This is a genomic window from Aeromonas sp. S8(2024) (assembly GCF_041403085.1).
GTDB lineage: Bacteria > Pseudomonadota > Gammaproteobacteria > Enterobacterales > Aeromonadaceae > Aeromonas > Aeromonas dhakensis.
Genome location: NZ_JBGLRF010000008.1, coordinates 56,629 through 114,299, shown reverse-complemented (window position 1 = coordinate 114,299; position 57,671 = coordinate 56,629). Strand labels below are relative to the sequence as shown.

The window sequence follows — 57,671 nt, the reverse complement described above, 5'->3', positions numbered from 1 at the left end:
GAGCAATCCGGATCAGCAGTACATAGTCCCGACCATGAGCCCGCCCGATGCGCTGGCCGGCTGGTGGCCGGCCGCGCCGGTCCTCTGTTTCAACCCGTACGGCAGTGGCAGCTCCCGCCGTCTGCGGCCCGAGCTTATCAGCCAGATGATTGAGCAGATGCTGGCGGCCGGCTCTTGCGCCATCTGCCTGCTCTATCCGCCGGGCATGGAAGAAGAAGTGGCCGGGATCCGGGCCGGCCTGAGTCAACCGGAGCGCCTGCTGTTGTCACCGGATGCACCCTCGCTGGCCGGGCTGTTTGCCCAGCTGCGCCAGTGTCAGGGGTTGATCTCGGTGGACACGGCGACGGTGCACATCGCCGCCGGGTTGCACAAGCCCATTCTTGGCCTCTACAACCCGGACATAGGTGGCGGCAACGAGAACTTCCTCGAGTGGCACCCCAACTCCCCGTCAGCCACAGTGCTGTTCTCGACCAATACCAGGGAGCAGGATATCAACTCCCTCGATCTGGCCGAATTCGAGCGTACTTTCAGGGCGTGGCTGCTTGCCAATCAGGCAGCGCTGTCAGCCGTGCAATCACCAGCTCGGGAGTGATGGTGCGCAGCAGGGCTTCGTCGATGAAGTCCTTCTCCGCGTTCTGCGGCAGCTGGAAGCCGGGCCCCTTGGCATCGAACACATCGATGGCCTGATAGCGGGGGTGGTTGACCGGGTTGGCGATGATCTTGTCGCCACCGGGGGCCACTATGGTCAGCAGGGGCAGGTCGATGGCCTGCGCCATGTGGCGGGGGCCGGTGTCATTGCCGACAAACAGCCGGCAGTGGGCGAACAGCCCCACCAATTCTCGTACCGAGCGGGTCTTGATGTGGTCGAAGACGCTGGCTTGCAGGGTGGCGGGCAGCAGCGGTTTCAGGCCGCGGTTGTACTCCTCTTCTCCCGGCCCGCAGTAAATCAGGATCTGGGCATTGCGCTGCTCGATCAGCCACTGGGCGACCTTGGCGAAACAGTCGATGGGCCAGCGCTTGTAGTGTCCTAGCGAGTTGACGCCCATGGCGATCAGCGGGCGGTTCAGGTCGACGCCAGCGGTCAGCAGGGCATCCCTTCCTTGTTGTTTCTCTTCTTCACTCAGCCAGAGGTAGTAGTTGCGATCCTCGCGGGCCAGCTTGAGCGGCTTGAGCAGCGAGAAGCGGTCGTCGACCAGGGTGCTGTTGCCCTGAAACTCGGTGTCCTTGCGAAAACGGACGATGCGGTTGTGGCCGAGCCGCCAGGGGAAGGAGTCAAACCCGATGCGCAGGCGGGCACCGGAGAAGAGGCAGCTGAGCAGGCCGATCATCTGGCCCTGGCTGTTGACCACCACATCGTAGCGTTCGCGGCGAATGGCCAGCAGCAGATCCTTCATGTAGCGCCACTCGTTGCGCCTGGCCTTCTCGATGATGATGAGCCGATCGATATTGGGATTGCCCTGCGCCATACCCGCGCAATAATCCATGACCAGATAGTGAACCTCGCCGCTTGGGTCATTCTGCTTGAGGTTGTTGCACAGCGCGGTGGAGATCAGTACATCCCCTATCTGTTTGGTTTGAACTACTAGGTATTTCATAAGGCAGGCCTCAACAGAGGTCATGGTTGATCGTGAGCGTGACAGCATACCGCACAAGTGAGTCAGATGCTGTCGGTGCGGCGTGAAAATCCGATCTGGCGCAAGCCGGCCGGGCCGGCATCCGAGGCACATAAAAGAAAAGCCATTTTGACAATGGCTTTTCTGCTGCTTAGAAGGTGAGCGAGGTGGAGAGCTGGAAGGTGCGTGGCGCCCCCAGGCCGCCGGAGAGGCCGCTGCCGTCGCCGCCGGACCAGGAGCCGATCCAGTAGTCGCGACCGGTGAGGTTTTGCACCGCGGCCCGCACTGTCAGGGCGTGATCGGCGATCCGCATGGTGTAGCGGGCACCCAGATCGAAGGTGGTGTAGGAGGGCAGCGAGAGGCGGTTGTCATCGGTGACGAAGCGCTCGCCGATGAACTGGGTGTTGCCGGTCAGGGTCAGCCCCGGCACGGCGGCCAGATCGTACTCGGCGCCGAGCTTGGCCATCCACTTGGGCACCCCGGTGGCCTGGTGGCCGACGTTGCTCTCGTTGAGCGCCTTGGTCAGCTCAGCCTGGGTGTAAGAGGCCCCGCCCAGCAGGCGCAGCTCGGGGGTGAGTTCACCGAACAGATCCCACTCGATGCCGCGGTTGCGCTGCTCCCCGTAGACCCCGTAGACGTTGGAGCTGGGGTCTGTGTAGGCGCTCGGCTTGGCGATCTGGAACAGGCTCAGGGTATGGGCGAAGTGGCCCAGATCCAGCTTGGCACCGACCTCATACTGCTTGGTTTGATAGGGCTTCATGATCTCGCCGGCATTGCTGGCGGTGTTCGGCGCCGCCCCCCCCTGGCTCAACCCCTCGATGTAGTTGGTGTAGACGGCGAAATCGTCGCGCAGCTTGATCAGCAGGGTGGTGGCGGGCGAGACCCGGCTCTCCTCGTAGCGGGCGGTCTGGTCGCCGCTGCCGTTGAAGTTGCTGCTCTCGACCGTCTGGCGGCGGGCCCCCAGGGTCCACTGCAGGTCGCCATCGAGGAAGGAGAGGGTATCGACCAGCGCCACGCTCGCCAGGGTCGCCTCGCTGCGCGAGGTGACGGCACCGTACCCGGCGAGATCCGGCGCGGGCCCGAAGTCCAGCTGGTCGTAGTTGGTCATGGCGTGGTTGAAGAACATCTTGTCCCGGAAGGTCTGCTCCGAGGTGTAGCGGGTGGCGGCCAGCGACCAGGCGTGATCGACCGGGCCGGTGCCGAAGGTGCCGCGCAGACCCGCCTCGCCGGAGCGCTGGGTGCCGTCCCGCTCGGAGCGGGCCGCCATGGCATTGATGTCGCCGGCGTCGTTGAGCAGGGTGTTGCGGGTGATGAGGGCGCTGTAGCCGCCGTCACGCTGGCCCCAGGCGATGAAGGCGGTGAGGTTGTCGGTCAGATCATACTCGGCGCGCAGCACGGCGGCCTTGGTGTCGTTGATGGTGTAGGCCCAGGCCGGCGCCAGGGAGTAGTCACCACGCTTGGGCTCGGGCAGCTGGGTCACCTGGCTGGCGACCGAGAAGATGCCGAAGTAGTTCACCCCGTCCACCCGCTCGTGCTGCCGGTAGAGATCGGCCGAGGCGCGGGCCCGTTCGCCACGCCAGTCCAGCCCGACCGAGGTGAGCTCCATTTTGTGCTGCTGGTCGTTGACCGCGGTGTCCCCGTCCCGATAGACGCCGTTGAAGCGTACCCCCCACTGCTGCTCGTCGCCGAAACGGCGACCCAGGTCCAGGTGCACGCCGCCGAGGCCGTCCGATTCATAGCTGGCGGTGACCTTGGCCAGGGGGGTCTTGCCGGCGCGCTTGGGCACTATGTTGATGTTGCCGCCCACGCTGCCATCCGGCGGCATGCCGTTGAGCAGTACCGATGGCCCCTTGAGCACGTCGACCCGCGAGGCCATCTCGGTGGAGCTGCGCATGTTCGGCGCCATGCCGATGAGGCCGTTGAAGGTGATGTCGTTGGCGTTGGTGTTGAAGCCGCGGATGTAGAAGGTCTCGAACAGGCTGCGCTTGCTCGGCACATAGACCGAGGGGTTGGTGGCACCGGCCACGGCGCCTATGTCCTGGGCCTGGCGATCCTCGATGTACTCCTCGGTGTAGCTCACCGTGTTGAACGGCGTCTCCAGGAAGGGTTTGTTGCCGAGCAGGCCGACCCGGTTGTCGGCGGCGACCTGGCCGCCGGCGTAGGCCTTGCGACCCTCCACCACCACGACTTCGTCGGGACGGGGGGCGGCTTCTTCACGGGGAGCCGGGGCGGCCCAGGCGCTACCCAGTTGCAGGCCGGCCAGGATGGCCAGCGTCAGGCGGGAGAGTCCGTGGCGCGGCACGGCAAGGGAGGATGAGTGCAATGTCTGCATGCAGGATTCCTTTCAGGGTGAGGAGTGCGTTTTTGTCTCCTTATGCTTTCCGGATGACACTCTCAAACCCTCAAATAAAAATAACTCTCATTTGCGTATTGGTGCCCGGCGTGGGCCGGGCACGGGGGATCAGCTGCGATAGGCGGTCATCACCTCGTCGGCGATGCGGTTCAGGCAGGTGAAGCTGGCGGTGCAGAGGTACCAGGTTTCGGGGTCGACGAAGCGTACCTTGCCGTTGCGCCACGCCTTGGTCTGGCGCAGCAGCGGGTTGTCCAGGGTGCTGGCGTCGATGGCCGTGCGTCGCTCCATCACGGCGGTGCGGTCGATGACGAACAGGATGTCCGGGTCAGCCTGCTGGATGAACTCGTTGGAGATGGGTTGGCCGTGCATGCCGGTGTCCCGCTCCAATCCGGCCGGCTTGACCCCCAGGGTGTCGAACAGGAAGCCGTAGCGGGATTGGGTGCCAAAGGCGGTGAAGGCGCCGTTGTTGTGCAGCACGATCAGCGCTTTTTCCGGACGATCCCGCGTCAGCGCCTGCACCTCGGCGATCTTGGCGTCCATCTGCTGCACCTTCTCTTTGGCCAGCGCCTCCTGGCCAAGCAGGGTGCCGAGGGTGAGCAGGTGGGCCTTGGCGGCCTCCAGGATGTGGCCGTCGCGGTTGGTCATGTCGATGTCGTAGTGCAGGGTCGGGGCTATCTGGCTCAGCGCCTCGTAGCTTTGGGCCTGCAGGGGGGAGATGAGGATGAGATCCGGCTTGAGCTTGTGCAGCCGCTCCAGGTTGGGCTGGATGGTGGTGCCAACGTCCATCACGGCCGGGTCGTCCCGGTAACGCTGCAGGAAGTGCGCCACGTAATCCTTGGCGATGCCGGCCACCGGGGCCTGCAGCTGATCCAGGGTATCGAGTTCGCTCATGTCGAAGGCCACTACCCGCTTGGGCGGGGTGACGACCCGGGTGGTGCCGAGCTGGTGGGTCACGGTGACCACGGTGCCGTCGGCCCCGGTGGCGGCCTGCTCCCTGGGGGCGTCGCAGCCGGTGAGCCCTGCGATGGCGGCCAGCAGCACGGCGGTGAGCGTATTGATCCTCATAACAATTCTCCAGACGGGGTTGGGTTGAAGTAGTTGCACAGCAGGCCGCGCTGGCTCGGCAGTATGTCGAAGCGCAGGTCGTAGAGCGCCTCCAGGTTGGCCGGGGTGACCATCTCGGCGACCGGGCCGCTGCCCGCAAGCACGCCTCCCTTCATGGCGACGATGTGGTCGGAATAGTTGGCGGCGAAGTTGATGTCGTGCACCACCAGGATCAGGGTGCGCCCCTGCTCGTCGCTGAGGCGGCGGATCGCCTGCATCAGCTGCACCGCGTGCTTCATGTCGAGGTTGTTGAGGGGCTCGTCGAGCAGCAGGCAGTCGGTCTGCTGGGCGACGGTCATGGCGAGGTAGGCCAGCTGCCGCTGTCCGCCGCTCAGCTCGTCGAGGTAGGCCCGGCGCAAGGGGGCGAGGGAGAGAAAGTCGATGGCCTCGTCGACCGCGATGCGGTCTTCCCGGGTCAGGTTGCCCTGGCTGTAGGGGAAGCGGCCGAAGGCGACCAGCTCGTCGACCGTCAGTCGCAGCCCCACGTCCGGCGACTGGCGCAGGGTGGCGACCCGCTTGGCGTAGTCACGGGCGGTGAAGCGGTGGAGGTCGGTGCCCCCCAGGCGTATCCGCCCCTGGCTGATGGGCAGCAGGCGGGCCATGGCCATCAGCAGGGTGCTCTTGCCGGCGCCGTTGGGGCCGATCAGCGAGGTGACCCGACCGGCCGGGAAGTCGACTGTGATGTCGCGCAGGACGGCGCGATCGCCGTAGCGCTGGTGAACCTGTTCGAGGGAGATCATGGCGATCCTCTGGTTTTGACCATCAGGGCGAGGAAGTAGGTGCCGCACACCAGGTTGATGAGGATGCTGACCGTGGTGCGGTAGTTGAAGATCTGCTCCACCAGGAACTGGGCCAGGATGAAGAGCGCGATGGCGATGGCGCAGCCGAGCGGCAGGGTGACCCGGTGGCGGAAGGTGCGCGCCAGGGCATAGCTGATGTTGGCCACGAACACCCCCATGAAGGCGGTGGGGCCGACCAGGCTGGTGGAGACGGCCACCAGCACGGCGATGAGCGCCAGGTGCAGGCGTACCGCCCGCCGGTAATCCACCCCGAGCGAGCTGGCCTGCTCGCGCCCGAGCGCCAGCACGTCGAGCTCGGCCTGGCGGCGGGCGATGACGAGACAGACCAGGGCGACTAGGCCGCCCCCCATCAGCAGCTCCAGCGGCTGGGCCCGGTTGAACGAGGCATAGCCGAACCCCTGCAGGATGGCGAACTCCCCCGGACTGGTCTTGAGCTGGACAAACTGGGTCAGGGTGCCAAACACCATGGTCAGCACCAGCCCCGTCAGCAGCAGCTGGAACAGATCGGTCTGCCCGGGCCGGAACAGCCAGCGGTGGATGATGGCCGAGTACCCCAGCATCAGCAGCAGCGACAGTACGCCGTTCTCCTCGCGCTCGAGCAGCAGCAGGCTCTGGTTGCCGAGCAGCAGCACCAGCAGGGCTTGCAGCAGCAGATAGACCGCCTCGTACCCCATGATGGCGGGGGTCAGGATTCGGTTGCCCGCCAGGGTCTGGAAGCTGATGGCCGAGACCGCGATGCAGACGCCGGCGACTGTGATGGCGGCCAGGCGCAGCAGCCGCTGGGGGATGATGTAGCCGGTGTCGAGATCCGACCCGAACAGCACAAAGGTCGCGGCGAGCAGGGCCAGCAGCCCCCAGATCCCGTAACGCATAAGAGTCTCTCTCATCGGCGCTGCCAGAGGATTAGCAGCAGGAACAGCACGCCGCCGAGGCTGCCGGCGGTGAGTCCGATGGGCACCTCGAAGGGGTGGATCAGCAGCCGGCTCAGCAGGTCGCACGCCAGCAGCAGCAGGGCACCGTAGAGAGCCACCAGCGGCAGGGTCTTTCTCAGGTGCTGGCCGTGGCGTAGCACCACCAGATTGGGGATCACCAGCCCGACGAAGGGGATGGCGCCGACCGTGATGACGGTGGCGGCCACGGTGACTGCCACCAGCAGCAGGCCGAGGGTGGCGGTGGCCGAGTACCCGAGCCCCAGGCTGGCGGCGGCCTCCTCCCCCATGCCGAGCACGGTGAAGCGGTGGGCGTAGAGATAGGTCAGCAGGGTGATGGGCAGGATGAGGTAGATGATCTCGTAGTTGCCCTCGACCACCTTGGAAAAATCCCCCAGCATCCAGCCCTGGATGCTCTGCAGTATGTTGTGCTGGTAGGCGTAGAACTCGGCGAGGGCGCTCAGCACGCTGCCATACATGAGGCCGATCACCGGGATCAGCACGGTATTCTTGAAGCGGATACGGCGCACGATGACGATGAACAGCAGGCTGGCGGCAAAGCAGAAGGCGAGCGCCACCAGCATGCGGCCGGTGGTGCCGGTGGCGGGCAGCTGGGTCAGGGCGATCAGGATGCCGAGCTTGGCGGCGTCGAGCCCGCCGGAGGTGGCGGGCTCGACAAAGCGGTTCTGCACTATCTGCTGCAGGATGACGCCGGCCACCGCCAGCCCGGCGCCGGTCAACAGCACCGCCGCCAGCCGCGGCAGGCGACTGGCGGTGAGGGTGAGCAGGCCATCCCCGGCGAAGAGCTCCGCCAGCGGGAGGGGGCGCGCCCCGATCAGCAGGGAGCACGCGGCCAGCACCAGCAGGGTCGCCGGCAGCAGGAGCGCCCTCACGCGTCCTCTCCGGTCAGGCGCCACCCCTTGGCGCTGGCGCGCTGCGCCAGGAAGTGGGCGTAGCGCCCCGGCTGGCGACTGAGCACGGCGTGGGGGCCCTGCTCGCACACCATGCCATCGTCGAGCACCACTATCTGATCGGCCATGGCCACGGTCGAGAGCTGGTGGGCGATGACGATCAGGGTGCGTTTGCCCCGCAGCCGGGCCAGCGTCTCTGTGATGGCGGCCTGGTTCTCCGCATCCAGCGCGGCGGTGGCCTCGTCCACCAGCAGGATGGGGGCGTCCTTGAGCAGGGCGCGGGCGATGGCGATCCGCTGGCGCTCGCCCCCCGAGAGGCGCGCACCACCCTCGCCAACCTGGGTGTCGAGCCCGAGCGGCAGGCGCTCGACTATCTCGCTCACCCCGGCCTGATGGGCGGCGTGCAGCAGCTCGGCATCGCTGGCCTCGGGCTTGCCGATGCGGATGTTGTCGGCAATGGTGCCCTGGAACAGATAGGCATCCTGGAAGATCTGGCTGATGTGACTGGCCAAGGTCTCACCGCTCATGGCGCGCACGTCCACCCCTCCCACCAGCATGGCCCCCTCGTCGACGTCGAAGAAGCGGGCGATGAGCCGCAGTACTGTGCTCTTGCCCGAGCCCGAGGCACCGACCAGCGCGGTCATGCTGCCGGGCGCCACCGCCAGATCCACCCCCTTGAGCACCCGCGGGTGGGCCGGGTCATAGCCAAAGTGCACCCCGCGCAGTTCCACTGAGCCATCCAGCGGGGTGGCAGGAGTGGCCGGCTGCGGCTGGGCCGGGTAGTCGAACATGGTTTGCAGGGCCGCCAGCTGGGCACGGGCGCCGCGCAGCACGTCGCTGTAGCCGGCCACGTCGAGCAGGGGATCGATGAAGCGGTTGATGAGCACCAGGGTCACCAGGGCGGCGATCAGGTTCTCCCTGTCGGCACCGCCCAGGTGTTGGGCGGCCACCAGCAACAGGGTGGCAAAGCAGGCCTGCACTGCCCAGACGTTGAGCCCGGAGGCCAGCGCGGTGAGCCGGATCAACTGCCTGCCGGAGGCTTGCTGCTGGGCGATGGCCTGCTCGAGGAAGCGGGTGCCCCCCTGCTCGCCGTTGAAGGCGCGCAGTACCGACTGGGCCTGGGCAAACTCCACCATGCGCTGGCTGGTATCGGCGGCATGCTGGTGGAAGGTCTGGTCGGCGTGCTGGTTGAGGCGGGTGGTGAGCAGGAAGACCGCCACCAGCAGCGGCAGGGCGACCAGGGCGATGAGGCCGAGCTGCACATCGAGGGCAAACAGGGCCACCAGCACCACCAGCGGGGTGATCACCCCGCCGAGCAGGGGGGTGAAGACGTGGGCCGGCAGCTGGGCCAGCTCCATCATGCCTTGCGAGGCCAGGTGGTTGAGGCGGGCTGTGTTGGCCGGGGTGAACCAGCCGATCGGCAGGCTGCCCACGTGCTCGCCCAGGGCGTGGCGGCCGGTGCGCAGCACCGCTATCCCCACGGCGATGCCGGCCTTTTCCACCCGGCGGCGCAGGTTCCAGCAGAGCAGCACGCCGATCAGCTGCACCAGCAGCCAGCCGGTGGCGGCGTCGGTCTCGGCGCGCAGCAGGTGTGTGAGCACCGGGATGAGGCAGACCAGGGTCAGGCCGCAGAGCAGGCCGTAGAGCAGGGCCAGCAGGCCGTAGCGGCGCAGCAGGACGGCGTCGTCGCCGAGCAGGCGCAGGAAGGTGTTCAGCATGTGGGGACGGCCTCCTGATGAGGGATATGGGTCTGGGTGGGAGTGTCGTATCCCCCCTGTTCCCATAGGCGGGCATAGCGGCCGCGGCGGGCCAGCAGTTCGTGGTGGCGCCCCTGTTCGCACAGGACGCCGTTGTCGAGCACCAGGATCCGGTCGGCGTGCATCACGGTGTCGAGCCGATGGGCGATGACGACCAGGGTGCGGCCGTGGGCGAAGGTGGAGAGCGCCTGTTGCAGCTTCACCTCGTTGTCGGCGTCGGCGGCGGCGGTGGCCTCGTCGAGCACCAGCACCGGCGGGTCGAGCAGCAGGGCGCGGGCGATGCTGACCCGTTGCAGCTCGCCGCCGGAGAGGTTGGCGTCCTCACCGACCACGGCGTCGTAGCCCCGCGGCAGGGCCAGGATGCGGTCGTGGATGTTGGCGCGGCGCGCGGCGGCCTCGACCTTCTGGCGGCTGGCGCCGGGGCGGCCGAGGGCGATGTTGTCGTGCAGGCTGGCGTGCACCAAGCGTACCTCTTGCAGCACGAAGCCGATGTGGCGATAGAGCTCGCGGCTCTCGAGATCGCGCAGGTCCACCCCGCCCAGGGTAATGCGCCCCTCGCTCGGGTCGAAGAAACGCAGCAGCAGCCTGGCCAGAGTCGATTTGCCGGCCCCGGAGGCGCCGACGATGGCGGTGACCGTGCCCGGCGTCAGGGTGACGGTCAGCTCGCTGAGCACCGGGGTCTGGTCGTCGTAGCGGTAGCTCACCTGCTCGAGGCGCAGGGTGTTGTCGGCCGGCTGCAAACCGGTGCCGGCGGCGGGCTCCGTCAATACCGGGGTGGCGAGCAGGGCGTGGAGCCGTTCGGCGGCCGCGGTGGCGCTGCCGAGATCGTGCTTGAGGTAGCTCAGCAGCATCAGGGGGGCGCACAGCCCCGGCGCCACCAGCACAAAGGGCAGCACCTCGGCCGGTGTCATGGCACCCGCTCGCACCATCACCACGGCGCCGGCCAGCACCACCCCCAAGACCGAGGCGGGGGCCATGATGGCGTTGGCGTTGGCCATGGCCGCGACCAGCGGACGGGTGAAATCGGTGAAGGCGCGGGCAAAGTCATCGATGGCGTTGCGGTAGCTGGTGTGCAGCCGGCCCTGCACGCCGAAGGCCTTGACCACGGGGATGCCGCTCACGAACTCCACCACGGCGTTGTTGATGCGGGCCATGCCGGCGCCGAACTGCTGCATGTTGGCGGCGCTGGCGCGGTGGGCGCGGGCGGAGAACAGGAAGAAGAGCGGGAAGGGGGAGAGGGCGATGAGGGCCATCCGCCAGTCCATGGCGAAGAGGTAGATCAGGGAGATGAGCACGGCGCCGCTGCAGCGGCCCAGGGTGGTGTAGAAGTGGGCCGTCAGGCTGTGCAGGGTGCCGATGTCGTCCTGCATCGCCTGTTTGACCTCCCCCGAGGCGCGGGCGGTGAACCAGCCGAGGGGCACCCGGGCCAGCCGCCGGGTCAGGGCCAGGCGCAGCTGGCCGGTGATGCGGTTGTCGGCCAGGTGGGCCACCAGATCGCCGGCGCTGAGCAGGATCATGCCGCCGAACAGGCAGGCCAGGCTGATCCCGAGCACTGTGGTGATCGCGTCGCCTGGCACGGCGGCCTCGTCCAGCATCAGGCCCGCCAGGTGGGCGATCCCGGCCAGCGGGACCAGGGTCAGCATGGCGCCGATGGCCGCCAGCAGGGCGGCGGCGATCAGGTGGCCGCGAATGGGGGCCAGCACGCGGCTGATGGGCCCGCCAGTATTGGCCTCGGGGCACTGCACATCGTCTGCCTTCATGGCTATTTCTCCACGGTGAAGTGATGGTGGCCGCGACGAGCGACCGGATCTCTGTGGTTTTCCGTACGGGGGACAACAAACCTCAAATGAATCTTTTCATTTCCCCCATCCGGGTCAGATGCCGCCGCCAGGCCGGCTGCGATGGCAGCTTTGCACGCCCTGGGCGATATATTTCTCGACCGATGAAACGGACACCTGCAGCTGGCTGGCGATGTCCTGATAACCGAGGCCGCCGAGGCGGGAGAGCAGCAGGGCCTGGCGGATCTTGGGGGACTGGCGTTGCAGGGCCGATGCGACGGCTCCCAGCGCTTCGCGCTGCATGGCGCGCAGCTCTTCCGAGGGGGCCTGAGCGTCGGGCTGGTAGCTCTGCTGCTCGAGGTAGCGGGCCTCCAGCGCACGCCGGCGGTAGAGATCGATCACCTTGCCCTTGGCGATCTGCATCAGATGGCGACGGCACTCGGCCGCTGTGGGGATGTGTCCCTTGCGCAGCAGCTGAAGGTAAATGTCGTGCGCCAGATCCGCGGCGTCGCAGCTGTTGCCCAACCTGCGTCTTAGCAGCGAGCAGAGCCATCCGTGATGTTCCTGATACAGACGATGCAACTGCGCCTGGAAGGAGCCTGTGCCCATTTCCACGATTTCTCTCCTGAACCTCGTGTTATTTTTATTTGAGAATGAAAATCATTATGGTAATCATTTGCACGGTATCGTGTTCATCGATATATCGCAATGCCTTTCCCGCCAATTAGGGGGGAGGGGCATGCGTCCGTGGTTATTTCAAATAAAACAGACGTAATTCACAGGGTTATATTTCCACAGAGAAGGAGATGGCTTTTGCTGCAATTCCATAATGAGGGGCTGCTTGAGCTGCCTGTCAGTGCCCATGAAGAGAGCTGCTGGTTGTTACAACAACAGCAGCCCGAGCAGATAATTAAACAGGCGATGTGTTGGCCGCTCCCTGACGATATTGATATTTCGCTGTTGATACTGAGTGTTGAGTTATTAATAAAAGAGCAGCCGGAACTCAATGCCCGTTATTTTTTCAGTGCCGATGGCGATCTATTTAAATATCAGATAAATGGCTGGTATCCCTGTCTGGAATTTCATCGTCTGGCGGCTGACGAGGTGGATGAGCTGGTACGGAGAGTGCAGCAGCTCCCCTGGGACAGTGCCCGCCAACCACCTTTCAAGGCATTGATTATCAACGCAGAAAATAGTGTGACACTGGCGCTGGTGCTGCATCCTGTGCTTGCGGAACAGGGTTCGCCACAGACCCTGATGGCTGCGCTGAAGGAGCACTACGATCGGTTGGCTACCGGCCAGGCCGGGCAAACGCCGCTGCTGCTATCATCCCCGGCATGCATTGCCACACCAGCCTCTTGTGCCCCTGCTCATGATGTCGGCAAGAATATTTCACGGATTATTCTTGAGGAATTTCGTCGTGCCTTGTCATCGCCCGATATGGGGCCGGATGATGACTTTTTTGATAATGGTGGTCACTCCCTGCTGGCGACCAGAATTATTGGGAAATTACTGAGCGAGCACGGTATCGAGTGCCGCTTCAACGACTTTTTCGAATCGCCGACGGCGGCTGCCCTGGCACGCAAGGCCGTGATATCAGAGCAGGCTTCATTGCAGGAAGCCGTCCCGGCAAATAACAGGGAACCGGCTCCGCTCGCCCTGGCGCAGGCCTCTCTGTGGCGGGCTTATGAAGCCCACGACTTTGGCACCATTTTTAATCTTCCGTTTGCCCTCGACTTTATTGACGAGGTGGACGAGTCCCTGTTTGCTCGCGCCTTTACCGATATTATCGAGCGCCACGCCAGTTTGCGGACCCTGTTCATGACGCAGGATGGCGAGGTGCGGCAACGCATTCTCCCGGCCGATCAGCTGGCCGGCTATCGCTGGTTCTGGGGCAGTGCCGAGTCGCAGGGGATGACCCTGGCCGACGCAGCGGCCCATCGCTTCGACCTGACCCGGGAGCTGCCGCTGCGGATCCGTTTCCTGCGCAATCCGGCCACGGGGCGTCAGCAGCTCTCCTTGCTGGTGCATCACATGGTGGTGGACGAGTGGTCCATCAACCTGATGATGGGGGAGCTGGCCCAGGCTTATCTGGCTCGCGCCGCCGGGACTGCCCCCCACTGGGATGCACCGGCGCCGGCGTTTCACGATTTTGCCCGCCGGCAGGCGGCGGATGGCATCAACGAGACGCACCTGGCCTACTGGACCCGTCTGCTGCACGGCGCCGTGCCGGCTTCCCGCCGTCCTCCCTTGCCGGTGATGCCCCTGCAGGGGGAAACCTGGGCCGCCCGCTGGCACGAGTGGCAGCCGGCCGGGGGCACGCTGGCCCGGCTCTATGAGCTGGCCCGTGGCCACGATGCCTCCCTCTTTACCCTGATGTACACGGCCATCGCCCTCTCCTTGCACCAGCTGGGTCAGGCCGAGGAGATCCTGATCGGCACCTCGACCTCGGGGCGCACCGATCCCACCTTCTTCGACTCGGTGGGCTATTTCACCACCATGGTGGCGCATCGGGTGTCGTTTGCCGCGACCACCCGGTTTGGCGATCTGCTGCGTCAGGTGACCCGCACCATCAACGACTCACTCTGCTACGCGGATGTGCCGCTCGAACAGATCCAGCAGGGATTGGGCATGACGCCGGCCGACGGCTTGCTGTTCGACGTCTACATCCAGATCCACGCCAGCAACGCCCTCAACGGCCGTCTGCCGACCCCGGCGGGCGAGGGGCTGCGCTACCGCCAGATCGATGCGGACAAGACCGAAACCATGTTCGGCCTGCAGTTCGAAATCATGGAAGACGTGCTGGACGATGAGCGGCGGCTGCGGCTGGTCATCACCTACCGGGACGGTCGCTACAGCCCGGCCCAGATACAGACTCTCTGTGCCCTGCTTGACCGGTTGCTCGAACAGCTGGTGCGGGAGGGTACCGCCAGCCCGCTCGCGGCCCTGGCCCCACAGGTGTGATGGCGTGAGCCCCCGCAAGGGGGCTCACTGTTTGACTCAGTCGGTCGGCAGACCGTAGTGCTGGAAGGTGGTGCGGGCGGGCAGGTGGTAGTGGGCGCGCCCCAGCAGCTGATTGAGGATGCGGGCATTGCGGTTGGGCCCGAGCCCCAGATCCGGCGAGCCTACCCCCTGCTGGAAGATGTCGGCGTTGTGGATGAAGACCCGGCCAGTGCCCCGATCGGCGCGGCGGGCGGTGAAGTCCTCCTGCACTATGCAGTCCCCCTGTTCATCAACGGCCAGCACCTCACCCTTCAATTGTTCGAACCAGGCGGGCCAGGCGTGGGCATAGCCGGTGGCGGCCACCACGGCATCGGCCTCGAGGGTACAACGCTGATCGAGCTGGGTGTGGTGGCAGGTCAGATGCAGGGTGCCGTCGCTCAGGACTTCGGCCGCCTCCAGATTGCAGCTGGAGAAGAGGGTCAGCCCGGGTGTCTGGCCGCCGATGGATCGCTCGTAGAGCAGGTCGAACAGGGCGCCTATGGTCGCGAAGCTGATCCCCTTGTAGAGCATCCCCTGCCCGGCCACGATGGCGCGCCGTTTCTCCCGCGGGATGCGCTGGAAATAGTCCATGTAGCCGGGGGTGAAGCACTCCTGCCCCAGCTTGGAGTACTCCATGGGGTGGAAGCCGGGGGCCCGGGTGATCCACTGGATGGCCGCCCCGGCGGCCACCCGCTCCGGCGTGAGCGTCTGGAACAGGGCCAGCACGCACTCGGCCGCACTCTGCCCCGAGCCGACCACTGTCACCCGGCGGCAGGCGGCCAGGCGCTCCCTGGCGTGCAGGAAGTCGGCGGAGTGCAGCAGATTGGGATGATCGATCCCCTGCGCCCAGGCTGGCAGGGCCGGGCGGGTGCCGATGCCGATGGCCAGATCACTGCTCTGATAGTGGCGGGCCCGGCCGTCGGCGTCGCGGCTCTCGAGGCAGAAGCGCTCCTTGCTCGCATCGTAATACACCGCCACCACCTCTTCGCCAAAGCGGCAGCTGGGGAGCTGCTCGGCGGCCCAGCGGCAGTAGTGGTTATACTCGCGGCGCGGGATCTGGAAGTGGTCGTAGTAGTAGAAGGGGTAGAGCCGGTCGTGCCGGTGCAGATAGTTGAGGTAGCTCAGCGGATGGGTCGGGTCGGCCAGGGTGACCAGGTCGGCCAGGAAGGGCACCTGCAGCGTGGTGCCCGGCAGCAGGAGCCCCTGGTGCCAGCTGAAGGCCGGTTTGCGGTCCAGAAACACCCCGCTCAGCTCGGGATGCCGGTCCAGCAGGGCGGCCAGCCCCAGGTTGAAGGGGCCGATGCCGACCCCGGCGATATCCACGTGTGTGGTCTCCATAAACACTCCCAAAGAAAAGGTGATGCGCCCCGGCCATGCCGGGGCGCAGGGTCAGGCGTGCACGCTGGCCAGCAGTCCCTCGACGTCGGCCGCCGTGCGGCAGGCCAGCAGCTGGCCCGGTGACAGCTCCACGGCGAAGCGTTCGCGCAGCCGGGCCGAAATGGTCTTCAGGTGCTGGGGCCGCAACCCCAGCGCGGTAAAGGGCTGCCGGCTGTCGGCGCTGCCCGGTGCCGCGCCCAGCACCTCCAGATAGATGTCGAGTACCCCGTGACGGGGGGCGGGTTGCGCCAGCAGGGTGCGAGCGGCGGGCTTGTCCGGCTTGCCGTTGGCGGTGAGGGGCAACTGCTCGACAGCCAGGGCGCGGGTCGGCACATGGGAGGCCGGCAACTGCGCCCGGGCAAACTCGCGCAGGGCGGCAGGGTCCAGCCGGTGGCCGGTGGCGCAGACGTAGAGCAGCCCGATCCCCAGCTCTCCCTGTTGCTCGTCGCCGTACTCCACCACCAGCACCTGGGCGAGGGCCGGATGGGTGATGAGGGCACTCTCGACGTCGGGCAGCGAGACACGCACCCCGCGCACCTTGATGTAACCGTTGACCCGGCTGTCGAACAGCAGGGTGCCGTCGCGGCGGTAGCGGCCCCGGTCGCCGGTGCGAAACGCACGCACCGGTTGGCCTTTGTCATCGGTGAGGGTGACGAAGTCGGTCTGGACGAGCTGCCCCTGTTCGAGGTAGCCGAGGGCCAGGTTGACGCCGCTGGTATGGATACGGCCCGCCACTCCGAGCGGGCAGTGCTCACCGCGCTCGTCCAGCAGCCAGTAGGCATTGCCCGGCAGTGGTGTGCCGTAGGGAATGCGCTGCCGATCGTCGGCGCTTATCTCGTGCCAGATGCTCCAGATGGTGGTTTCGGTCGGCCCGCCGAGGGAGAAGAGACGGGCGGCAGGCAGGCCGGTGCGCAGGCGCTCTATGATGCCCGGCTTGATGTAATCCCCCCCCTGGGCGATGAGCCGCAGACTCTGCAGCGTGTCGACCGGGTGGCAGGCGAGCAGCATCTCCAGCATGGCCGGCACCGAACACCAGAGGGTGACGCCGTGGTGCGCGATGAGTCGGCCCCAGTGCACCGCATCCTTGTCGGCGCCTGGCTCCGGCAGCACCAGGGTGGCGCCGGCGGTCAGGCAGCCAAACACGTCGAAGACCGACATGTCGTGGTGCAGCGGGGTGACGGAGAGAAACTTGTCCTGCTCTGTAATGCCCCAACGCTGCAGAGTGCTGCCGATCACGTTGGCGGTGGCCTGGTTGCTCAGCACCACGCACTTGGGGCGCCCCGTGGTGCCTGAGGTATAGAGGTAGTAGGCCGGCGTGGTGTGGGCACTGCGCCCCGCCCAAGGCGTGCCGAGGGGGGCGTCGGAGCCGGCCAGCAGGGTGGCCGGGGTCAGCGTGGGGTGGCCGGTCTCTGCGCCTGGCTCTGCCACCACCAGGTCGGGGCAGCAGTTGTCCAGCAGATAGCGGCGGCGCTCGGCTGGCGAGGCGGCATCGACGGGCACCCAGATGATGCCGCTGAGGGCGCAGGCCAGGGTCACCATGGTGTGTTCTGGGCTGCGCGGCAGGCAGATGGCGACGACCTGCCCGTCCTCGATGCCGGCCTCGCTCAGGGCATGCATCACGCGCCCCACGCCGTGACCAAGCTCCCGGTAGCTGAGCCGCCGTTCCCCCTGGATCAGGGCCACCGCCTCGTGCTGCGAATGGAACAGGCGATCGGCGATGCGCTGCAGGAAGTCGGTGTGGCAGGCGGCGTCCGGCAGGCTGTTGTGACGGGCATGGGTGGGGGTGACCAGATCCGGGAGGTGAAATGCCTTTCCCTCTGCCAGCCGGGCCACGGCACGCGCCATGGCCGCGAGCAGATCGCTCACCAGCGCGGCCTCCAGGGCCTCGCGGGCGTAGTCGATGTCGAGCACCAGGGTACCGTCGGCCTGCTGGCTGATGCGAATGTCCATGGCGACCTGGGGTGTCTGGGTCAGGCCCCCTTGCCACTGCATGGGGCTCTCTGGCGCGGCCACCGGCCAGGCCAGTCCGTTGGTGATGACCACGGGCAGGGCAGGCCCGCCGCCATGGGTCTCCACCAGCTGGCGGGCGATATCGACCCCGGAGAACGCGAGCCGATCCAGCCCCTCCATGACGTCCTGCTGCAGAATGTGGGCCCGCTCCAGCAGGGTGCCCTCCGCGGGCTGCCAGGTGAGGGCGATAAAGCTGGAACGGTTGGTCAGCGGCCCGCCGGGTGGCGGGGCCACCGGCACGGCCACGCAGAGGTCCCCCTCGTCGCGCCAGCGGGATAGCACCTCCAGGATGACGGCCATCAGGGTGGTGTTCTTGAACAGGTGCTGGCGGGCACCCAGCTTGTAGAGCGCGGCCGCCTGCCCGGCAGGTATGCGTTGCCGCTGGCGTGCGTAACGGGCACGGCGCAGAGATTCGAGTGGCTGGGTCCAGGGCAGGCGCGGTGGCCCCTCCAGCCTGGCCAGCTTGCGCCGCCAGTAGTCCCCGGCTTGCTCCCGCTGCGCCGCCGTGGGCTCGTGAGCGGGCGGGGAGGGCAGCGCGGGGGCCACAATCCCTTCGAACAGCTCGCGCATCAGGGTGGCGATGGCGTGTCCATCCAGGATCAGGGCATCGATGCGCACGAAGGCGACCAGCTCGTCTCCCGGCAGGTGCAGCAGGGTCAGATCCCAGGGGGACTGCGTCAGGTCGAACAGGGCATGGCTGTATGCCTCCCGGTGGCGAGCGAGCCTGGGCTCCACCTCCTCTTCGGTCAGCTGACGCAGGTCCTGTTCGTGCAGATTGAGGCGCGCCTCGTCATCGACGATCTGTACCAGGCGGTCGGCATCGATGCGGGTACGCAGCGCATCGTGGCGCTGCACCATCTCCCGCAGGCGGGAACGCAGCAGCGCCGGCTCCATCTTGCCGCGGTACTCCCGGTACTCCTGCATGGCGACCCCTCCGAGTGGAAACTGGGTAGTGCGCCCGAGCAGGTAGGCCTGCTGGAGTGGCGTCAGGGGCGTTTCGCGGCGGCGATGCAGTGGCGTGTCGAGCAGGGCGGGATCCCGCGCCAGCTGGCGCAACTGTGCCACCAGATCGTCGAAGAGGGCGGTGATCCAGGGGCGCGGCAGGGCATCGAGGCGGACGTCCCAGTTGATGAGCAGTTCACCGCGCAGGCGTACCAGCTGGGCATCCAACGCCACCTGGGGGCCCTGGGAGATGACCCAGTTCATGGCGCCGAAGACCCTGTGCACCCGTTCGTCAAACAGCGAGCCCCCTTCCAGATCCAGGGCGGCGGTGAAGACGATGGGGGCCAGCTGGGCCGAGCCGTGGTGGCGGGAGAGGTCGCGCATCACCGCCACGCCGGAATAGGCGCCGTGGCCGAGGCGCTGGTGCCATTGGGCCGCCAGTTGCCGGCACAGCGCATCCAGCGTGCCGGCCTGGTCAAGGTCCACGTCCACCAGGGTGAGGTTGGCGAACTCGCCGACGATCCGCTGCTCGTTGCCGAGCACGGGCTCGCGCCAGAAGAAGGGGACATTGAGGCGAAAACGCCTGTCGCCGGTGGCCTTGCCCAGGGCGTGGGCAAAGAGGCCCAGCATCAGGCTGGAGAGGGTCAGGCGCCGCTGCCGTGCCAGGGTGGTAAGGGCTTGGCAGGTAGCGGCATCCAGGGTGGTGCTGAGGCGCTCGCTGGCGGGGGGCGCCTGCTGCGGAACGGTCGGCAGGGTAGGCGCCGGCGCCAACGTTGGCAGCTGTTGTCGCCACCACTGCCGATCCTGTTCCCGGCGCGCGCGCAGGCGCGTCTGCACAGCCTCGTGCCAGGCAAAAAACGAAGGGGCTGGCGGTGGCGTCCACTCCGGTTCTTCGTACCACCGGGCCAGGTCGGCGAGCAGGATCCGCACGCTGGAGGGATCGACGGCCATCATGTCGGTGTCGATGTGCAGCCGCTGGCGCTGCTCTGCCAGCCGGGTGACGGAGAAGCGGGCCGCCTGACCCCGGCTCAGATCGAGTTGCTGGTGGGTCCACTCCTGCCGCTTGCGGGCCAGGGCATCGGCCAGTGGCTGGCCGCTCAGGGAGCGGAAATCATCTATCTCCAGCATGGCCGGGGCAGGCTCTCCCAACGTTTGGGCGCCGTCCCGGGTGACGGTCAGGCACAGCATGGGGTGCGCCTGATAGAGACGTTCCAGCGCACCGTGCAGGCGCGCCAGATCGAGGGCCGGGCCGTCAAACTCGGCGTAGAGGTGGGCACTGACGCCCCCCAGATGGGCATGTGCGCTGCGTCCCATCCAGCAAGCCGCCTGCATCGCGGTCAGTTCTTTCATCTCATTCATGGCGTTGACAACTTGTCGTGTTTCGTTGTTTATATATTTAAAGATGATAATGATTTTCATTTCAATGTTAATTTAATCCGTCAACCCATATGGTTATATCGATGATTCGCTTAATTAAATTGGCATCGGTCGTGGCCAGAGATGACTCTGGACGGTATTTCAGGCCGGTATGACGGACCCTCTTTTTTGGCAGCCGTCGATTCAGTTTTCAGCAATTGGGTGGGGGCGTTGATTAAACAATCACGACTAGAAATAACCATGACAGACAGTGAGGAAATAACATGAGCAGACCAACATTCATGACCCGTGAGTGGTTGAATGAACGAGTACAGAGCTTGGTGGAGGAGGGGGAGCTGGATCCGGAGGAGAGTCTGGTGCTGTATGGGCTGGACTCCCTCAGCATCATGCGCTTTACCGCAGAGCTGAAGGCACAGGGGGTCGATGTCGGCTTTGACGAGCTGGCGCGCAGGCCCACCCTGTCAGCCTGGTGGGCGCTCCTGAGCGGCTCCCAGGCGGCCTGACTGGCTGTATATAGTTAATTAATTTCACGCATTGCTCTTATCATTCAGCAAGGGCGGCGCCAAGTCATGGCGCTCGCCACGGACACCATCATGACGCTGTCAGCAGAAGATCAGCACAGGCTAGAGCAGTTTTGGCAGTTCTGCCTTACCCATCAATATTTCAATGTCGGTTATCCGGAGGCTGCCGACTTTGATTATTCCAAGCTGCACAAGTTTTTACAGTTTTCTATCAATAACTGTGGCGACTGGGGCGTACCTGGAAATTATTTGCTCAATACCTTCGAATTTGAGCGAGAGGTCATGCACTATTTCTCATCGCTATTTTCAATCCCGCCAGAGCAGAGCTGGGGTTATGTGACCAATGGCGGCACCGAAGGCAATATGTTTGGCTGTTATCTTGCCAGAGAGTTGTTTCCTGAAGGCACCCTCTATTATTCACAAGAGACACACTATTCGGTTGCCAAAATAATCAGGTTGCTACGGATCAAGGCCAAGGAAATTCCCACACTGCCCAGCGGGGAAATTGACTGCGATAAATTGGCAGAGCAGATAGTGAATGATGGCGAGCGTCATCCCATCATATTTGCCAATATCGGTACCACTATGAAGGGGGCGGTCGACGACATCGGCGCCATTCAACGGCGGCTGTCGGCCATCGGCATCCCCCGTCAGGACTACTACCTGCACGCGGATGCGGCCCTGAGCGGCATGATTCTGCCGTTTGTGGACGATGCGCCGGCCTTTTCATTTGCCGACGGCATCGATTCCATCAGTGTCTCGGGCCACAAGATGATGGGGTCGCCGATCCCGTGCGGCATCGTGCTGGCCAGGCGGCGTTTTGTGGATCGCATCGCCGTGGAGGTGGACTACATCTCGGCCAGCGATCAGACCATCAGCGGATCGCGCAACGGCTTCACGCCCCTGTTGATGTGGGCCGCCATCAAGGGACGGACGCTGGCCCAGTGGCGTGAGCGGACCGGGCGCTGCCTGGCCATGGCCCAGCAGCTGGTGGAGCGGCTGAATCAGCAGGGGGTGCCCGCCTGGCGGCATCCGCACTCCATTACCGTGGTCTTCCCGCGCCCCTCGGAACGCACCTGGAAGCGCCATTGCCTGGCGACCTCGGGCGAGCACTCCCACCTGATCACCCTGCCTCATCATCACAGCCTTCATCAGCTGGATGCGGTGATCCGCGACATAGTGCGGGATCTCGGCCCGGCGGCCGCATGCAGTGACAGCCTACCCGTTGCGCTCGCCTGTACCGCTTAAAAAAGAAAAAGCCATTGTTTCCAATGGCTTTTTCACGCTATCGAACCGATGTCATTCGATGTTCTGAATTTGTTCGCGCATTTGCTCGATGAGCACTTTCAACTCGACGGCGGACTGGGTCACCTCGGCGTTGATCGACTTGGAACCGAGGGTGTTCGACTCGCGGTTGAACTCCTGCATCATGAAGTCGAGGCGACGGCCACAGGCGCCACCCTTCTTCATGATCTTGTTGGTTTCGCTGATGTGCATCTCCAGCCGATCCAGCTCTTCCGCCACGTCGATCTTCTGGGCCAGCAGCACGATCTCCTGCTCGATGCGGGCCGGATCCAGCTCCACCTTGGCTTCGGCCAGCCGGTCGGTGAGCTTCTGGCGCTGCCACTCGATGATCTGCGGCAGGTGCACGCGCACCTTCTTCACTTCTACCTGAATGCCGGCCAGACGCTGCTCGATCAGGGCCTTGAGGTTGGCCCCTTCGCTGGCGCGGGAGGCGAGGAAATCTTCCATGGTCAGGTCAAATCCACCGAGCAGCTCGGTGGCGACCGCATCCATGTCCTGCTCGGCGGCAGCCATGACGCCCGGCCAGCGCAGCACGTCGACCGGGTTAAGCTGGCCCTGGCCCGCCTCTTTCATCACCCAGTTGGCGCTGTCGATGATGAGCTTGGCCAGCTCTTCATTGATGTGCAGCTGGCTGGCAGCGGCTTGCGCGGCCTCGAAACGCAGGTTGCACTCCACCTTGCCGCGCTGCAGCTTGGCGCGGAAGCGCTCACGCAGAACCGGCTCCAGGCTGCGCAGTTGTTCCGGCAGGCGAATGTAGGTCTCCAGATAGCGCTGGTTGACCGAACGAATTTCCCAAACGGCTGTGCCCCAGTCGCCCTTGAGTTCCTTGCGGGCGTAGGCGGTCATGCTGTGAATCATTGATTGTTCCGGGCTTGATGAAGTGTGCGGCCAGTATACTCAGCCAGACCTGCTCCGTCAGCCGACAGCGTGGTTTTAGCGGCTGATATTTGGGCTGGGATCACTTATACTCCTGCGCCAATTCAGCCAGCCCAGAGGTCCGTCCCATGTCACGTCCCAGCGATCGCACTGCCGCGCAGCTTCGTCCGGTCACCATTACCCGCCACTTCACCAAGCATGCTGAAGGGTCCGTGCTGGTGGAATTCGGCAACACCCGCGTGCTCTGCACCGCCAGCGTCGACACCAGCGTGCCGCGCTTCCTGAAAGGGAAGAATCAGGGCTGGGTGACCGCCGAGTACGGTATGCTGCCGCGCTCCACCCACTCCCGGATGAACCGCGAAGCGGCCTCCGGCAAGCAGAGCGGCCGCACCCTGGAGATCTCCCGCCTGATCGCCCGCTCCCTGCGCGCCGCGGTAGACCTGACCGCGCTGGGTGAGCACTCCATCACAGTTGACTGCGACGTGCTGCAGGCCGACGGTGGCACCCGTACCGCCGCCATCACAGGTGCCTGTGTGGCGCTGGTGGATGCGCTGAACTGGATGGTCGAGAAGGGCATGATCAAGCAGAGCCCGCTCAAGCAGATGATTGCCGCCGTCTCCGTCGGCATGTTCGAAGGGGAAGCCATCTGTGATCTGGAGTACATCGAAGACTCCGCCGCCGAGACCGACATGAACGTGGTGATGACCGAAGATGGTCGCATCATCGAGGTGCAGGGCACCGCGGAGGCCGAGCCCTTCACCCACGACGAGCTGCTGGAGATGCTGGCGCTCGCCAAGGGCGGCATCGCCGACATCATTGCGCTGCAGAAGCAGTCACTTGCATGATTTTAAAAACGCGGCATTGTCCGCGTTTTTTTATACCCCACGAAAGTAAACGACAAGCCAAGCAAGGAGCCAGAATGAAAGCCTACCAGCGTCAATTTATCGAGTTCGCCCTGGAGAAACAGGTCCTCAAATTCGGTGAATTTACCCTGAAATCCGGTCGTAAAAGCCCCTACTTCTTCAACGCCGGTCTGTTCAACAGCGGCCGCGATCTGGCCCGTCTCGGCCGCTTCTATGCCGCCGCCCTGATGGATGCCGGCATCGAGTTTGATGTGCTGTTTGGCCCGGCCTACAAGGGGATCCCCATCGCCTCCGCCACCGCGGTGCAGCTGGTGGAGCAGCACGACGTGGACGTGCCCTGGTGCTTCAACCGCAAGGAAGCCAAGGATCACGGTGAAGGCGGCAATCTGGTGGGCTGCCCGCTCAAGGGGCGCATCATGCTGGTGGATGACGTCATCACCGCCGGCACCGCCATCCGCGAATCCATGGATCTGATCCAGGCCAACGGCGCCTCCCTGGCCGGTGTGCTGATCGCGCTGGACCGTCAGGAGAAGGGCAAGGGCGAGCTCTCCGCCATTCAGGAGGTGGAGCGTGACTACGGCGCCCACATCATCGCCATCATCCAGATGAGCGACCTGATCGCTTATCTGGAAGAGAAGCAGGCCGAGCAGCCGGAGCTGGCTACGCAACTGGCTGCCATGAAGGCGTACCGCGCCCAGTACGGCATCTGAGCCGATCACACCGCGTAATAGTTGAATGCGGCGTCCGTTTGCTCTCTGGCAGCAAACGGGCGCCGTTTTTTCATCTGCAAAAAGTGAGTCAGGTGGCTTGAGCTTACCCTTACAGTAAAGGTTAGGGTTTGCTGGTCGGTGCTCGTTCTGGCCGACGGGTTCCGGGGAGGAACAAGATGACCACTCATATTCAATCACCCATCCATCTGCAGCTGCCGCTCACAGGCATGAGCTGCGCCAATTGCGCCAGCCGCATCACGACCGCCCTCAACAAGCTGGAGGGGGTCGAGGCGACCGTCAATTTCGCGCTGGAGCAGGCCGCCATCGACCTGGCCAGCACCGATCGTTTGCCGGCGGTGCTGGAGAGCATTCAGGCACAGGGCTATGACTATGGCCACGAGACGCTCTCCTTCCAGATCAGCGGCATGACCTGTGCCGGTTGTTCGGCCCGTCTGAACAAGATGCTGGCCGCGCTGCCCGGCGTCATCTCAGCCGACGTCAACTTCTCGCTCGAGCAGGCCCGTATTGTGCTGGTGCCCGGGATGCAGACCCCTGCCGCATTGCGCGAGCAGATCGAAGCCCTCGGCTTTGGCGCCCAGCTGGCGCAAGGCTCCGCCAGTGGCCGCCGCCAGCAGTTGCTGGAGCGGGAAGCGCAGGAGGCCGCCAGCGCCCGTCAGGCGCAGACCCGGGTCATCGTCTCGGCGCTGCTGACCCTGCCGCTGTTGGTGGGTATGCTCTCAATGGCTGGTCTGCTGCCCTGGCATCTGCCCGCCTGGCTGGAGCTGGTGCTCGCCACCCCGGTACAGTTTTGGATCGGGGCCCGCTTCTATCGCGGTGCCTGGCTCGCCATCAAGAACCGCTCCGCCAACATGGACGTGCTGGTGGCGACCGGTACCAGTGCGGCCTACTTCTACAGCCTCTATCTGCTGCTGACCCTGGGGATGGCTGCCAGCGGCCAGCTCTATTTCGAGGCGAGCGCCATCATCATCACCCTGATCTCCCTCGGCAAGCTGCTGGAAGCCAGGGCCCGACGCAGCACCCAGTCCGCCATTCGCGAACTGATGGCGCTGCGGCCGGAAACCGCCACCGTCTGGCGCGGTGAGAGCTGGCAGAGCGTCGCCATCGACGAGGTGCTGCGCGGCGATCGGCTGCGGGTGCTGGTGGGTGAGCGGGTACCGGTGGATGGCAAGATCCTGAGCGGCGAGAGCGAGCTGGACGAGTCGATCCTCACCGGCGAGAGCCTGCCGGTGCCGCGCGGCGAGGGTGACAAGGTGCTGGGCGGCGCCATCAACCGCTCCGGTGTGCTGGAGATCGAGGCCACCACCGTGGGGGAGGATTCCAGTCTCAGCAAGATCATCGCTCTGGTGGAGAGCGCCCAGATGGGCAAGGCCCCGCTGCAGCAGTTGGTGGACAAGGTCTCCGCCGTGTTCGTGCCGGTGGTGATGGCCATCGCCCTCTTTACCCTGCTGGTGTGGTACGCCATCGGCAACGACTTCGGTCAGGCGCTGCTGGCGGCGGTGGCGGTGCTGGTAATCGCCTGCCCCTGCGCGCTGGGACTGGCCACGCCGGCCGCCATCGTCACCGGCACCGGGGTGGCGGCGCGCCACGGCATTCTGATCAAGGATGTGGATACCCTGCAGAAGGCCCACGCCATCAAGGCGCTCATCTTCGACAAGACAGGTACGCTCACTCAGGGCCGGCCGGTGCTGGCGAGCTGGAGCGGCAACGACGAGCAGCTGCGCCTTGCTGCCGCACTGCAGCAGGCGAGTGAGCACCCGCTGGCGCTGGCCATGCGCGAGGCGGCCGGAAAAGATGCCGTGTTGCCCCAGCCGGAAGCCGTCGAGGTGCGGGTCGGGGCCGGTATTGTCGGTCAGGTAGCTGGTCACACGGTCGCTATCGGCAATGCCAATCTGTTGGCACAACTCGGCATGGAAGCGCCTGCGCAGGATCAGCAAGCCGCCGACGGCGCGACTCGGGTCTGGGTGGCCATCGACGGCGTGGTGGCCGGCATAGCGGCCCTGGCCGATACCCTGCGCCCCGAGAGTCCGGAAGCTATCGCCACCCTGCGCCAGCGCGGCATCGCCAGCTGGCTAGTGAGCGGTGATGCGCCGGCGCCGGTGGCCCATATCGCCGCCAAGCTGGGGCTGGACGGGGCCTTTGACTCCGTGCTGCCGGCTGGCAAGGTGGAAAAGGTCGAGGCGCTGCGGGCGCAAACTCGCGGGCTGGTGGCCATGGTGGGGGACGGGGTGAACGACGCCCCGGCGCTGGCGGCAGCGGATGTAGGCATCGCCATGGGCTCCGGCTCCGACGTGGCGATGGAGACCGCCGCCATCACGCTGATGCGCTCTGATCCGCGACTGGTGGCCGATGCCATCGACATCTCGGCGGCGACCTGGCGCACCATCCAGCAGAACCTGTTCTGGGCCTTCGTGTTCAACATCATCGGCATTCCGCTGGCGGCGCTGGGTTACCTCAGCCCCGAGCTGGCGGGGGCGGCCATGGCCCTGAGCAGCATCACAGTCTTGAGCAATTCCCTGTTACTGAAACGCTGGCAACCGCGGGCGCTCGCCCATGCCAGCCACCATGTCAGCACTGAATCGAACCGTTAAGGAGTCATCCATGAACATCAGCAAGGTAGCCAAGGCGACGGGACTGACCGCCAAGACCATCCGCTACTACGAGAGCATCGGCCTCATCTCGGCGCCGGTGCGCAGCGACAATGGCTATCGCAGTTACACCGACTCGGCCCTGCGCGAGCTGCGCTTCGTCAAGCGGGCGCGGGAGACCGGCTTCAATCTGGAGGAGTGTCAGGAGCTGCTGGCGCTCTATCGGGACGAGCACAGAACCAGCGCCCAGGTGAAGAAGCTGGCGCAGGAGAAGATCGTCGATCTGCGCGCCCGTATCGCCGGCCTGCAGGCCATGCTCAGCTCTCTCGAGGGGCTGGTCGGTTGCTGCCATGGGGACGAGAACCCCGAGTGCCCGATCCTCGACGAGCTGGAGCGCGGCTGAGCCGCCCCTGCCGATAGGCTGGGGTCTGGCATCATCGACTGACTAACCGCTTAATAACGGACGTTTTATTGTTGGCTCCGAAGGGGTAGTGGTAGACTGTGCGGCTCTTGTACAGGGAGTACGCAGTTGACCCAGAGTGTGACACGTCAGGTAAAGCAGGCCATCATGGCCCAGCTCTATACCCACGCCTCATTCAGCCTGCCTTGCCTGGGTCTGCTGGCACTTGGCTGGAGCCTGCTGTTCCACGACTACCTGCCCGCCAGCGAGGCGCTCGGCTGGCTGGCGAGCGTGATGCTGCTGCTGCTCTGCCGGGGCTGGCATCTGCGCTGGCGCCAGCCCAGGCTGGCACAGCTCCCGCTGCCGGTGCTGGAGCGTGAACTCTTCATCGGGGTGACCATCACCTCCATCATCTGGGCGCTGGGCGTGCTGCTCTACATGGACAAGCTGCCCGATACCTACCGCGCCGCCATGATGATGCTCGCCAGTCTGATCCTCACCGGCAGTGCCATCATGCTGTTTGGCAGTCGCCGCTCCCTCTATGGCGCCGTGCTGCCGCTCGGGCTGGCCATGGTGTTCGAACTGGGGGCGGGCAACGAGCAGGAGCGGATCGTCTCCAGCATGCTGGCCGGCTACCTGTTTGTCTTCCTGCCGACCCTGCTGCGTCGCCTGCGGCGGGATCAGGTGGCCTCCCTCTATCACCGTTTCTCCAACGCCGACCTGGTGGCCGAGCTCAAGGCGGTCTCCGAGCACCTCAAGCTCACCTCCCGGCTGGACGGGTTGACCGGCATCGCCAACCGGGCCCACCTCGACTACTGCCTCGAGCGCGCCTGGCGGCGCTGCCACCGTGCCCGGGCTCCCTTGTCGCTGGTGCTGGTGGATGTGGACTACTTCAAGCAGTTCAACGATCTCTACGGCCATCAGCTGGGGGATGAGTGCCTGCAGCAGGTGGCGGGTCTGCTGGCCGAGGTGCAACGGCGGGAGGATGACCTCGCCGCCCGTTACGGCGGTGAAGAGTTTGCGCTGCTGCTGCCCTGCACCAGCATGCAGGGGGCCATGCAGATCGCCGAGAACGTGCGGGTGGCCCTCAAGGAGTTGAGCATTCCCCATCAGAAGTCCCTGGTTTCCGGTCGGGTCAGCTGTAGTTTCGGGGTGGCGACCCTGGTACCGGATCAGACCCTCTCCATCAGCGAGCTGATACAAAAAGCGGATGCGGCCCTCTATCAGGCCAAGCATAATGGGCGGGATCGTATCGAAGTAGCCTTGATGGGTAAGGTTGCCTGAGTTTCACAAGACAGATTAAAGAGGTCGTCTATGCAATGTCATCGTATCGAAGAGCTGCTGGAGTTGTTGCAGCCTGCCTGGATCAAGGAACAGGATCTCAGCCTGGTACAGTTTGTTGCCAAACTGGCCGAAGAAGCGGGATTTGAAGGGCCTCTGTCCGAGCTGACCGACGACATGCTGATCTACCACCTCAAGATGCGTGAATCCGACAAGCAGGCGATGATCCCCGGTCTGGCCAAGGACCACGTGCCCGACTTCAAGGAAGCCCTGCTCAAGGCCCGCGGCATCAAGTAAAGAGTGCGCTTGCTGGAAGCTTGAAGGTTTTCAAAAGAATCTCTTAAAAAGACGTTTCGTCAACTGGCGATACGTCTTTTTTGTTGCTTGAAATTGCGACACCACTCGAACATTAGATACATTTTACCCACACAATTAGCAGGCTGTTTAAGATATAATCCGCCCCATAACAATTAATTAATGGAGCGAAGTGTTGCAATGGCCGACCAGGACAAGATCGATATCAAGGATGTCACCGGCGATGTAACGGGGACGTTCAACCCCAATACCTTCAAAGCCAGCGACGACAGGTTCAACCCCGGCAACCGCATCTATGTCCGGGCCCAGACCGGCTACTGGCAGCGGATGCGCAAGGCCATGGGCTGGTTCTTCGTGGTGCTCTTCGTCGCCATTCCCTGGTTGCGCTATGACGGTCGACAGGCCGTGCTGTTCGATATCGGCCATCAGCAGTTCCACATCTTCGGCGCCACCATCTGGCCGCAGGATCTCACCCTGCTGGCCTGGGTCTTCATGATCGCCGCCTTTGCCCTCTTCTTCGTGACTACCTTCCTGGGTCGGGTCTGGTGCGGCTACCTCTGTCCGCAGACGGTGTGGACCTTCATGTTCATCTGGTTTGAAGAGAAGCTGGAAGGCTCCGCCAACAAGCGCCGCAAGCTGGACGCCTCGCCCTGGAGCGGCGAGAAGCTGGCCCGCAAGGGGGCCAAGCACCTGGCCTGGCTCCTGCTGTCGCTGGGCACCGGCCTCACCTTCGTCGCCTACTTCCAGGATGTGTTCCAGCTGGTGCCTGACTTCTTCACCCTGCAGGCCAGCGGCTGGGTCATCTTCTGGGTGGTGCTCTTCGCCGCCTGCACCTACGGCAACGCCGGCTGGATGCGCGCCATCATGTGCATTCACATGTGCCCCTATGCCCGCTTCCAGTCCGCCATGTTCGACAAGGACACCTTCATCGTCGGTTATGACACCAAGCGCGGCGAGACCCGGGGAGCCCGTTCCCGCAAGGCCGATCCCAAGGCGCTGGGACTGGGGGACTGCATCGACTGCGACCTCTGTGTGCAGGTCTGCCCGACCGGTATCGACATCCGCGACGGCCTGCAGTACGAGTGCATCAACTGTGGCGCCTGCGTCGACGCCTGCGATCAGACCATGGAGCGGATGGGCTATCCGAAAGGGCTCATCAGCTATACCACAGAGCACAAGCTGGCCAACGACTCCACCCATGTGGCGCGGCCCAAGCTGATCGGTTACGGCCTGGTGATGGCCATCATGCTGGGGGTGTTCATCTACAACGCCATGTCCATCATGCCGATGGGGCTCGACATCCTGCGGGATCGCAACCAGCTGTTCCGCGAGAACAGCGAGGGGCTCATCGAGAACACCTATACCCTCAAGATCCTCAACAAGACCCTGCATCCCCAGACCTATCAGCTGGATGTGGAGGGGTTGCCGGAGCACGAGTGGTTCGGTCCGCGCGAGGTGACTCTGAAGGCCGGCGAGATCTATACCCTGCCGGTGAGCGTGGCCGTCGACCCCTTCAACCTGAAGAAGCCGACTCTGGACATCCGCTTCGTGCTCAAACGCGAAGGGGCGGCGCCTGACGACAGCAAGGGAACCCTGCGCCAGCCCAGCAAATTCATCAGCCGGTTGTGACGGCAAGGCGCACCGCCATGCACGGCAACGGCGGACAGTAGTGATAGAATGGGGCGCAACGGCGCCCCTTTCTCATGGTGGATGACATGCGTTTCAACTATTCCGATCTCACTCCCGACCTCATCATGGATGCGCTGGACCTCAGCGGTCTGCGGCTCGACTCGGGCCTCATCGAGCTCAACAGCTACGAAAACCGGGTTTATCAGTTCCAGGACGAGGATCGTCGCCGCTACGTGGTGAAGTTCTACCGTCCCGGCCGCTGGAGCCGGGCCCAGATCCTCGAGGAGCACGAGTTTGCCGCTCGCCTGTGCGAGGCGGAGATCCCGGTCGCCGCTCCCATCGCCTTTGCCGGCGAGACCCTGCTGGAGCATCAGGGCTACCCGTTTGCCATCTGGCAGAGCGTGGGGGGACGCCAATTCGAGGTGGACAACCTCGACCAGCTGGAGTGGGTGGGGCGCTACCTCGGCCGCATCCATCAGCTCGGTGCCAGCAAGCCCTTCCACCACCGGATCCGGCTCGACGTGGAGACCATGCTGCACGAGCCGCGTCAGCTGCTGGCGTCCGGCGAGTGGCTGCCGAGCGGGCTGGCCAGGCAGTTCTTCGGGGTGCTGGACGAGCTGATCAAGCACGTCGGCGACGCCATGACCCTGGATGTGGCGCAGATCTCCCTGCACGGCGACTGTCATCCGGGCAACATCCTCTGGCGCGACGGTCCCATGTTTGTCGATCTCGACGACTGCCGCACCGGCCCCGCCATCCAGGATCTCTGGATGATGCTGAACGGCGAGCGCAGCGAGCAGCAGATCCAGCTCGATACCCTGCTGGCGGGCTACGAGGAGTTCATGGAGTTCGACCCGCGCGAGCTGGCGCTGATCGAGCCGCTGCGGGCCATGCGCATCGTTCACTACATGGCCTGGCTGGCGCGGCGCTGGGAGGATCCCGCCTTCCCCCGTCACTTCCCCTGGTTCAACACCGAGCACTACTGGCGCCAGCAGATCGCCACCCTGCACGATCAGCTGGAGGCGCTCAAGGCGCCGCCCCTGACCCTGATGCCGGGCTGGTGATGCGGCGGGTTGCCAGCCGTTCGTTATGCCTGCCGCAGACCCGCGGCAGCCTATCAAGGCGTTCGCGCTGACACGGGCGCCGGGGAGAGAGCTTGACGACCTGGTGCGCGAGGGATGGGACTCGCCCCTGCTTGATCATTGACTGTGCAGTGGTGACGCAATAGGCTTGGCACTGCTTCGGTTCGCCGGGCGTGCCTCACAGTGATCTCTTAACAGGAAACGTCATGAAAAAAATTCTGTTTTTCCTTGCTGCCATGCTGATGATGCCCATGGTTCACGCCGCCCCCGAATTCAAGGAAGGCGTCAACTATGATGTGGTCAAGCAGACCGGTAGCGCCCAGCCGGAAGTACTGGAGTTCTTCTCCTACTACTGCCCCCACTGCGCCAAGTTCGAGCCGATTGCCGAGGATCTGAAGAAGAACCTGCCGGAAGGCGTGCCGATGAAGAAGAACCCGGTGGCCTTCCTGGGCCGCGAAATGGGTCCGGAGATGCAGCGTGCCTACGCCGTTGCCAGCCTGCTGAACGTTGAAGGCAAGCTGACCCCGGCCATCTTCGACAAGATCCACACCCAGCGTCAGATCCCGCAGAGCCGCGCCGACGTGAAGCAGATCTTCGTGGACAACGGCGTACCGGCCGAAGAGTTCGACGGTGCCGTCGACAGCTTCGCCGTCTCCGGCATGGTCTCCCAGTTTGACCGCAACACCGAAAGCTACAACATCCGCGGTGTGCCGGCCTTCCTGGTCAACGGCAAGTACATGGTGAAGATCGAATCCATTACTTCCCAGGATCAGTTCAACCAGCTGGTGAAATTCCTGCTGGCCAAGAAAGACTGACCTCGTCTGATCCCATGAAAAAAGCCCGCCGGTGCAAACCGGCGGGCTTTTTGTTTATCAGGAGCCTGCGTCAGATCTGGCAATCCCGCTGAGTGGGGGCCGGGCGCGGCAAGCGGGTGCGGCGGCTGATGGCCTCCGCCAGCCAGACCAGCAGCAGGATGGCCAGCAGCAGGGTGGCAGTCTGATCGTAACGGAACAGGCTCAGGGAAACATAGAGCTGCTGCCCCAGCCCGCCGGCGCCGACCACGCCGAGTATGGTGGCGGCCCTCAGGTTCATCTCGCCGCGATAGAGGCTGTAGGCCAGCCACTGGCGCGTGACCAGGGGAAACAGCCCGTACCAGAAGCTGGCAATGGGGCCGGCACCGCTCAGCTGCAGGGCGAGGCGGGGGGCGGGATCGGCGTTCTCCAGGGTCTCCACGAACAGCCGCGCCAGCACCCCGGTGGTGTGCAGGGTCAGCGCCAGTATGCCCGCCACCGGCCCCAGCCCGACCGCGATCACCAGCAGGCTGGCGAAGATGAGCTCGGGTACCGAGCGCAGCAGGTTGAACAGCAGCCGCAGCGGCCAGCAGTGGCGAGCGAGGCAGGCCAGCGGCAGGGCCAACAGGGCGCTGAAGAGGGTACTCAGCAGCGCCATCTGCACCGTATCGAGCAGGCCGCTGGCCACCGTCTTGAGGAAGGGCCATGACCAGTCCGGTTGCAAGAACTCCCCCAGAAAGGAGCCCAGTCCCCCGAAGGAAAAGCTCAGCATGCGCCAGTCGAGCTGATAAAGGGCGAGAGCTGCGGCCAGTCCCAGGCAGATCAGCAACAGCAGGCCGGGGGAGCGGCTGTGGCGCAACCAGGCGCTGAGGCCATCCGCCAGGGTCACCAGCAGGATGAAGGCCAGCAGCAGGGTCACCACCTCGCCACCGGCAAACATGCGCAGGGAGAGCTCGAGCTGCTGGCCGAGCCCGCCGGCGCCGACGAAGCCCATGATGACGGAGGCGCGCAGGGCGCACTCCCAGCGGTAAACGGTGTAGGAGAGCAGCTCCTGGCGCACCGCGGGCAGCACGCCGTACCAGAGTGCCTGCAGCCGGCCGCTGCCGCCGAGCAGCAGGGCGCGGGCAGGTTGCAGGGCGCCGCTCTCCATGATCTCGTTGTAAACCTTGGCCAGCATGCCGCCGTAACTGACCGCGATGGCCAGGATGGCGGCCAGCGGCCCAAGCCCGGACAGGCGCACGAACAGCAGCGCCCAGATGAGCTCGGGCAGGCTGCGCAGCACGATGGCGACGAGGCGCGAGAGGGCCCGCAAGGCGCTGCGCAGCGGGCTGGGCACCGGCCCCAGTTCGGCCAGCGACAGGGCGCGCGAGCCGAGCAGGGCAAATGGCACGCCGAGCAGCAGGGCACCCGCCAGTCCCAGAGTGGCGACCGCCAGGCTCTCCAGAGTCGCGGTCAGGGTCAGGGCGAGAAAGTCCCGATCAAAACGGGGTGGCCAGCTGGTGGCGAGGAAATTGCCCATCTGCCGCCAGCTCTGGCCGTCGAACAGGCCGAGCCAGCCGTCAGCCTGCTGCCACAGGCTGTAGCCGATCAGCAGCAACAGCCAGGGCAGGGGATGGCGCCAGCGGTGGGTCAGTTCAAACACGCAGCCGCCTCGTCATCACCGGCGTAGAGCTCGGCCAGCATGGCCGGCGTGACGGCCGTCGCCGGACAGTCGAACTGCACTCGCCCCTCGCGCAAGCCGATGATGCGGGGGAAGCGGCCGAGCGCCAGCTCGACCGCATGCAGGTTGGCGATGAGTGTGCTGCCCCGGGCGCGGGCCTGGGCCAGCAGGGCATCCAGGCTGCTCTGGGCGAGCACGGGGTCGAGGGCGGAGACGGGCTCGTCCGCCAGGATCAGGTCCGGCAGCTGATAGAGCACCCGGGCGATGCCGACCCGCTGCAACTGGCCACCGGAGAGCTCGCCGCAGCGCTGTTGCCACTTGTCGGCAAGGCCGAGGCGGGCCAGTTCGGCCCGCGCCCCTGCTGGGTCGCAGGGGCGCAGCAGGGAGAGCAAGGAGCGGCCGAGGGACCACTGGCCGAGCCGACCGGCCAGCACGGCGGTCATCACCTGCTGGGAGGCGGGCAGTGGCGGTTGCTGCCAGACCATGCCGATCCGGCTGCGCAGCCGCTGGCGGTCCCGGGTGGAGAGGCTCCAGGGATCCTGCTCCCAGAGGGCGAGCCTGCCTTCGCCACGCAGCTCGGTGCCGATCAGCCGCAGCAGGCTGGTCTTGCCCGCGCCGCTCGGCCCTATGATGGCCACGCACTCACCTGCCGCTATCTGCAGGTTGAACGGCTGCAGGATGCGGCTCTGGCCGAGCCGTAATCCTTCCCCGTCCAGTGTGACGGCGATCACTTCAGCAGGCCGGCCTGGGTGGCGGCGGCTTCGATGCCCAGGTAGTTCTCGGGTTTGGTCTCGATGAAGCGGCTGGCGCGTTGCAGCTTGAGGATCTCGGCCTGGGCGGGCACCGCCGGATCCAGACTGAGGAAGGCCTGCTTGATCTTCTCTTGCAGGGCCGGATCCAGGCCGCCGCGCACGGTCCAGTTGTAGTCAAAGTAGGTCGGGGTGGTCCAGATCACCTTGACCTTGGCGGTGTCGACCTTGCCCTCTTCCACCAGCTTCTCCCACACGGAGGCGTTGAGCGCACCGGCTGGCACCTTGCCGGAGGCGACCCAGGCGACGGTGGCGTCGTGGGCGCCGGAGAAGGCGACGTGGGCGAAGTCACGCTCGGGGTTGATGCCCTGCTCGGCCAGGAAGTGGCGTGGCATCAGGTGACCGGAGGTGGAGGAGGGGGAGCCGAACGCAAAGTCCTTGCCCCTAGTGTCGGCCAGGGTCTTGATGCCGCTGTCGGCATTGGCGATGAACTTGGAGGTGAACTGGGCATCCTCCTGGCGCTGAACCAGGGGCACCACCGTGTCGGCACGGCGATGGGCCTGCACATAGGTGAAGCCACCGAGCCAGGCCATGTCCAGCTTGCCGGCGGCCAGCGCCTCGACCACGGCGGCGTAGTCGTTGACCGGCACGAACACCACCTCGCGGCCGGTCTTCTCGGCCAGGTAGTCACCCAGCGGGGCAAACTTGCGTTGCAGCTCGGTGGGGGCTTCGTCCGGGATGGCGGAGACCCGCAGCGGTTCGGTGGCGATAGCGCTCAGGCTGGTGAACAGGGTGGTGAGGGCGAATATCCATTTGCGGGTCATGGTGCATTCCTTGGTGGGCTGTCGTTCGGGCAATAGAAAGGCCCGACACCAGTCGGACCTGACGAGGAGAGAATGGTAGGGGGCCACTGGCCACTGGCGCAAGATGCGCCCCCAAAAATAGGCGTTAGACCCCGACGTGGAAGGCCTGCTTGAGGTTGCGGATGAAGTCCGCGTCCCGGCACAGGGTCTTGCCCGGGCTGTCGGAGATCTTGGCGACCGGGCCGCCGTTGCACTCGATCAGCTTGAAGACGATGTTCATCGGGCTGACGCCGGGCAGATCGCAGGTGAGCTTGGTGCCGATGCCGAAGCTGGTGTTGATGCGGCCGCGGAAGTGGCGCAGCAGCTCGACGGCCTTGTCGAGATTGAGGCCATCGGAGAAGACCAGCGTCTTCTCTGTGGGGTCGATGCCGAGCCGTTGATAGTGGCTGATGGCCTTCTCGCCCCACACCACGGGATCGCCGGAGTCGTGGCGTAGCCCCTGATAGCGGCTGGCCAGCTCGAAGTCGAAGTCGCGCAGGAAGGCATCCATGGTGATGCAGTCGGTGAGCGCGATGCCGAGGTGGTTGGTGAACTCGTCCAGCCAGCTGGTGAGGGCGGCACGCTGGCTGTGCTCAAGCGGGAAGCCGAGCTGCTGATGGGCCTGGAACCACTCGTGAGCCTGGGTGCCTACCGCCGGCAGGCCGTACTTCTGGGCCAGCAGGTAGTTGCTGGTGCCGCGAAACGCCGGCAGCCGCTCCTGGAGGCGACCCACCACCGCATCCTGCACCGCGAGGGAGAAGCGGCGGCGGGTGCCAAAGTCGATGAGGTTGAACTCGCTCATCTCTTCCCGGCTCAGCTCCCGCTCCAGCTTATCGAGCTTCTGATCGAGCCGATCCAGCGCCTGGCTGACGCCAAACTGGGGGTAGCGGAAGCGGTTGCGCATCTCGCTGATGATGGCGAGCACCGGGATCTCCCACAGGATCACGTCCTGCCAGGGGCCCTCGACCCGCACGTTGATGCGACCATCCTGCTCGAACACCTTGAGCAGGGAGGCATCCAGCGGCTTGCGGCGCAGGTGGTCGAGGTAGTCAGGGGTAAAGAAGGGGCGCTCCGCCAGGAAGTTGAGCTCGGGCCGGGTCAGCCGCAGGGAGCCGGCGAGGCGCAGCTGCTCCTCGATCTGACCCATCATGGGCAGCAGATCTTCCTCGTTGCGGCTGTGGAACTCGGCCACCACCTCGGCATCCGGATAGCGATGGAACACCGCCTGCTGCATGTGCAGCTTGTAAGCATCTGTATCGAGCAGGCTGTTGAGAATAGGAGGCATATCAGGCGTCCAGCAGGCGTTGTACATCGGCAAGGGTCTGGGCCAGTTCGGCGCCGGCCTCGATCATCTGGGTGTGGGCCTGAGCGACCGTTTCGGGGGCGATGCCACGGCAGGCATTGAGGTGGACGATCACCCGGAAACCGGCGCGGCGCAGCTGCAGTACGCTGGTCTTGACGCAGTAGTCGGTGGCGAGGCCGCCGGCCAGTACGGTCGTGACGCCGCGGGACTGCAGGAACTCGATGAGCCCGGTGCTGCGACGCTCGGCCAGATCGTGGAAGCAGGTGCCGTAGGGGTGCAGATCCGGCTCGACCCCCTTCCAGACGAAGAAGTCGTAATCGACCGGGGCCGGCAGGCCGTCGAGCAGTTCGAAGCCGCGAGTGCCCGGCACGCAGTGCACCGGCCAGGTGAGGTCGGCGTTGGGCATATCCAGCGGCAGCAGCATGCCGGCAGGGTCGCTGACGGCCCAGGCGGCGTTGGCCGGGTGTGAATCCTTGCTGCCGACCCGCAGGCTGGCGAGGGTGGCCTGAGCGTTGAGCGCAGCCACAATATCATCCCCGCCCGCGACGGGCAGTTCGTTCGGGCAGAGGGGGGTAAACCCCTTCTGCGCATCAATATCCAGGCTGGCGACGGTTCCCATTGAGTGGCTCCTGCACATACTATTCGTGTGATATTATCTACCAAACATTAATCGAAGGCGAGCAGGGCGATCGGCATGTTGAGAATGAGTCTGGATATGGTGGTGCTGCGGTTGAACGAGGAGCGGCTCGAGCTGCTGCTGGAGACCCGCGATCGCCCGCCCTTTGCCCACTGCTGGCAACTGCCGGCCCTGCGCATCGACGAGACCCGGGATCGGGATCTGGACGCGGCTCGCCATCGCCTGCTGACCGAGTGGGGGCTGGGCCACTGCTACAGCGAGCAGGTCTGCACCCTGGGCAACCTGGAGCGGGATCCCCGTGGCTGGTCCACCACCCTGGTCTACCTCTGTCTGGTGGATCCCGAGGTGGAGGTTCTCCACGGCTGTTGGCACCCGCTTGCCGCCCTGCCGGGGCTCAGCCTCGCCTTCGACCACACCCAGCTGATCGCCAGAGGGCTGGAGCGACTGCGCATCAAGAGTCGCTACAGCACCCTGCCGCTGCAACTGCTGGGGGCCGAGTTCACCCTCTCCGAGGTGCAGCGGGCCTTCGAAATCATCCTGCAGACCCCGATGAACACGGCCGCCTTTCGCAAGCGGATCCATCGCGCCGATATCCTGGTGGACACCGGCCGCAAGCGCACCGGCAAGCAGCGTCCCGCCATCCTCTACCGGCTGGAGAGCCCCTGCTGCGTGATGTTCGATCAGGTGATGCACGGAGCGGAAGCATGAGTGGTGCAGGTGTGCACAAGGTATTGGTAAGCGCCTGTCTGCTGGGTCCATGTTCGTTGCGCTACGAGGGCCCAGGTTTTAGCCAGCGGGGGAGCAAAGCATGAGTGAGACCAGCGTGCACAAGGTATTGGTGAGTGCCTGCTTGCTGGGTCAGCCGGTTCGTTACGACGGCCAGAGCAAGGGCATCGTCAGCGACTGGCTGCAGACGCTGGGGGCCGAGGGGCGGGCATTGGCCTTCTGCCCCGAGGTGGCGGGCGGTCTGCCGACCCCGCGCCCCCCTGCCGAGCGGCAAGGGGAGCGAGTGATGACCGCAAGCGGGCTGGATGTGACGGCTGAGTTTGCCCGTGGCGCCGCGCTGGCGCTGGCGACTTGTCAGCAGCAGGGCATTCGCTTCGCCCTGCTCAAGGAGGGGAGCCCCTCCTGCGGCAGCGGCCGCATCTACAACGGCCGCTTCGAGGGGCAGTCCGTGGCGGGCGAGGGCATGACCACTGCCCTGCTGCGTCGCCACGGCATTGCCGTGTTCAGCGAGGATCAGCTGCCCGAGCTGGCCTCGGCGCTCGCCTCGGCGGCCTGCGGATCGGTCTGAGCCACCGCATCGGCCGCCTGCCACTGCGCCAGCACGGCGTCCTTCTCCTGCCAGCGCTGGTTCAGCCACTCCTGAAAGCCGCGTTTGAACTGCTTGTCATTGAAGTAATCCCCCACCAGCTGCTCGTCCACCGGCAGTTCCTCGATCCGCACCCGGATGCGCTTCATCCGCCCCATCAGGAAGTCCTTGAAGGGGGTCTCGACGTTGTCCGGATAGCTGATGGTGACGTTGATCAGGCTGTCGAACTGCTCCCCCATGGCCGCCAGGGTGAAGGCCAGCCCCGCCGCCTTGGGCGGCATCAGATGCTGGTATCGGGAGCGGGAGGCATCGCGCTTCGCCTCGGTGAAGCGGGTCCCCTCCACGAAGTTGATGACGGTGGTGGGGATGTGGCGAAACTGCTCGCAGGCGTTGCGGGTGGTCTCGATATCCTTGCCCCGCAGATGCGGGTTGCGCAGCAAGAACTCCCGTGAGTAGCGACGCATAAAGGGCATGTCCAGCCCCCAGCAGGCCAGCCCCAGCAGCGGTATGTAGATGAGCTCGTGCTTCATGAAGAATTTGGGGACCGGCAGCCGGTCGCGAAACAGGTGACCCAGCACGACTATGTCGGTCCAGCTCATGTGGTTGCTGATGATGAGATACCAGCCATCCTTGCGCAGCCGGGTGTCGTCCTCCACCTGCCAGTCGATGCGGGTGGTGAGGCGGATCACCAGGGCGTTGCAGGCCAGCCACAGCCGCATGAAGCGGTTGTTGAGCCGGCTGCAGGCACGGGCCAGGAGCGGAACGGGCAGCAGTTTGACCAGCGACACCAGCAGGATCAGGCTGGCGCACAGGGCGGTAAACAGTATGGTCAGGCTGGCGCTGATGAGCAGCACCAGCGGACCCGGGAGCAGGCTTAGCATGGCGTAGTTTGGGGCGTCTTGTCTGCCAGCAGCTGGTTCAGGGTCTGGTCCTTCTCGTGCCAGATCCCGTTCAACCACTGCTGAAACTCTTGTTGGAACTCGGGGTCATTGAAGTAATCCCCCACCAGATTGCGTTCGATCGGCAGAAAGCGGACCCGAACCTTGATCTCCTTGACCCGACCGCACATGAAGTCCCAGTAGCTGGGGATGCCGCCCGGATAGGCGATGGTGACATCCACCAGCTTGTGCAGCTGATCGCCCATGGCTGCCAGGGTGAAGGCAATGCCGCCAGCCCTCGGGTGCAGCAGGTGGCGATAGGGCGCTGCCTGTTTGTCGTGTTTGCGGGCGGTGAAGCGGGTGCCCTCGACAAAGTTCATCACGCTCACCGGCATGTGGCGGTACTTGGCACAGGCCTTGCGCGTGGTCTCTATGTCTTTTCCCTTCAGATGGGGCTTCTTTTCCAGCAGTTTGCGGGAATATCGCTGCATGAAGGGGAAGTCCAGTGCCCACCAGGCCAGACCGAGAAAAGGTACCCAAATCAGTTCTTTCTTGAGGAAAAACTTCAGGAAGGGGATTTTTTGATTAAAAACCCGCTGCAGTACCAGTATGTCGACCCAGGATTGATGGTTGGCAATCACCATATACCACTCATTCCGGTGCCCTTTGTCCACTCCGACCACATCGAAAGGGGTTCTGATGATGGTTTTCTGGATCAGGTTGTTGAAACCGATCCAGCAGCCGGCGCTGCCATCCAGCAGGGCGTTGCAGAAGGTGCGCCAGCCCTTGAGGGGCAGCACCAGCTTGAGCAGGCCCAGCGAGAGGATCGGGATAAACCAGAACAGGGTGTTGAGAAAATAGAGCAGGGTCGAGAGGCTGCCGCGCAGTCGCTCAATCAGCTTGTTGGGCATGGGTCGGGTCCGTCTTGCTGTCGATAAAGGGCCATCAAGTGGTCAGATCTGTGGCCATAATATCAGCCGATGGCCCGCGAGACCATGCAGGGCCGTCAGGTGCGCTTGCGACCCATCAGCCGCTGCGCAGCCGTGACAGCAGCCGATCCATGGCCCGATAGCCGAGCGCCTCGATCAGGTGCTCTCTTTCGATGGCGGCGTGCCCCGCCAGATCGGCGATGGTGCGCGATACCCGCAGGATGCGGTGCCAGGCCCGGATGCTGAGCCCCAGCTTCTGGATGGCGTTCTCCAGAAACTCGGCATCTTGCGGCGACAAGCGGCAAATTTCTTCGATTTCGCGGCTATCAAGCAAATTGTTGAGCTTGCCGTTGCGGCTCAGCATGCGCTCCCGCGCGCCCAGCACCCGTTCGCGGATCTGACCGCTCGACTCCCCCCGCTCCGCCTTGCCGGTCAGGCTCCCCTTGGGCAGCAGCGGCACCTCCACCGTCAGGTCGAAGCGGTCGAGAAAGGGGCCGGAGAGCTTGCCGAGGTAGCGCAGGATCTGATCCGGGCTGGAGCGGGTCTGGCCATCGCCGTAGTGGCCGCAAGGGCTGGGGTTCATGGCGCCGACCAGCTGGAAGCGAGCGGGGAAATCGACCTGGCGGGCGGCCCGGCTGATGGTGATGTGGCCGGTCTCCAGCGGCTCGCGCAGGGAGTCGAGCACCTTGCGCTCGAACTCCGGCAGTTCATCCAGAAACAGCACCCCGTTGTGGGCCAGGGATATTTCGCCGGGCCGCGGGTGGCTGCCACCACCCACCAGCGCCACTGTCGAGGCGCTGTGGTGCGGTGTGCGATAGGGTCTGTGGTGCCAGTGACCAGCGCGCGGGGTGAGGCCGCCGATGGAGTGGATGGCGGCGGTCTGCTGCGCCTCCTGTTCGCTCAGCGGTGGCAGAATGCCGGGCAAGCGGCTGGCCAGCATGCTCTTGCCGGTGCCGGGCGGGCCGATGAACAGCAGGTTGTGGCTGCCGGCGGCGGCGATCTCCAGCGCCCGCTTGGCCTGGGATTGGCCGATCACATCCTGCAGATCCGGCACATCGGGCAGGGCCTCCGCGCTCTGGGGATCCGGCAGCGGCAGCTCGTATTGACCCGCCAGCCAGGCGGTGACGGCAAGCAGCTGATGGGCGGTGCGTACCTCGGCGTCCTGGATCAGCGAGGCCTCGGGGCCGTTCTCCCGCGGTACCAGCAGGGTGCGACCCGCATCGCGGCAGGCGAGCACGGCGGGCAGCACACCGAGCACGGGGCGGATCTCGCCGGTCAGGGCCAGCTCCCCCAAAAATTCGTGATCAAGCAGGTATTTTGCGGGTATCTGCTTGGAAGCGGCGAGAATACCGATGGCGATAGCCAGATCGAAACGGCCCCCCTCCTTGGGCAGATCGGCGGGGGCCAGATTGACCGTGATGTGCTTGCTCGGGAACTCGAAATTGCCGTTGAGCAGGGCGCTGCGCACCCGATCCCGCGACTCCTTCACCGAGGTTTCCGGCAGGCCCACCATGTTGAAGGCGGGCAGACCGTTGGAGAGGTGCACTTCCACCGTGACTTGCGGGGCCGCTATTCCCAGGCTGGCACGGCTATAAACCACAGCTAATGACATAAATCCCGTCCTTGGTTTGATGTATATGCTGGTTAACCGTTTTTTATTAGTTTTTTGTTCCAACTGACGCGATTGGACTCAGTGAAAATCAGAGTCTTGTCAGGCAAAAAACGCTTGCCCAATAAAATCCGCCGTGCTAGTTCTAATAGCCATTCGCGGTAAAAACCGCCCCAATTTCACAGGATTTCCGGTTGTAACTATGAACATGGCCTCCCGTTTCGTCAGCATTATTGTGGTCCTAGTGGTGATTATTATCTCACCGCTCGGGGCTCGTTTAGCTGCACGGAACAAGGGATAGACCCACCACCGGACAGAACGAAACAAGCGACCCCCGAGCCTCACGGCCCGGGGGTTTTTTTTCGACCAAAGGACAGGATTTTCCAGATGAACGGCGCGCAGTTTTTGGTACAGGCTCTCAAGAAACAGGGTGTGACCCAGGTGTTTGGTTACCCGGGTGGGGCCATCATGCCGGTCTACGATGCCCTGTATGACGGCGGTCTGGCGCACCAGCTCTGCCGCCACGAGCAGGGGGCCGCCATGGCGGCGGTGGGTTATGCCCGCGCCTCCGGTCAGGTGGGGGTTTGCATCGCCACCTCGGGTCCGGGCGCCACCAACCTGGTGACCGGCCTCGCGGAGGCGCTGCTCGACTCGGTGCCGCTGGTGGCCATCAGCGGTCAGGTGCCCTGCGCCGCCGTGGGGACAGATGCGTTTCAGGAGGTCGATGTGCTCGGCATGTCTCTCTCCTGCACCAAGCACTCCTTTATGGTGACGGACGTGGTGGATTTGCCTCAGGTGATCGCCGAGGCCTTCGCCATCGCCAGCGAGGGGCGCCCAGGTCCGGTGCTGATCGATCTGCCCAAGGACGTGCAACTGGCCGCAGTGCCGGCCCAGAGTCCGCTGTTTGCGGTGGCGGAGCCCGAGCATCTCAATCCGGCCGAGTTGACGGCCGCTCGCACCCTGCTGGCCGCCGCCGAGCGTCCGGTGCTCTACGTCGGCGGCGGGGTGGGCATGGCTAATGCCGAGCAGCAGCTGCGCGACTTTGCCGTCGCCACCGGCATGCCTGCGGTCACCACCCTCAAGGGAATAGGCGCGCTCGACCCCGACAGCCCTGTTTATCTGGGCATGCTCGGCATGCACGGCACCAAGGCCGCCAACTATGCGGTGCAGCAGTGCGACCTGCTGGTGGTGGTGGGCGCTCGTTTCGATGATCGGGTGACCGGCAAGCTGGAGGAGTTCGCCCCCGAGGCCAAGGTGATCCACCTGGATGTGGACGCCGCCGAGTTCGGCAAGCGCCGCGCCGCCGAAGTGGGCATCACCCAGGATCTGAAACAGGTGCTGCCGCACCTCGCCATGACGTTGGCCATCGAGCCCTGGCGTGAGCACTGCACGAACATGGCCCGCGAGTACGCCTTCCGCTACGACCATCCCGGCCAGCCCATCTATGCTCCGGCGCTGCTCAAGCAGCTCTCTGCCAGGTTGCCGGAGAGCAGCGTGGTGGCCTGCGACGTCGGTCAGCACCAGATGTGGGTGGCCCAACACATGCGCTTCACCAGCCCGCGCAACCACCTCTCCAGCGCTGGTCTCGGCACCATGGGCTTCGGTCTGCCCGCCGCCATCGGCGCCAAGATGTCGCGCCCCGAAGATGAGGTGGTGCTGGTGAGCGGCGACGGCTCTTTCATGATGAACGTGCAGGAGCTTGGCACCATCCGCCGGGCCCAGCTCAAGGTGAAGATGGTGCTGCTGGACAACCAGCGCCTCGGCATGGTGCGCCAGTGGCAGGAGCTGTTCTTCGACGGCCGTTACAGCGAGACCATCCTCTCCGACAATCCCGATTTCGTCGCCCTGGCCGCCGCCTTCGGCATCCCGGGCGAGACCATCACATGCAAGGAGGAGATAGCTCCGGCGCTCGACCGTCTGCTGGCGAGTGAGAGCGCCTATCTGCTGCATGTGGCCATTTCAGAGGAAGAAAACGTCTGGCCCCTGGTACCGCCAGGAGTCGCCAACCACCAGATGATGGAGCAACGCCCATGAGTCAGTTCAATACCTTGCAAATCCATGCCCAGCCCAGACCCGAAGTGATGGAGCGGGTGCTGCGGGTGGTGCGTCACCGCGGTTTCAACCTCTGCGCTCTCAACATGGAGCAGGATTGCCAACAACTGCGGATCACGGTTACTGTCGAGTCGGTGCGTCCCATCCAGCAGTTGTGGAGCCAGCTGGTCAAGCTGGTGGACGTCTCCCGGGTCGATGCACTGGAACAGCAACCCCGGATCAGAGCTTAAGGAGCCAAGCCAATGTCACAGCCTTCCCAATCCGCCACTCATCCCCAATACATCTGGTTCAACGGCAAACTGGTGCCCTGGCAGGATGCCCAGGTGCACGTGATGAGCCACGCCCTGCACTACGGCTCCTCGGTGTTTGAGGGGGTTCGCGCCTACGACACCCCAAAGGGGACCTGCATCTTCCGTTTGCAGGAGCACACCCGCCGCCTGTTCGACTCCGCCAAGATCTACTGGATGGACGTCCCCTACAACGAGGCCGAGATCAATGAGGCCTGCCGCACCGTGGTGCGCGAGAACGGCCTGAAAAGCGGCTACCTGCGCCCGCTGGCTTTCATCGGTAACGTGGGCCTTGGCCTGCATCCTCCCAAGGATGCCAAGGCCGACGTGATCGTTGCGGCCATTCCCTGGGGCGCCTATCTCGGCGAAGAGGGACTGAAGAACGGGGTGGATGTGTGCGTCACCTCCTGGAACCGGCTCGCTCCCAACACCATTCCCACCGGTGCCAAGGCGGGCGGCAACTATTTGTCCTCCCAGCTGATCAGTCGCGAGGCCAAGCGCAACGGCTTCGCCGAGGGGCTGGCGCTGGACGTGAACGGTTACCTGAGCGAAGGGGCGGGGGAGAACCTGTTCCTGGTGAAGAACGGCGTGCTGTTCACCCCGCCCGTTACCGCCGCCATCCTGCCCGGCATCACCCGCGACACCATCATGACGCTGGCCCGCGATCTGGGTTACGAGGTGCGCGAGCAGGCGCTGCCCCGTGAGGCCCTGTATGTGGCAGACGAGATCTTCATGACCGGCACGGCAGCCGAGGTGACCCCGGTGCGCTCCGTCGATCGCATGCAGGTGGGTGCCGGTTGCCGCGGTCCGGTGACCGAGCAGCTGCAGAACGCCTTCTTCGGCCTGTTCAACGGCCAGACCGAAGACAAGTGGGGCTGGTTGACGCCGGTGGCTGACTGACAAATGAGGGGAGGCGATGTGCCTCCCCGAGTCGCTTCCGGTCAGGGCACCCGGCGGTGCCCTCACCAGGATCGATTCCCGATCCGAGAGTCACTTTTTCATTTCCAAAGATAATGAGCCCGCTGGGCATTCAGGGAGTAGAGACAATGCCGAAGTTGAGATCCGCCACCACCACCCACGGACGTAACATGGCCGGGGCCCGCGCCCTCTGGCGTGCCACCGGCATGACCGATCAGGATTTCGGCAAGCCCATCATCGCCGTGGTCAACTCCTTCACCCAGTTCGTACCGGGCCACGTCCACCTCAAGGACTTGGGCCAGCTGGTGGCGCGCGAGATCGAAGCCGCCGGCGGGGTCGCCAAGGAGTTCAACACCATCGCAGTGGATGACGGCATCGCCATGGGCCACGGCGGCATGCTCTACTCCCTGCCGTCGCGGGAGCTTATCGCCGACTCGGTGGAGTACATGGTCAACGCCCACTGCGCCGATGCCATGGTCTGCATCTCCAACTGCGACAAGATCACCCCGGGGATGCTGATGGCCGCCCTGCGCATCAACATCCCGGTGATCTTCGTCTCCGGCGGCCCGATGGAAGCGGGCAAGACCAAGCTCTCCGATCAGATCATCAAGCTGGATCTGGTGGACGCCATGATCCAGGGCGCCGACCCCAAGGTTTCAGACGCCCAGAGCGAACAGGTGGAGCGCAGCGCCTGTCCCACCTGCGGCTCCTGCTCCGGCATGTTTACCGCCAACTCCATGAACTGCCTGACCGAGGCGCTGGGTCTCTCCCAGCCGGGCAACGGTTCCCTGCTGGCGACCCACGCAGACCGTGAGCAGCTCTTCAAGCTGGCGGGCCAGCGCATCGTGACCCTGGCCAAGCGCTGGTATGAACAAGATGATGCGAGTGCCTTGCCGCGCAACATCGCCACCAAGGCGGCGTTCGAGAATGCCATGGCGCTCGACATTGCCATGGGCGGCTCCACCAATACCGTGCTGCACCTGCTGGCGGCGGCCCAGGAGGCGGGTGTCGACTTCACCATGGCCGACATCGACCGCATGTCCCGCAAGGTGCCCCAGCTGTGCAAGGTGGCGCCCTCCACCCAGAAATATCACATGGAAGACGTGCACCGCGCCGGCGGAGTCATCGCCATCCTGGGCCAGCTGGAGAAAGCGGGTCTGGTGCACGGCGACGCCCGCAACGTGCTGGGCACCTCGCTGGTGGAGCTGCTGGCCGAGTATGACGTCAGCCGCCAGCCCAGTCAGGAGGTGGTGGACTTCTACCGCGCCGGCCCGGCCGGCATCCGCACCACCAAGGCGTTCAGCCAGGATTGCCGCTGGCCGGAGCTGGATCTGGACCGCACCGAGGGCTGCATCCGTTCGCTGGACAACGCCTACAGCCTGGAAGGGGGCCTGGCCGTGCTCGCCGGCAACCTGGCGCTGAATGGTGCCATCGTCAAGACCGCCGGGGTGGACGAGGAGAACCTCACCTTCCGTGGCCCGGCCCGGGTATTCGAGAGCCAGGACACGGCGGTCGCCGGTATCCTGGATGGCACAGTCCAGGCAGGTGAAGTAGTGGTGATCCGCTACGAGGGTCCGAAAGGGGGCCCCGGCATGCAGGAGATGCTCTACCCCACCACCTATCTGAAATCCATGGGCCTCGGCAAGGCGTGTGCGCTGATCACCGACGGCCGCTTCTCCGGCGGCACTTCGGGTCTCTCCATCGGTCATGTCTCGCCGGAGGCAGCCTCCGGCGGCACTATCGGTCTGGTGGAGGATGGCGACATCATCAACATCGACATCCCGGCTCGCAGCATGGTGCTGGAGGTGGCCGACAGCGTGCTGGCCGCCCGCCGCGTCGCCGTCGAGGCCCGTGGCTGGAAGCCGCTCGATCGCCAGCGTCAGGTCTCCTTTGCCCTGCGCGCCTATGCCATGTTTGCCACCAGCGCAGATAAAGGCGCGGTGCGTGATCGCACCCTGTTGGGGGAATAAAGATGAATTCCAATATGAATTATGAGCAGTCGACCCGACTGGTCGGTCTTTGCGCCGACAAAGGGTTGATGTGGCGCGATCGCTCGATGCTGGGGGAATAAGTCATGGTCTCTGCGGCGGATTATCTACGCAAGGTGTTGCTCTCCCCCGTCTATGAGGCGGCGCGGGTCACCCCTTTGCAAACCCTGAAGAAACTCTCCGAGCGGCTCGGCAACCACGTCAGTCTGAAGCGGGAGGATCTGCAACCGGTTCACTCTTTCAAGTTGCGCGGCGCCTACCACAAGATTGCCACCCTGACCCAGGAGCAGAAGGAGCGCGGCGTCATCGCCGCCTCTGCCGGCAACCACGCCCAGGGGGTCGCCCTGTCGGCCGCCAGGCTCGGCATCAAGGCGATCATAGTGATGCCCAAGACCACGCCGGACATCAAGATCGATGCGGTTCGCCGCCAGGGCGGCAACGTGCTGCTGTTTGGCAACAGCTTCGACGAGGCCTACGGCGAGAGCCGCCGTCTCGCCGAGTTGGAGGGCTACACCCTGATCCCGCCGTTTGACGACGTCGAGGTGATCGCCGGGCAGGGCACCATCGGCAAGGAGCTGCTGGAGCAGGACACCCATCTCACCCACGTCTTCGTGCCGGTGGGGGGCGGCGGCCTGGCCGCCGGGGTGGCGGTCTACATCAAGCAGTTGCTGCCGGATGTGAAGGTGATCGGGGTGGAGGCGGAGGGCTCCGCCTGCCTCAAGGCCGCGCTGGCGGCCGGTGAGCCGGTCAATCTGGAGCGGGTCTCGCTGTTTGCCGACGGGGTGGCCGTCAAGCGCATCGGTGAGGAGACCTTTCGCCTGTGCAACCAGTATCTGGACGAGGTGGTGACCGTCTCCAACGACCAGATCTGCGCCGCGCTCAAGGACATCTTCGACGACTGCCGCGCCATCGCCGAGCCGTCGGGAGCACTGTCGCTGGCCGGCCTCAAGGCCTACAGCGAGCGGGAGCAGGTGAAAGGGGGACGGATGGCGGCCATTTTGTCCGGCGCCAACGTCAACTTCCACAGCCTGCGCTACGTGTCGGAGCGCTGCGAGATCGGCGAGAAGCGCGAGGGCATGCTGGCGGTGACCATCCCCGAGCGCAAGGGGGCCTTCCTCGACTTCTGCCGTCAACTCGGGCCGCGCATGGTGACCGAGTTCAACTACCGCTACGCCGATGCCGAGCAGGCCTCGCTGTTCGTCTCGGTGCGCCTCAGCGGCGGAGATGAGGAGCTGGGCCAGATCATCGATCAGCTCGGCGGCAACGGCTATCCGGTGGTCAACATGACCGAGAGCGAGCTGGCCAAGAACCACGTGCGTTACATGATTGGCGGCCGCCCTGCCCGGCCCCTCGGTGAACGCCTCTACAGCTTCAAGTTTCCGGAGCAGCCTGGCGCTTTGATGCGCTTTCTGGAGACCCTGGGCTGTCGCTGGAACATCAGCCTGTTCCACTACCGCAACCACGGTGCCGACTACGGCCGGGTGCTCTGCGCCTTTGAGCTGCCGGACGAGGACGTGGCCGCCTTCCACGACTACCTGCACGAGATTGGCTACGGCTGGAAAGAGGTGAGCGACGACCCCGCCTACCGGCTGTTTCTGGCCAGCTAGGTGCGTTGCAAGCAGCAAGAGGGAGGCCATCGGCCTCCCTTTTTCATGGCGCTGCCGGCGCACCCGCGGATACCCCTGCATGGGGCGTTTTGCGGTCGGGAATGCCGGGCGCTTCACACTCTTGAGTCCCAAGTCATTTGAGGCTGACAACAGATGGGATAACCTGATGGGCGGGGCCGGGTTTGCCCCATCAGGGAAGAGAGGCGCAAGAGCGCCCATCACGACTCATTGCAGAGGCTTTTACCATGAACAAATCGATACTTGCCGTGCTGGTCAGCGGCCTGCTCGTCAGCGGGGCCGTGCAGGCTGCCGCTCAGGACAACACCTGGTACGTCGGCGGCAAGGCCGGCTGGTCCAATTTTTACGGTGTGGACTACAACGAGCAGGTCAAAGCCGTTGTCGACCTTGTTGAACCAGACAAGAAGCACAGTGATCTTGGCGTGGGGGCATTTGTCGGTTACCAGCTCAATCCCAATCTGGGCTTCGAGCTGGGCTATGACTGGCTGGGCAAGTACAAACTGGACAAGGCGGTATCACAGGGTACCCAGTCTGCCGGGCTGAATGGCGAAGCCAAGGCGCAGATGGTGCAGGCCACGATGAAAATGAGCCTGCCGGCAACCCCGGTGCTGGATGTGTATAGCAGGCTGGGGGGGGCTTACGCCTGGACTGAGAGCGCTTATTCCGGGTGGTATAGAGACTCCGCCAATCCGGCCAACGATCTCTCATTCGATAGCAAGGGGCACAAATATCATGGTGCCGCATTTGTGGGAGCGTTGGGCATTGAATACGCGATAGATCGTGATTGGGCCGCTCGTCTCGAATATCAATACACAACGCCGCTTGGCAAGACCTCCCCCGAGGAGTCAGGCATCGAGATGGACAACGGCCTGCTGGCCTTCGCCATGCTCTATCGCTTCGGCCAGCAGGGCGACGAGGTGGTGGCGCCCACGCCGGCCCCGGCGGCGCCTGCTCCCGCGGTGGTGGTGGTGCCCAAAACCTTTAGCCTGAGCTCGGACGTGCTGTTCGAGTTCAACAAGGCGACCCTGAAGCCGGCTGCCAGCCAGGCGCTCGACGCTCTGTTCAGCCAGATCGTGGCGGCCAATCCGAAAGACGGGGTGGCAACCGTGATAGGCCACACCGATCGCATCGGCTCCGATGCCTACAACCAGGCGCTCTCCGAGCAGCGCGCCCGCAGCGTGGCAGACTACCTGATTGCGAAGGGGCTGTTTGCCGACAAGGTGCGGGTCGAGGGGCGCGGCAAGTCTTCTCCGATCACCGGCAACAACTGCAGCAGCGGCTCCAGACCGGCGCTGATCGCCTGCCTGGCACCGGATCGACGGGTGGAAGTGCGACTGGAAGGGGTCTCCCAGCAGGCGCAATGACCAGGGTGTTTGCATGAACGACGAGGGAGGCCCAGGCCTCCCTCGTCTGTTTAGCCGGTACCAAGCCGTCGCTGCCATTTGACCCGCTGGAAGCCGTAACCCAGCAGGATCAGCAGCAGGGCGCCGGGCAGTACCGTGTGCCACAGAAAGGGCCACTGCTGCCCCGTCATCAACACCAGCAGGGGGTTGGCGCCGGCGGGCGGGTGGATCAAATCCAGCCCCTGCATCAGCGCGATGGCCAGCCCCACGCCCAGGGCCAGTTGCAGCTCCAATGGCAGGGGCAGCTCCTGTACCAGCAAGCCGACGGTAGCTGTCAGCAGATGGCCGCCGAGCACGTTCCACGGCCGTGCCAGCGGGCTCGCCGGCAGGGAAAACAGCAACACGCAGCTGGCCCCGAAGGGCGCCATGATCAGGGCGGTATGCCAGCTGATGTTCAACCAGCCCAGCACGCCTATCGCCAGTGTCGCCCCCACTCCTGCCCACAAGGGGCCATACCATCTCTTCATCACGGTTTCCTTCTTGGTTTGTCAGCCGTGATTAGGCACATTAGGTAGACAGATCGGTGTACTTCAAGGGGAAAAACGCGATGAGCGAAAAACGGCAACAGCTGATGGAGACGGCCTACCGTCTGTTCAACCGCCATGGCTTTCACGCCACCGGCATCGACCGCATCTGGGCGGAGGCCGGCAGTACCAAGCGCACCCTCTACCGCCATTTTCCCACCAAGGATGCCCTGATCGAGGAGGTGCTGCAGTCCCGCGAGCGGGAGTTCTTCGCCCTGCTGGAAGCGCGTCTGCAGGGGCAGGAAGGGCAGGAGAGCCGCCTGCACGCCCTGTTCGACGGCTTCGGGGAGTGGTTTGGCCGCAGTGACTTCTATGGCTGCAACTTCATCAACGCCAGCGCCGAGTTTGCCGATCCCCGTCACCCGGTTCGCAAGCTGGTGGTGGCGCACAAGCAGGCGCTACTGGACTGGGTCTGCACCAGGCTAGATTGCCACGAGGCGCAAGCCACCGGCATCTGCCTGCTGTTGGAGGGGGCCGTGGTGATGGCGCACAGCTATCAGCAACCGCTGGCACTGGTGCAGGCAAGGTCGCTGGCATTGGCGCTGTTATGTGCCGATGGCGAGGTGCCTGCCGGCTGATATAGCCAATCGGTGTTAAGCCCGCCCCGGCAGCTGGTCGATAACTGACCAGATGTATGGCGCCGAGGGCGAAGATATGCGCATCGATCACTACGACCTCCAGGGGGAGGTGCAATACCAGCAGCAACAGGCCCAGGCCCGCAAGGTGCGCCGGCTCGGCCCCGTGCCGCCAGCTAGCCAGGTACAGTCCCCTGCCACGGCGCCGGCGGACTCTGCACCCGCTGCTGCCGGCGGCGGCAGCCAGCTCACCTTCACCCGCAGCAGCCTGCTGACGCTGCAGATAGCCAGCCGCAGCGCCGCCGGTGCGGTTCAGAGCGCCCCTGAACCTGCCTCGGCCAAGTCCACCGAGACCGGCAAGAGCGAACAGGATGGTATGCCCAACGACGGGCTCGACAATCGCCAGCGGCTCATCAAGCTGATGATCGAGGCCATGCTGGGCCACAAGATAGAGCTGCCGGATCCCATCAAGCCGGCCGAGCAGGGCGCGGAGGGGGTGAGTGCCCCGACGGGTGAGGGGGCCCAGCCTGCCGCCGAGCCGGATCAGCTGGTGGAGGTGACCGACAGCCTGCTGCAAAAAGAGCAGCTCAACGTGGTGGCGGCGGCAAATGTGCAGACCCAGGATGGCCAGACCCTGCAGCTGGATCTTGGGTTTGTGCTGGACTGGCGCCAGCTCGACATCAGCCAGCGTCGCACCACCCTCAATGCCTTAAAGGATCCGCTGGTGCTCAGCCTGGACGGCAAGATAGCCGGCCTGACCGACGCCCGGGTCAATTTCGACCTCGATCAGGATGGCAAGGCGGACAGCCTGCCCGGCCTGAGTGAGGGGAGCGGCTTCGTGGCGCTGGATCGCAACGGCAACGGCACCATAGATGACGGCGGCGAGCTGTTTGGGGCCCGCTCCGGCAACGGGTTTGGCGAGCTGGCGACCCTGGATGAGGATGGCAACGGGGTGCTGGACGAGCGGGACAGCCAGTTCTCGGCGCTGCAGTTCTGGCAGCCGGACCAGTCCCCCATCGCCCTGGTGGAGCTGGGGATCGGTGCCATCCTGCTGCATCCCCTCGACACCCCCTTCAACCATCTGGGGGAAAGCGGCAATCAGGGGGTACTGCGCCAGTCCGGTCTCTATGTGACCGAGCAGGGCAAGGGTGGCTGGGTGCAGCAGGTCGACCTGCGGGTCTGAACCCCGCCACCGCATGGCAAACTAGGTCGCTGACGAAGCGCGCCAGCGACCGCTTCACCCTCAGCAACCAGAACCTGACTCAGTTCAGCTCGGTGGGGTCTATGTCGAGGCTCCAGCGCACCCGCTTGGTCTCGGGCCACCCCTCCAGCTCCTTCACCGCCCAATCCAGCAGCTGGGCCAGTGGCGCCCGGTTTGGCCCCTGCACCAGCAACTGCATGCGAAACTTGCCCGCCTTGCGCTCCATGAAGCCGCTGATGGGCCCCAGCACCTGCACATGTGGGTAGCGGGCGCTGCGCAGGGTGTCGGCGAGGCGGGCGAGGAACAGCTGCACCTCGTCGCGGCCGTTGGCCTCGGCCCGAAACAGCCCCTGATAGCTGAACGGAGGCAGCCCCAGCAGGCGGCGCTCTTTCAACGCCGTGTCGGCGAAATGGCCATAGCCGTTCTGGGTCAGATCCTGCAGCAGAGCGTGTTCCGGATGGTGACTCTGCAGCACTACCAGCCCCGGCTTGCTGGCGCGACCGGCACGGCCCGCCACCTGGGTGTAGAGCTGGGCCAGCTTCTCGGCGGCGCGAAAATCGGCGCTGAACAGGGCGCCATCCACATCCAGCAGCCCCACCAATGTCACGTCCGGGAAGTGGTGGCCCTTGGCCAGCATCTGGGTGCCGATCAGGATCTTGTACTTGCCCGCCTTGATGTCGCCGAGGTGGGTCTCCAGCTCCCCCTTGCGCCGGGTGTTGTCTCGATCGATGCGCACCACCGGATATTGCGGGAACACGGTGCCGAGCAGCTGCTCCAGCTGTTCGGTGCCGACCCCCGAGCCGATCAGATCAACGCTGCCGCACTCCGGGCAGTGATGGGGCAGCGGGCGCACGCTGTCGCAGTGGTGGCAGTGCAGCCGTCGCCCGGCCTGGTGCCAGGTGTACCAGGCATCGCAGCGCTCGCAGGCGGCGCTCCAGCCGCACTGGTGGCAGATAAGAGCTGGGGCGTAGCCACGACGGTTGAGAAACAGCATCACCTGGTTGCCGGCCGCCAGATGCTCTGCCATCAGCTGCTCCAGCTGGGGTGAGAGGCCGGCCTGCAGCCGCACGTTCTTGATGTCCAGGATCACCTGGCGGGCGGTCTGGGCGTTGCCGGCGCGCCGGGTCAGGCTGAGGTGGTGATACTTGCCGCTGCGGGCGTTGTGCAGCGTCTCCAGCGACGGGGTGGCCGAGCCGAGCAGGATGGGAATGCCGGCGCGATGGGCGCGCATCACCGCCAGATCCCGCGCGTGGTAGCGAAAGCCGTCCTGCTGCTTGAAGGAGCCGTCGTGCTCCTCGTCGATGATGATGATGCCGAGGTCGTGAAACGGGGTGAACACCGCGGAGCGGGTGCCGATCAGGATGGCGGCGCCGCCGTCGCGGCAGGCCAGCCAGGCATCGAGCCGCTCCCGATCGTTCATGGCGGAGTTCATCGCCACCACCGGTACGTTGAAGCGGCGCCGGAAGCGGTTGATGGTCTGTGGAGTGAGTCCGATCTCCGGCACCATTACCAGCGCCTGTTTGCCCGCCTTGAGCAGGGGCTCGAGGATGCTCAGGTAGACCTCGGTCTTGCCGGAGCCGGTGATGCCATCCAGCAAAAAGGCGCCGAACCTGTCGCTCTGGCTGGTGACGGCAGAGACCGCCAGCGCCTGCTCACCGTTGAGACGAAGCCCCTCGCCCGGCTCGAAGCGGGCGGCCCAGTCACCCTCATGGCTTGGCTCCAGCGAGCGTTTCTCCAGCAGCCCCTTCTTCTCCAGTGCGCTGAGTGCTGCACTCTGGATCTCCTCCTGCTTGAGGGCGGAGGGGGTCTGCGGCCCCTTGCGCAGCAAGGCGAGCGCCTGCTGCTGCTTGGCCGCCCGCTTGAGCTCGTTGAGATCGACCGCCATGCCGGCCTCGGTGGCGAACCAGAACTCCAGCTCGCGATAGGCGGCGGGCTCCCCCTTGCGCACCAGCACCGGCAGGGCGTGGGGCAGCACCTCCCCCAGCGGGTGCTGGTAATAGCTGGCACTCCAGTTCATCAGTGCCAGGATATCCGGCCCCAGCACTGGCGCCGCATCCAATACCCGCTTGATGGGTTTGAGCTTGTTGCGCGGCACCTGGCTCTCGGCCGGGTGATCCACCACCAGTCCAACCAGGGTTTGCGGGCCGAACGGGATCTCGACCCGGCAGCCGGGGGCAGGCAAGGGCAGGGGGGAGAGATAGTCGAAATGACGGCGTAACGGCACCGGCACAGCCACACGAACCAGATCCAGCGTTTGGGAAGAATTCACCAGAGATTGCCTATTTTTTCTGCGAAGCCACTTGCCTGATCTCAGGCATTTCCTATATTATTCGCAGCCTTTGAAACTGTGTTCAACAATCGTGTGGTGTCCGACAGAAGATCGGATGGCGACACGGCCTATTACTTTGAGGTTGTCCATGAAAGCTGGTATCCACCCTGACTACGTAGCCATCACCGCCAAGTGCTCTTGCGGTAACGTCATCAACACTTTCTCTACCGTTGGTAAAGATCTGAACCTGGACGTGTGCTCCGAGTGCCACCCGTTCTACACCGGCAAGCAGAAAGAAGTTTCTAGCGGCGGCCGCGTAGACAAGTTCAACAAGCGTTTCGGTGCGATGACCACCAAGAAGTAATTTTACTTCTGAAGAATTCTGAAAAAGGCGCCCACTGGGCGCCTTTTTTATTGGTCGGCGTTCTGTCAGGGCCCGCTTTGCCCTATGGTGGTGTGGTTGACGAGGGATGCAGAGCAGGAGCGAGTGAATGAGGAATTGTCTGGTGATGGGGGCGGCGGGTTACATAGGTTCTTACCTGGTGCCCCATCTGCAGGAGCTGGGTTATCGGGTGATTGCCGGGGCGCGGCGCCCCTGCCGGTTGCCGCCCGGGGTGGAGTTTCGCCTCGCCGACAGCCTCAAGCCCATCACTCTGCTGCCCGCCCTGGCCGGCATCGACACCGTCTTCTATCTGGTGCATGCCATGGGAGAGGGGGCCGACTTTCACCGGCTGGAGCAGCAGGGGGTGAAAAACTTCGCCGCCGCCGCTCGCGCCGCCGGGGTGCGTCGCATCATCTATCTCGGCGCCATCCAGCCCGAATCCTGCAACAGCCGCCATCTCAACTCCCGCCGCCACTGTGGCGAGCTGTTTCGGGGCGCCGGCGTGCCGACGGTGGAGCTGCGCGCTGGCATCATCATTGGCCCCGGCTCGGCGGCGTTCGAGGTGATGCGGGATCTGGTGTTCAACCTGCCGCTGATGGTGACCCCCAAGTGGGTGCGCTCGCGCACACCGCCGATTGCACTGTCCAACCTGCTGCACTATCTGGGCGGGCTGGTGGAAGCCGACGGGGTGGACGGCCAGGTCTTCAACGCCGCCGGCCCGGAGCTGCTCAGCTACCAGCAGCAGTTGCAGAAGTTCGCCGCCCATATCGGCAAGCGCTGCCCCATCATTCCCATCCCCTTCCTGAGCCCGCGCCTCTCCGCCTGGTGGCTGCAATTCGTCACCTCGGTGCCGCAACCGGTGGCCAAGGCGCTGGTGGGGGGCCTCAAGCACGACATCCCGGCCGACGACGGCCCGTTGCGGGCCCTGCTGCCGCAAACCCTGCTTAGCTTCGACGAGGCGCTGGCGGAGAGCCTCTCTCTGGAGCAGCGGCTCGGCGCCGAACAGCAGGGGGAGGAGACCCCGCTCGGCCTGCGCTGGCGTCATCCCGAGTACGGCTTCTATGACCGCACCGCCAGCGGCGAGGCCCTCAGTCTCGCCTCGCCCGAGGTGGTGTGGCAGGTACTGCAGCAGCTGGGGGGCGAGCAGCGCTACTTCTACATGAACCAGCTGTGGGTGGTGCGGGAGTGGATGGATCACCTGATCGGCGGCCCGGCGCTGACCCGCGGTCGCACCAACCCGGATCGCTTCGTGAAGGGGGACATGCTGGACTCCTGGCAGATCCTCGGGGTGGACGAGGGGCGCAGGCTGGATCTGCTGTTCAACATGAAGGCGCCCGGTGTCGGCCGGCTGGAGTTCAACATACTGCCGGAGGAGTCGGGGCTGACCCGGCTCAAGGTGACGGCTCACTGGCATCCGCAGGGGGCCTGGGGGCTGGCCTACTGGCTCGCCATGCTGCCGTTCCACCTCTTCATCTTCCAGGGGATGACGGAGGCGATCGCCCGGAAGGCGGAGGCCATGGCGGGAATCCCCGTCATGGATTGAAACCATATCTATAACTAAATAGGTATTTGTAAGTGGTATGACATGCTAATTACTGGCTTGTCATTGGTGGGTTGGCGATACTTTCCTCTGTGAAAGCCCGGTGGTTTTCTTTATGATCCCCAGCCCTCGCCCGTGGGCGAGCCAATGCACCACTCATTCACTACCGTATCGGGGTCCCCCATGTCCGATCAGCAGCACGATCTCCGCCAACAGGCACTCGACTATCATGCCCAGCCCGTGCCGGGCAAAATCGCCATCGCCCTCACCAAGCCCGCCGAGACCGCCCGCGATCTGGCACTGGCCTACAGCCCGGGCGTTGCCGAGCCGGTGCGCGAGATCGCCGCCAACCCGGCCGATGCCTACCGTTATACCGGCAAGGGCAACCTGGTGGCCGTCATCTCCAACGGCACCGCCATCCTGGGGCTGGGCAATCTGGGCCCGCTGGCCTCCAAGCCGGTGATGGAGGGCAAGGCCCTGCTGTTCAAGCGCTTTGCCGGCATCGATGCCATCGACATCGAGGTGAAGCACGACACCAGCGCCCAGTTCATCGACACGGTCGCCGCCATCGCCGACACCTTCGGTGGCATCAACCTGGAAGACATCAAGGCCCCCGAGTGCTTCGAGATTGAACAGGCGCTGATCGAGCGCTGCGACATTCCGGTGTTCCACGATG

48 protein-coding genes (2 of these 48 only partly in view) are annotated in these 57,671 nt (G+C 64.7%); 26 read left to right on the top strand and 22 right to left on the bottom strand.

Annotation, left to right across the window (positions count from 1 at the left end):
* Positions 1-592 carry the 3' portion of a glycosyltransferase family 9 protein gene (locus tag ACB031_RS18645; RefSeq protein WP_216988865.1) on the top strand. Its footprint begins 521 nt before the window's first position, so only the last 592 of its 1,113 coding nucleotides appear in the window; the start codon falls outside the window, past its left edge; the stop codon is at positions 590-592.
* Here the strand turns inward: ACB031_RS18645 and ACB031_RS18640 are convergent.
* The 9 genes from ACB031_RS18640 to ACB031_RS18600 form a co-directional block, all read right to left on the bottom strand.
* Positions 528-1,595, bottom strand: a complete 1,068-nt coding sequence (locus ACB031_RS18640) for a glycosyltransferase family 9 protein (RefSeq protein ID WP_371140051.1) — start codon at positions 1,593-1,595, stop codon at positions 528-530. The genes ACB031_RS18645 and ACB031_RS18640 overlap by 65 nt on opposite strands.
* Before the next feature lie 169 nt (positions 1,596-1,764).
* On the bottom strand, positions 1,765-3,945 hold the full coding sequence (locus ACB031_RS18635) for a TonB-dependent receptor (RefSeq protein ID WP_371140050.1): 2,181 nt from the start codon (positions 3,943-3,945) through the stop codon (positions 1,765-1,767).
* 129 nt (positions 3,946-4,074) lie between these two features.
* Positions 4,075-5,031 carry a siderophore ABC transporter substrate-binding protein gene (locus ACB031_RS18630; RefSeq protein WP_371140049.1) on the bottom strand — a complete coding sequence of 319 codons (957 nt, stop codon included), beginning with the start codon at positions 5,029-5,031 and terminating at the stop codon, positions 4,075-4,077.
* The gene (locus tag ACB031_RS18625) at positions 5,028-5,810 is read right to left on the bottom strand and encodes an ABC transporter ATP-binding protein (protein ID WP_042050011.1); all 783 of its coding nucleotides are present in this window, start codon (positions 5,808-5,810) and stop codon (positions 5,028-5,030) included. The genes ACB031_RS18630 and ACB031_RS18625 overlap by 4 nt, the downstream gene beginning before the upstream one ends.
* Positions 5,807-6,742 carry an iron chelate uptake ABC transporter family permease subunit gene (locus ACB031_RS18620; RefSeq protein ID WP_371140048.1) on the bottom strand — a complete coding sequence of 312 codons (936 nt, stop codon included), beginning with the start codon at positions 6,740-6,742 and terminating at the stop codon, positions 5,807-5,809. Before ACB031_RS18620 ends, ACB031_RS18625 begins: the two co-directional genes overlap by 4 nt.
* Before the next feature lie 11 nt (positions 6,743-6,753).
* On the bottom strand, positions 6,754-7,692 hold the full coding sequence (locus ACB031_RS18615) for an ABC transporter permease (RefSeq protein ID WP_042005554.1): 939 nt from the start codon (positions 7,690-7,692) through the stop codon (positions 6,754-6,756).
* Positions 7,689-9,428: an ABC transporter ATP-binding protein gene (locus ACB031_RS18610; protein ID WP_371140047.1), complete on the bottom strand. Its 1,740-nt coding sequence runs from the start codon at positions 9,426-9,428 to the stop codon at positions 7,689-7,691. The genes ACB031_RS18615 and ACB031_RS18610 overlap by 4 nt, the downstream gene beginning before the upstream one ends.
* Complete coding sequence (locus tag ACB031_RS18605; RefSeq protein WP_371140046.1) at positions 9,422-11,227, bottom strand: ABC transporter ATP-binding protein; 1,806 nt, start codon at positions 11,225-11,227, stop codon at positions 9,422-9,424. Before ACB031_RS18605 ends, ACB031_RS18610 begins: the two co-directional genes overlap by 7 nt.
* Before the next feature lie 114 nt (positions 11,228-11,341).
* The gene (locus ACB031_RS18600) at positions 11,342-11,854 is read right to left on the bottom strand and encodes a sigma-70 family RNA polymerase sigma factor (protein WP_019840901.1); all 513 of its coding nucleotides are present in this window, start codon (positions 11,852-11,854) and stop codon (positions 11,342-11,344) included.
* 204 nt (positions 11,855-12,058) lie between these two features.
* Here ACB031_RS18600 and ACB031_RS18595 point away from each other — a divergent pair, with 204 nt between their 5' ends.
* Positions 12,059-14,209: a condensation domain-containing protein gene (locus tag ACB031_RS18595; RefSeq protein ID WP_371140045.1), complete on the top strand. Its 2,151-nt coding sequence runs from the start codon at positions 12,059-12,061 to the stop codon at positions 14,207-14,209.
* Positions 14,210-14,245: 36 nt separating this feature from the next.
* Here ACB031_RS18595 and basC read toward each other — a convergent pair whose 3' ends face one another.
* Both basC and ACB031_RS18585 read right to left on the bottom strand, forming a co-directional pair.
* A complete protein-coding gene (gene basC / locus ACB031_RS18590) occupies positions 14,246-15,550 on the bottom strand; it encodes a putative histamine N-monooxygenase (protein WP_371140056.1) in 1,305 nt (434 codons plus the stop codon).
* 66 nt (positions 15,551-15,616) lie between these two features.
* Complete coding sequence (locus ACB031_RS18585) at positions 15,617-19,906, bottom strand: amino acid adenylation domain-containing protein (RefSeq protein WP_371140044.1); 4,290 nt, start codon at positions 19,904-19,906, stop codon at positions 15,617-15,619.
* Positions 19,907-20,196: 290 nt separating this feature from the next.
* On the opposite strand from ACB031_RS18585, the gene ACB031_RS18580 reads away from it, so the two are divergent.
* Positions 20,197-20,436, top strand: a complete 240-nt coding sequence (locus ACB031_RS18580; protein WP_005306882.1) for a phosphopantetheine-binding protein — start codon at positions 20,197-20,199, stop codon at positions 20,434-20,436.
* Positions 20,437-20,502: 66 nt separating this feature from the next.
* Entirely contained in the window at positions 20,503-21,702 is a 1,200-nt protein-coding gene (locus ACB031_RS18575; protein ID WP_371140043.1) for a histidine decarboxylase, read from the top strand.
* Between the two features lie 51 nt (positions 21,703-21,753).
* On the opposite strand, the gene ACB031_RS18570 is transcribed toward ACB031_RS18575, so the two are convergent.
* Entirely contained in the window at positions 21,754-22,617 is an 864-nt protein-coding gene (locus ACB031_RS18570; protein WP_011707879.1) for a YicC/YloC family endoribonuclease, read from the bottom strand.
* Positions 22,618-22,763: 146 nt separating this feature from the next.
* Between ACB031_RS18570 and rph the strand changes: the two genes are divergently transcribed.
* From rph to ACB031_RS18525, 9 genes are all read left to right on the top strand, one after another.
* On the top strand, positions 22,764-23,480 hold the full coding sequence (rph, locus tag ACB031_RS18565; RefSeq protein WP_026141316.1) for a ribonuclease PH: 717 nt from the start codon (positions 22,764-22,766) through the stop codon (positions 23,478-23,480).
* Positions 23,481-23,554: 74 nt separating this feature from the next.
* Positions 23,555-24,208: an orotate phosphoribosyltransferase gene (gene pyrE / locus ACB031_RS18560; protein WP_005306870.1), complete on the top strand. Its 654-nt coding sequence runs from the start codon at positions 23,555-23,557 to the stop codon at positions 24,206-24,208.
* 176 nt (positions 24,209-24,384) lie between these two features.
* On the top strand, positions 24,385-26,817 hold the full coding sequence (locus ACB031_RS18555; RefSeq protein WP_371140042.1) for a heavy metal translocating P-type ATPase: 2,433 nt from the start codon (positions 24,385-24,387) through the stop codon (positions 26,815-26,817).
* 10 nt (positions 26,818-26,827) lie between these two features.
* Complete coding sequence (gene cueR, locus ACB031_RS18550; protein WP_005306864.1) at positions 26,828-27,217, top strand: Cu(I)-responsive transcriptional regulator; 390 nt, start codon at positions 26,828-26,830, stop codon at positions 27,215-27,217.
* A 126-nt stretch (positions 27,218-27,343) separates the two neighbouring features.
* Positions 27,344-28,498: a GGDEF domain-containing protein gene (locus ACB031_RS18545; RefSeq protein WP_162518940.1), complete on the top strand. Its 1,155-nt coding sequence runs from the start codon at positions 27,344-27,346 to the stop codon at positions 28,496-28,498.
* Between the two features lie 30 nt (positions 28,499-28,528).
* Positions 28,529-28,792 carry a YihD family protein gene (locus tag ACB031_RS18540; RefSeq protein WP_005306857.1) on the top strand — a complete coding sequence of 88 codons (264 nt, stop codon included), beginning with the start codon at positions 28,529-28,531 and terminating at the stop codon, positions 28,790-28,792.
* 198 nt (positions 28,793-28,990) lie between these two features.
* Positions 28,991-30,439 (top strand): cytochrome c oxidase accessory protein CcoG, encoded by a 1,449-nt coding sequence (gene ccoG, locus ACB031_RS18535; protein ID WP_017787019.1) that lies wholly within the window; start codon positions 28,991-28,993, stop codon positions 30,437-30,439.
* Between the two features lie 74 nt (positions 30,440-30,513).
* The gene (locus tag ACB031_RS18530) at positions 30,514-31,503 is read left to right on the top strand and encodes a serine/threonine protein kinase (protein ID WP_195879468.1); all 990 of its coding nucleotides are present in this window, start codon (positions 30,514-30,516) and stop codon (positions 31,501-31,503) included.
* 224 nt (positions 31,504-31,727) lie between these two features.
* Positions 31,728-32,336, top strand: a complete 609-nt coding sequence (locus ACB031_RS18525; protein WP_017784248.1) for a thiol:disulfide interchange protein DsbA/DsbL — start codon at positions 31,728-31,730, stop codon at positions 32,334-32,336.
* Positions 32,337-32,406: 70 nt separating this feature from the next.
* On the opposite strand, the gene phnE is transcribed toward ACB031_RS18525, so the two are convergent.
* The 5 genes from phnE to ACB031_RS18500 all read right to left on the bottom strand — a co-directional run bounded on the left by phnE (position 32,407) and on the right by ACB031_RS18500 (position 37,485).
* On the bottom strand, positions 32,407-33,954 hold the full coding sequence (phnE, locus tag ACB031_RS18520; RefSeq protein WP_368205578.1) for a phosphonate ABC transporter, permease protein PhnE: 1,548 nt from the start codon (positions 33,952-33,954) through the stop codon (positions 32,407-32,409).
* The gene (locus tag ACB031_RS18515; RefSeq protein WP_368205579.1) at positions 33,942-34,703 is read right to left on the bottom strand and encodes a phosphonate ABC transporter ATP-binding protein; all 762 of its coding nucleotides are present in this window, start codon (positions 34,701-34,703) and stop codon (positions 33,942-33,944) included. The genes phnE and ACB031_RS18515 overlap by 13 nt, the downstream gene beginning before the upstream one ends.
* Positions 34,700-35,545, bottom strand: a complete 846-nt coding sequence (locus ACB031_RS18510) for a putative selenate ABC transporter substrate-binding protein (RefSeq protein WP_371140041.1) — start codon at positions 35,543-35,545, stop codon at positions 34,700-34,702. Before ACB031_RS18510 ends, ACB031_RS18515 begins: the two co-directional genes overlap by 4 nt.
* A 124-nt stretch (positions 35,546-35,669) precedes the next feature.
* Positions 35,670-36,848, bottom strand: a complete 1,179-nt coding sequence (gene pncB, locus ACB031_RS18505) for a nicotinate phosphoribosyltransferase (protein WP_268037734.1) — start codon at positions 36,846-36,848, stop codon at positions 35,670-35,672.
* 1 nt (position 36,849) lies between these two features.
* Positions 36,850-37,485 (bottom strand): nicotinamidase, encoded by a 636-nt coding sequence (locus ACB031_RS18500; RefSeq protein ID WP_371140040.1) that lies wholly within the window; start codon positions 37,483-37,485, stop codon positions 36,850-36,852.
* Positions 37,486-37,560: 75 nt separating this feature from the next.
* On the opposite strand from ACB031_RS18500, the gene ACB031_RS18495 reads away from it, so the two are divergent.
* Positions 37,561-38,211, top strand: a complete 651-nt coding sequence (locus tag ACB031_RS18495; RefSeq protein WP_005306829.1) for a DNA mismatch repair protein MutT — start codon at positions 37,561-37,563, stop codon at positions 38,209-38,211.
* 100 nt (positions 38,212-38,311) lie between these two features.
* Positions 38,312-38,797, top strand: a complete 486-nt coding sequence (locus ACB031_RS18490) for a DUF523 domain-containing protein (RefSeq protein ID WP_017764912.1) — start codon at positions 38,312-38,314, stop codon at positions 38,795-38,797.
* Here ACB031_RS18490 and ACB031_RS18485 read toward each other — a convergent pair.
* The 3 genes from ACB031_RS18485 to ACB031_RS18475 form a co-directional block, all read right to left on the bottom strand.
* On the bottom strand, positions 38,743-39,696 hold the full coding sequence (locus ACB031_RS18485) for an acyltransferase (RefSeq protein ID WP_371140039.1): 954 nt from the start codon (positions 39,694-39,696) through the stop codon (positions 38,743-38,745). The two genes, ACB031_RS18490 and ACB031_RS18485, sit on opposite strands and share 55 nt — an antisense overlap.
* The gene (locus ACB031_RS18480; protein WP_017787026.1) at positions 39,690-40,604 is read right to left on the bottom strand and encodes an acyltransferase; all 915 of its coding nucleotides are present in this window, start codon (positions 40,602-40,604) and stop codon (positions 39,690-39,692) included. Before ACB031_RS18480 ends, ACB031_RS18485 begins: the two co-directional genes overlap by 7 nt.
* Before the next feature lie 115 nt (positions 40,605-40,719).
* Positions 40,720-42,234 (bottom strand): YifB family Mg chelatase-like AAA ATPase, encoded by a 1,515-nt coding sequence (locus ACB031_RS18475; protein WP_349934276.1) that lies wholly within the window; start codon positions 42,232-42,234, stop codon positions 40,720-40,722.
* A 384-nt stretch (positions 42,235-42,618) separates the two neighbouring features.
* Here ACB031_RS18475 and ilvG point away from each other — a divergent pair, with 384 nt between their 5' ends.
* The 6 genes from ilvG (at position 42,619) to ompA (ending at position 50,465) form a co-directional block, all read left to right on the top strand.
* Entirely contained in the window at positions 42,619-44,265 is a 1,647-nt protein-coding gene (gene ilvG, locus ACB031_RS18470) for an acetolactate synthase 2 catalytic subunit (protein WP_371140038.1), read from the top strand.
* Positions 44,262-44,513: an acetolactate synthase 2 small subunit gene (gene ilvM / locus ACB031_RS18465; protein WP_005306810.1), complete on the top strand. Its 252-nt coding sequence runs from the start codon at positions 44,262-44,264 to the stop codon at positions 44,511-44,513. Before ilvG ends, ilvM begins: the two co-directional genes overlap by 4 nt.
* Before the next feature lie 12 nt (positions 44,514-44,525).
* Positions 44,526-45,470, top strand: a complete 945-nt coding sequence (locus tag ACB031_RS18460) for a branched-chain amino acid transaminase (protein ID WP_371140037.1) — start codon at positions 44,526-44,528, stop codon at positions 45,468-45,470.
* A gap of 146 nt (positions 45,471-45,616) precedes the next feature.
* Positions 45,617-47,458, top strand: coding sequence for a dihydroxy-acid dehydratase (gene ilvD, locus ACB031_RS18455; RefSeq protein ID WP_042005587.1), 1,842 nt, complete (start codon positions 45,617-45,619; stop codon positions 47,456-47,458).
* A 104-nt stretch (positions 47,459-47,562) separates the two neighbouring features.
* On the top strand, positions 47,563-49,083 hold the full coding sequence (gene ilvA, locus ACB031_RS18450) for a threonine ammonia-lyase, biosynthetic (protein ID WP_017781280.1): 1,521 nt from the start codon (positions 47,563-47,565) through the stop codon (positions 49,081-49,083).
* A 245-nt stretch (positions 49,084-49,328) separates the two neighbouring features.
* On the top strand, positions 49,329-50,465 hold the full coding sequence (gene ompA, locus ACB031_RS18445) for a porin OmpA (RefSeq protein ID WP_371140036.1): 1,137 nt from the start codon (positions 49,329-49,331) through the stop codon (positions 50,463-50,465).
* Positions 50,466-50,515: 50 nt separating this feature from the next.
* Here the strand turns inward: ompA and ACB031_RS18440 are convergent, their stop codons facing one another.
* The gene (locus ACB031_RS18440; RefSeq protein WP_185450496.1) at positions 50,516-50,914 is read right to left on the bottom strand and encodes an HPP family protein; all 399 of its coding nucleotides are present in this window, start codon (positions 50,912-50,914) and stop codon (positions 50,516-50,518) included.
* A 137-nt stretch (positions 50,915-51,051) separates the two neighbouring features.
* Between ACB031_RS18440 and ACB031_RS18435 the strand changes: the two genes are divergently transcribed.
* Positions 51,052-51,606 (top strand): TetR/AcrR family transcriptional regulator, encoded by a 555-nt coding sequence (locus tag ACB031_RS18435; protein ID WP_371140035.1) that lies wholly within the window; start codon positions 51,052-51,054, stop codon positions 51,604-51,606.
* 52 nt (positions 51,607-51,658) lie between these two features.
* Positions 51,659-52,786 carry a hypothetical protein gene (locus ACB031_RS18430; RefSeq protein ID WP_371140034.1) on the top strand — a complete coding sequence of 376 codons (1,128 nt, stop codon included), beginning with the start codon at positions 51,659-51,661 and terminating at the stop codon, positions 52,784-52,786.
* A 79-nt stretch (positions 52,787-52,865) separates the two neighbouring features.
* Here ACB031_RS18430 and priA read toward each other — a convergent pair whose 3' ends face one another.
* On the bottom strand, positions 52,866-55,073 hold the full coding sequence (gene priA, locus ACB031_RS18425; RefSeq protein WP_336291260.1) for a primosomal protein N': 2,208 nt from the start codon (positions 55,071-55,073) through the stop codon (positions 52,866-52,868).
* Between the two features lie 148 nt (positions 55,074-55,221).
* Here priA and rpmE point away from each other — a divergent pair, with 148 nt between their 5' ends.
* From rpmE to ACB031_RS18410, 3 genes are all read left to right on the top strand, one after another.
* Positions 55,222-55,437, top strand: a complete 216-nt coding sequence (rpmE, locus tag ACB031_RS18420; protein WP_005306787.1) for a 50S ribosomal protein L31 — start codon at positions 55,222-55,224, stop codon at positions 55,435-55,437.
* Between the two features lie 127 nt (positions 55,438-55,564).
* Entirely contained in the window at positions 55,565-56,998 is a 1,434-nt protein-coding gene (locus tag ACB031_RS18415) for a DUF2867 domain-containing protein (RefSeq protein ID WP_371140033.1), read from the top strand.
* A 180-nt stretch (positions 56,999-57,178) separates the two neighbouring features.
* A protein-coding gene (locus ACB031_RS18410; protein WP_065018456.1) for a malic enzyme-like NAD(P)-binding protein crosses the window boundary here: on the top strand, positions 57,179-57,671 show its 5' portion. 764 nt of this gene lie beyond the right edge of the window; 493 of the gene's 1,257 nt are visible here — the first part of the coding sequence; it begins with the start codon at positions 57,179-57,181; its stop codon lies off the right edge, out of view.

Bases quoted from the DNA above. Each gene is read 5' to 3' on its own strand.
- ACB031_RS18640 (WP_371140051.1), bottom strand. From the start codon at position 1,595: ATGAAATACCTAGTAGTTCAAACCAAACAGATAGGGGATGTACTGATC.
- ACB031_RS18635 (WP_371140050.1), bottom strand. From the start codon at position 3,945: ATGCAGACATTGCACTCATCCTCCCTTGCCGTGCCGCGCCACGGACTC.
- ACB031_RS18630 (WP_371140049.1), bottom strand. From the start codon at position 5,031: ATGAGGATCAATACGCTCACCGCCGTGCTGCTGGCCGCCATCGCAGGG.
- ACB031_RS18625 (WP_042050011.1), bottom strand. From the start codon at position 5,810: ATGATCTCCCTCGAACAGGTTCACCAGCGCTACGGCGATCGCGCCGTC.
- ACB031_RS18620 (WP_371140048.1), bottom strand. From the start codon at position 6,742: ATGCGTTACGGGATCTGGGGGCTGCTGGCCCTGCTCGCCGCGACCTTT.
- ACB031_RS18610 (WP_371140047.1), bottom strand. From the start codon at position 9,428: ATGCTGAACACCTTCCTGCGCCTGCTCGGCGACGACGCCGTCCTGCTG.
- ACB031_RS18605 (WP_371140046.1), bottom strand. From the start codon at position 11,227: ATGAAGGCAGACGATGTGCAGTGCCCCGAGGCCAATACTGGCGGGCCC.
- ACB031_RS18600 (WP_019840901.1), bottom strand. From the start codon at position 11,854: ATGGGCACAGGCTCCTTCCAGGCGCAGTTGCATCGTCTGTATCAGGAA.
- ACB031_RS18585 (WP_371140044.1), bottom strand. From the start codon at position 19,906: ATGAAAGAACTGACCGCGATGCAGGCGGCTTGCTGGATGGGACGCAGC.
- ACB031_RS18580 (WP_005306882.1), top strand. From the start codon at position 20,197: ATGAGCAGACCAACATTCATGACCCGTGAGTGGTTGAATGAACGAGTA.
- ACB031_RS18575 (WP_371140043.1), top strand. From the start codon at position 20,503: ATGGCGCTCGCCACGGACACCATCATGACGCTGTCAGCAGAAGATCAG.
- ACB031_RS18570 (WP_011707879.1), bottom strand. From the start codon at position 22,617: ATGATTCACAGCATGACCGCCTACGCCCGCAAGGAACTCAAGGGCGAC.
- rph (WP_026141316.1), top strand. From the start codon at position 22,764: ATGTCACGTCCCAGCGATCGCACTGCCGCGCAGCTTCGTCCGGTCACC.
- pyrE (WP_005306870.1), top strand. From the start codon at position 23,555: ATGAAAGCCTACCAGCGTCAATTTATCGAGTTCGCCCTGGAGAAACAG.
- ACB031_RS18555 (WP_371140042.1), top strand. From the start codon at position 24,385: ATGACCACTCATATTCAATCACCCATCCATCTGCAGCTGCCGCTCACA.
- cueR (WP_005306864.1), top strand. From the start codon at position 26,828: ATGAACATCAGCAAGGTAGCCAAGGCGACGGGACTGACCGCCAAGACC.
- ACB031_RS18540 (WP_005306857.1), top strand. From the start codon at position 28,529: ATGCAATGTCATCGTATCGAAGAGCTGCTGGAGTTGTTGCAGCCTGCC.
- ccoG (WP_017787019.1), top strand. From the start codon at position 28,991: ATGGCCGACCAGGACAAGATCGATATCAAGGATGTCACCGGCGATGTA.
- ACB031_RS18530 (WP_195879468.1), top strand. From the start codon at position 30,514: ATGGTGGATGACATGCGTTTCAACTATTCCGATCTCACTCCCGACCTC.
- ACB031_RS18525 (WP_017784248.1), top strand. From the start codon at position 31,728: ATGAAAAAAATTCTGTTTTTCCTTGCTGCCATGCTGATGATGCCCATG.
- ACB031_RS18510 (WP_371140041.1), bottom strand. From the start codon at position 35,545: ATGACCCGCAAATGGATATTCGCCCTCACCACCCTGTTCACCAGCCTG.
- pncB (WP_268037734.1), bottom strand. From the start codon at position 36,848: ATGCCTCCTATTCTCAACAGCCTGCTCGATACAGATGCTTACAAGCTG.
- ACB031_RS18500 (WP_371140040.1), bottom strand. From the start codon at position 37,485: ATGGGAACCGTCGCCAGCCTGGATATTGATGCGCAGAAGGGGTTTACC.
- ACB031_RS18495 (WP_005306829.1), top strand. From the start codon at position 37,561: ATGTTGAGAATGAGTCTGGATATGGTGGTGCTGCGGTTGAACGAGGAG.
- ACB031_RS18490 (WP_017764912.1), top strand. From the start codon at position 38,312: ATGAGTGAGACCAGCGTGCACAAGGTATTGGTGAGTGCCTGCTTGCTG.
- ACB031_RS18485 (WP_371140039.1), bottom strand. From the start codon at position 39,696: ATGCTAAGCCTGCTCCCGGGTCCGCTGGTGCTGCTCATCAGCGCCAGC.
- ACB031_RS18480 (WP_017787026.1), bottom strand. From the start codon at position 40,604: ATGCCCAACAAGCTGATTGAGCGACTGCGCGGCAGCCTCTCGACCCTG.
- ACB031_RS18475 (WP_349934276.1), bottom strand. From the start codon at position 42,234: ATGTCATTAGCTGTGGTTTATAGCCGTGCCAGCCTGGGAATAGCGGCC.
- ilvG (WP_371140038.1), top strand. From the start codon at position 42,619: ATGAACGGCGCGCAGTTTTTGGTACAGGCTCTCAAGAAACAGGGTGTG.
- ilvM (WP_005306810.1), top strand. From the start codon at position 44,262: ATGAGTCAGTTCAATACCTTGCAAATCCATGCCCAGCCCAGACCCGAA.
- ACB031_RS18460 (WP_371140037.1), top strand. From the start codon at position 44,526: ATGTCACAGCCTTCCCAATCCGCCACTCATCCCCAATACATCTGGTTC.
- ilvD (WP_042005587.1), top strand. From the start codon at position 45,617: ATGCCGAAGTTGAGATCCGCCACCACCACCCACGGACGTAACATGGCC.
- ilvA (WP_017781280.1), top strand. From the start codon at position 47,563: ATGGTCTCTGCGGCGGATTATCTACGCAAGGTGTTGCTCTCCCCCGTC.
- ompA (WP_371140036.1), top strand. From the start codon at position 49,329: ATGAACAAATCGATACTTGCCGTGCTGGTCAGCGGCCTGCTCGTCAGC.
- ACB031_RS18435 (WP_371140035.1), top strand. From the start codon at position 51,052: ATGAGCGAAAAACGGCAACAGCTGATGGAGACGGCCTACCGTCTGTTC.
- ACB031_RS18430 (WP_371140034.1), top strand. From the start codon at position 51,659: ATGTATGGCGCCGAGGGCGAAGATATGCGCATCGATCACTACGACCTC.
- rpmE (WP_005306787.1), top strand. From the start codon at position 55,222: ATGAAAGCTGGTATCCACCCTGACTACGTAGCCATCACCGCCAAGTGC.
- ACB031_RS18415 (WP_371140033.1), top strand. From the start codon at position 55,565: ATGAGGAATTGTCTGGTGATGGGGGCGGCGGGTTACATAGGTTCTTAC.